The 57,671-nt window shown below is 39.0% G+C and carries 62 protein-coding genes and 1 pseudogene (2 of these 63 running past the window's edge); 9 read left to right on the top strand and 54 right to left on the bottom strand.

All coding sequences use genetic code 11. From position 1 onward, the window contains the following. A protein-coding gene (locus AO843_RS03980) for a DUF1700 domain-containing protein (RefSeq protein ID WP_054609858.1) crosses the window boundary here: on the top strand, positions 1-550 show its 3' portion. 53 nt of this gene lie to the left of the window's left edge; the window shows 550 of its 603 coding nt (coding positions 54-603); its start codon lies beyond the left edge, outside the window; the stop codon is at positions 548-550. Next, positions 551-1,387 (top strand): DUF4097 family beta strand repeat-containing protein, encoded by an 837-nt coding sequence (locus AO843_RS03975; RefSeq protein ID WP_054609857.1) that lies wholly within the window; start codon positions 551-553, stop codon positions 1,385-1,387. Positions 1,388-1,439: 52 nt separating this feature from the next. On the opposite strand, the gene AO843_RS03970 is transcribed toward AO843_RS03975, so the two are convergent. The 6 genes from AO843_RS03970 to AO843_RS03945 all read right to left on the bottom strand — a co-directional run bounded on the left by AO843_RS03970 (position 1,440) and on the right by AO843_RS03945 (position 6,485). Next, a complete protein-coding gene (locus AO843_RS03970; protein WP_054609856.1) occupies positions 1,440-2,423 on the bottom strand; it encodes a biotin--[acetyl-CoA-carboxylase] ligase in 984 nt (327 codons plus the stop codon). A 161-nt stretch (positions 2,424-2,584) separates the two neighbouring features. Beyond that, positions 2,585-3,763: a CCA tRNA nucleotidyltransferase gene (locus AO843_RS03965; protein WP_054609855.1), complete on the bottom strand. Its 1,179-nt coding sequence runs from the start codon at positions 3,761-3,763 to the stop codon at positions 2,585-2,587. Then, positions 3,750-4,895 carry an N-acetyl-alpha-D-glucosaminyl L-malate synthase BshA gene (gene bshA / locus AO843_RS03960; RefSeq protein ID WP_054609854.1) on the bottom strand — a complete coding sequence of 382 codons (1,146 nt, stop codon included), beginning with the start codon at positions 4,893-4,895 and terminating at the stop codon, positions 3,750-3,752. The genes AO843_RS03965 and bshA overlap by 14 nt, the downstream gene beginning before the upstream one ends. A gap of 30 nt (positions 4,896-4,925) precedes the next feature. Beyond that, positions 4,926-5,333, bottom strand: a complete 408-nt coding sequence (gene mgsA, locus AO843_RS03955) for a methylglyoxal synthase (protein WP_054609853.1) — start codon at positions 5,331-5,333, stop codon at positions 4,926-4,928. A gap of 19 nt (positions 5,334-5,352) precedes the next feature. Continuing rightward, on the bottom strand, positions 5,353-6,150 hold the full coding sequence (dapB, locus tag AO843_RS03950) for a 4-hydroxy-tetrahydrodipicolinate reductase (RefSeq protein ID WP_054609852.1): 798 nt from the start codon (positions 6,148-6,150) through the stop codon (positions 5,353-5,355). Beyond that, the gene (locus tag AO843_RS03945; protein WP_054609851.1) at positions 6,150-6,485 is read right to left on the bottom strand and encodes a nucleotide pyrophosphohydrolase; all 336 of its coding nucleotides are present in this window, start codon (positions 6,483-6,485) and stop codon (positions 6,150-6,152) included. Before AO843_RS03945 ends, dapB begins: the two co-directional genes overlap by 1 nt. A 115-nt stretch (positions 6,486-6,600) precedes the next feature. On the opposite strand from AO843_RS03945, the gene AO843_RS03940 reads away from it, so the two are divergent. Next, the gene (locus tag AO843_RS03940) at positions 6,601-7,470 is read left to right on the top strand and encodes a YitT family protein (protein WP_054609850.1); all 870 of its coding nucleotides are present in this window, start codon (positions 6,601-6,603) and stop codon (positions 7,468-7,470) included. Positions 7,471-7,524: 54 nt separating this feature from the next. Here AO843_RS03940 and AO843_RS03935 read toward each other — a convergent pair whose 3' ends face one another. The 37 genes from AO843_RS03935 to prsW form a co-directional block, all read right to left on the bottom strand. Then, positions 7,525-8,199, bottom strand: coding sequence for a zinc metallopeptidase (locus tag AO843_RS03935; protein WP_054609877.1), 675 nt, complete (start codon positions 8,197-8,199; stop codon positions 7,525-7,527). Positions 8,200-8,260: 61 nt separating this feature from the next. After that, complete coding sequence (locus tag AO843_RS03930; RefSeq protein WP_054609849.1) at positions 8,261-8,857, bottom strand: lipoprotein heptaprenylglyceryl N-acetyltransferase LhaT; 597 nt, start codon at positions 8,855-8,857, stop codon at positions 8,261-8,263. Positions 8,858-9,113: 256 nt separating this feature from the next. Continuing rightward, positions 9,114-9,887: a menaquinol-cytochrome c reductase cytochrome b/c subunit gene (locus tag AO843_RS03925; protein WP_054609848.1), complete on the bottom strand. Its 774-nt coding sequence runs from the start codon at positions 9,885-9,887 to the stop codon at positions 9,114-9,116. 41 nt (positions 9,888-9,928) lie between these two features. Then, the gene (gene qcrB / locus AO843_RS03920) at positions 9,929-10,603 is read right to left on the bottom strand and encodes a menaquinol-cytochrome c reductase cytochrome b subunit (protein ID WP_054609847.1); all 675 of its coding nucleotides are present in this window, start codon (positions 10,601-10,603) and stop codon (positions 9,929-9,931) included. A gap of 19 nt (positions 10,604-10,622) precedes the next feature. Continuing rightward, a complete protein-coding gene (locus AO843_RS03915) occupies positions 10,623-11,129 on the bottom strand; it encodes a QcrA and Rieske domain-containing protein (protein ID WP_054609846.1) in 507 nt (168 codons plus the stop codon). A gap of 154 nt (positions 11,130-11,283) precedes the next feature. Next, positions 11,284-11,733, bottom strand: a complete 450-nt coding sequence (locus AO843_RS03910; protein ID WP_054609845.1) for a DUF2487 family protein — start codon at positions 11,731-11,733, stop codon at positions 11,284-11,286. A 140-nt stretch (positions 11,734-11,873) separates the two neighbouring features. Continuing rightward, positions 11,874-12,431 (bottom strand): ReoY family proteolytic degradation factor, encoded by a 558-nt coding sequence (locus AO843_RS03905; RefSeq protein ID WP_008181956.1) that lies wholly within the window; start codon positions 12,429-12,431, stop codon positions 11,874-11,876. Positions 12,432-12,445: 14 nt separating this feature from the next. Further along, positions 12,446-13,714, bottom strand: coding sequence for a tetratricopeptide repeat protein (locus AO843_RS03900; protein WP_082389382.1), 1,269 nt, complete (start codon positions 13,712-13,714; stop codon positions 12,446-12,448). Between the two features lie 96 nt (positions 13,715-13,810). Further along, positions 13,811-15,097, bottom strand: coding sequence for a 3-phosphoshikimate 1-carboxyvinyltransferase (gene aroA / locus AO843_RS03895; protein ID WP_054609844.1), 1,287 nt, complete (start codon positions 15,095-15,097; stop codon positions 13,811-13,813). Between the two features lie 59 nt (positions 15,098-15,156). Next, a complete protein-coding gene (locus tag AO843_RS03890; protein ID WP_054609843.1) occupies positions 15,157-16,254 on the bottom strand; it encodes a prephenate dehydrogenase in 1,098 nt (365 codons plus the stop codon). Continuing rightward, positions 16,251-17,351 carry a histidinol-phosphate transaminase gene (gene hisC, locus AO843_RS03885; protein WP_054609842.1) on the bottom strand — a complete coding sequence of 367 codons (1,101 nt, stop codon included), beginning with the start codon at positions 17,349-17,351 and terminating at the stop codon, positions 16,251-16,253. Before hisC ends, AO843_RS03890 begins: the two co-directional genes overlap by 4 nt. 18 nt (positions 17,352-17,369) lie before the next feature. Further along, entirely contained in the window at positions 17,370-17,738 is a 369-nt protein-coding gene (gene aroH / locus AO843_RS03880) for a chorismate mutase (protein WP_054609841.1), read from the bottom strand. Beyond that, positions 17,735-18,826 carry a 3-dehydroquinate synthase gene (gene aroB / locus AO843_RS03875; protein ID WP_054609840.1) on the bottom strand — a complete coding sequence of 364 codons (1,092 nt, stop codon included), beginning with the start codon at positions 18,824-18,826 and terminating at the stop codon, positions 17,735-17,737. Before aroB ends, aroH begins: the two co-directional genes overlap by 4 nt. 3 nt (positions 18,827-18,829) lie before the next feature. Further along, positions 18,830-20,011, bottom strand: coding sequence for a chorismate synthase (aroC, locus tag AO843_RS03870; RefSeq protein WP_054609839.1), 1,182 nt, complete (start codon positions 20,009-20,011; stop codon positions 18,830-18,832). A 313-nt stretch (positions 20,012-20,324) separates the two neighbouring features. After that, positions 20,325-21,095, bottom strand: coding sequence for a CheR family methyltransferase (locus AO843_RS03865; protein ID WP_054609838.1), 771 nt, complete (start codon positions 21,093-21,095; stop codon positions 20,325-20,327). A gap of 84 nt (positions 21,096-21,179) precedes the next feature. Next, positions 21,180-21,410: a hypothetical protein gene (locus tag AO843_RS03860; RefSeq protein ID WP_054609837.1), complete on the bottom strand. Its 231-nt coding sequence runs from the start codon at positions 21,408-21,410 to the stop codon at positions 21,180-21,182. Between the two features lie 124 nt (positions 21,411-21,534). After that, positions 21,535-23,160: a long-chain fatty acid--CoA ligase gene (locus tag AO843_RS03855; protein WP_054609836.1), complete on the bottom strand. Its 1,626-nt coding sequence runs from the start codon at positions 23,158-23,160 to the stop codon at positions 21,535-21,537. A 69-nt stretch (positions 23,161-23,229) separates the two neighbouring features. Then, positions 23,230-23,997 (bottom strand): 3-hydroxyacyl-CoA dehydrogenase, encoded by a 768-nt coding sequence (locus AO843_RS03850; protein ID WP_054609835.1) that lies wholly within the window; start codon positions 23,995-23,997, stop codon positions 23,230-23,232. Positions 23,998-24,011: 14 nt separating this feature from the next. After that, on the bottom strand, positions 24,012-25,160 hold the full coding sequence (locus tag AO843_RS03845) for a thiolase family protein (RefSeq protein WP_054609834.1): 1,149 nt from the start codon (positions 25,158-25,160) through the stop codon (positions 24,012-24,014). Between the two features lie 290 nt (positions 25,161-25,450). After that, on the bottom strand, positions 25,451-25,867 hold the full coding sequence (gene ndk, locus AO843_RS03840) for a nucleoside-diphosphate kinase (protein ID WP_054609833.1): 417 nt from the start codon (positions 25,865-25,867) through the stop codon (positions 25,451-25,453). Positions 25,868-25,953: 86 nt separating this feature from the next. Continuing rightward, positions 25,954-26,928, bottom strand: coding sequence for a heptaprenyl diphosphate synthase component II (gene hepT / locus AO843_RS03835; RefSeq protein WP_054609832.1), 975 nt, complete (start codon positions 26,926-26,928; stop codon positions 25,954-25,956). 19 nt (positions 26,929-26,947) lie between these two features. Next, the gene (locus AO843_RS03830) at positions 26,948-27,652 is read right to left on the bottom strand and encodes a demethylmenaquinone methyltransferase (protein ID WP_054609831.1); all 705 of its coding nucleotides are present in this window, start codon (positions 27,650-27,652) and stop codon (positions 26,948-26,950) included. A gap of 15 nt (positions 27,653-27,667) precedes the next feature. After that, a complete protein-coding gene (locus AO843_RS03825; protein ID WP_054609830.1) occupies positions 27,668-28,435 on the bottom strand; it encodes a heptaprenyl diphosphate synthase component 1 in 768 nt (255 codons plus the stop codon). A 253-nt stretch (positions 28,436-28,688) separates the two neighbouring features. Beyond that, a complete protein-coding gene (mtrB, locus tag AO843_RS03820; protein WP_004232621.1) occupies positions 28,689-28,907 on the bottom strand; it encodes a trp RNA-binding attenuation protein MtrB in 219 nt (72 codons plus the stop codon). A gap of 62 nt (positions 28,908-28,969) precedes the next feature. Further along, positions 28,970-29,539 (bottom strand): GTP cyclohydrolase I FolE, encoded by a 570-nt coding sequence (folE, locus tag AO843_RS03815; RefSeq protein WP_012293615.1) that lies wholly within the window; start codon positions 29,537-29,539, stop codon positions 28,970-28,972. A gap of 220 nt (positions 29,540-29,759) precedes the next feature. Next, positions 29,760-30,032 (bottom strand): HU family DNA-binding protein, encoded by a 273-nt coding sequence (locus AO843_RS03810; RefSeq protein WP_004232618.1) that lies wholly within the window; start codon positions 30,030-30,032, stop codon positions 29,760-29,762. A 199-nt stretch (positions 30,033-30,231) separates the two neighbouring features. Then, positions 30,232-31,710 (bottom strand): stage IV sporulation protein A, encoded by a 1,479-nt coding sequence (gene spoIVA, locus AO843_RS03805; protein ID WP_054609829.1) that lies wholly within the window; start codon positions 31,708-31,710, stop codon positions 30,232-30,234. A gap of 92 nt (positions 31,711-31,802) precedes the next feature. Beyond that, positions 31,803-32,585 (bottom strand): hypothetical protein, encoded by a 783-nt coding sequence (locus tag AO843_RS03800; RefSeq protein ID WP_054609828.1) that lies wholly within the window; start codon positions 32,583-32,585, stop codon positions 31,803-31,805. Positions 32,586-32,607: 22 nt separating this feature from the next. Next, positions 32,608-32,820: a DUF2768 domain-containing protein gene (locus tag AO843_RS03795; protein WP_008180416.1), complete on the bottom strand. Its 213-nt coding sequence runs from the start codon at positions 32,818-32,820 to the stop codon at positions 32,608-32,610. A 223-nt stretch (positions 32,821-33,043) separates the two neighbouring features. After that, complete coding sequence (locus tag AO843_RS03790; RefSeq protein ID WP_054609827.1) at positions 33,044-34,060, bottom strand: NAD(P)H-dependent glycerol-3-phosphate dehydrogenase; 1,017 nt, start codon at positions 34,058-34,060, stop codon at positions 33,044-33,046. A gap of 108 nt (positions 34,061-34,168) precedes the next feature. Then, positions 34,169-35,479, bottom strand: a complete 1,311-nt coding sequence (gene der, locus AO843_RS03785; RefSeq protein WP_054609826.1) for a ribosome biogenesis GTPase Der — start codon at positions 35,477-35,479, stop codon at positions 34,169-34,171. Between the two features lie 269 nt (positions 35,480-35,748). After that, the gene (rpsA, locus tag AO843_RS03780) at positions 35,749-36,885 is read right to left on the bottom strand and encodes a 30S ribosomal protein S1 (protein WP_054609825.1); all 1,137 of its coding nucleotides are present in this window, start codon (positions 36,883-36,885) and stop codon (positions 35,749-35,751) included. Positions 36,886-36,987: 102 nt separating this feature from the next. Next, entirely contained in the window at positions 36,988-37,662 is a 675-nt protein-coding gene (gene cmk, locus AO843_RS03775) for a (d)CMP kinase (RefSeq protein ID WP_054609824.1), read from the bottom strand. 97 nt (positions 37,663-37,759) lie between these two features. Beyond that, positions 37,760-38,419: a flagellar brake protein gene (locus AO843_RS03770; RefSeq protein ID WP_054609823.1), complete on the bottom strand. Its 660-nt coding sequence runs from the start codon at positions 38,417-38,419 to the stop codon at positions 37,760-37,762. Between the two features lie 86 nt (positions 38,420-38,505). Further along, positions 38,506-39,789 carry a PepSY1/2 domain-containing protein gene (locus AO843_RS03765; RefSeq protein WP_054609822.1) on the bottom strand — a complete coding sequence of 428 codons (1,284 nt, stop codon included), beginning with the start codon at positions 39,787-39,789 and terminating at the stop codon, positions 38,506-38,508. Between the two features lie 15 nt (positions 39,790-39,804). Continuing rightward, positions 39,805-40,647: a spore cortex-lytic enzyme gene (gene sleB / locus AO843_RS03760; RefSeq protein ID WP_054609821.1), complete on the bottom strand. Its 843-nt coding sequence runs from the start codon at positions 40,645-40,647 to the stop codon at positions 39,805-39,807. 96 nt (positions 40,648-40,743) lie between these two features. Beyond that, complete coding sequence (gene prsW / locus AO843_RS03755) at positions 40,744-41,418, bottom strand: glutamic-type intramembrane protease PrsW (protein WP_054609820.1); 675 nt, start codon at positions 41,416-41,418, stop codon at positions 40,744-40,746. An 84-nt stretch (positions 41,419-41,502) separates the two neighbouring features. Between prsW and AO843_RS03750 the strand changes: the two genes are divergently transcribed. Further along, positions 41,503-42,471 (top strand): asparaginase, encoded by a 969-nt coding sequence (locus AO843_RS03750; RefSeq protein ID WP_054609819.1) that lies wholly within the window; start codon positions 41,503-41,505, stop codon positions 42,469-42,471. Between the two features lie 28 nt (positions 42,472-42,499). On the opposite strand, the gene AO843_RS03745 is transcribed toward AO843_RS03750, so the two are convergent. The 7 genes from AO843_RS03745 to AO843_RS03715 all read right to left on the bottom strand — a co-directional run bounded on the left by AO843_RS03745 (position 42,500) and on the right by AO843_RS03715 (position 49,930). Further along, positions 42,500-44,041, bottom strand: coding sequence for an aminotransferase class V-fold PLP-dependent enzyme (locus tag AO843_RS03745; RefSeq protein ID WP_054609818.1), 1,542 nt, complete (start codon positions 44,039-44,041; stop codon positions 42,500-42,502). Between the two features lie 4 nt (positions 44,042-44,045). Further along, a complete protein-coding gene (locus AO843_RS03740) occupies positions 44,046-44,606 on the bottom strand; it encodes a glycerol-3-phosphate acyltransferase (protein WP_054609817.1) in 561 nt (186 codons plus the stop codon). 57 nt (positions 44,607-44,663) lie between these two features. Continuing rightward, positions 44,664-45,629, bottom strand: a complete 966-nt coding sequence (locus AO843_RS03735) for a YpdA family putative bacillithiol disulfide reductase (protein ID WP_054609875.1) — start codon at positions 45,627-45,629, stop codon at positions 44,664-44,666. Between the two features lie 113 nt (positions 45,630-45,742). Next, positions 45,743-46,498: a metallophosphoesterase gene (locus AO843_RS03730; protein WP_054609816.1), complete on the bottom strand. Its 756-nt coding sequence runs from the start codon at positions 46,496-46,498 to the stop codon at positions 45,743-45,745. 145 nt (positions 46,499-46,643) lie between these two features. Next, complete coding sequence (locus AO843_RS03725; RefSeq protein WP_054609815.1) at positions 46,644-47,372, bottom strand: LysM peptidoglycan-binding domain-containing protein; 729 nt, start codon at positions 47,370-47,372, stop codon at positions 46,644-46,646. 86 nt (positions 47,373-47,458) lie between these two features. Continuing rightward, entirely contained in the window at positions 47,459-48,901 is a 1,443-nt protein-coding gene (locus AO843_RS03720) for a RecQ family ATP-dependent DNA helicase (RefSeq protein ID WP_054609814.1), read from the bottom strand. Beyond that, the gene (locus AO843_RS03715; protein WP_054609813.1) at positions 48,902-49,930 is read right to left on the bottom strand and encodes a YpbB family protein; all 1,029 of its coding nucleotides are present in this window, start codon (positions 49,928-49,930) and stop codon (positions 48,902-48,904) included. Between the two features lie 106 nt (positions 49,931-50,036). Between AO843_RS03715 and AO843_RS03710 the strand changes: the two genes are divergently transcribed. From AO843_RS03710 to AO843_RS03700, 3 genes are all read left to right on the top strand, one after another. After that, positions 50,037-50,285 carry a ferredoxin gene (locus AO843_RS03710; RefSeq protein WP_004232564.1) on the top strand — a complete coding sequence of 83 codons (249 nt, stop codon included), beginning with the start codon at positions 50,037-50,039 and terminating at the stop codon, positions 50,283-50,285. A gap of 129 nt (positions 50,286-50,414) precedes the next feature. Continuing rightward, a complete protein-coding gene (locus AO843_RS03705) occupies positions 50,415-51,014 on the top strand; it encodes a hypothetical protein (RefSeq protein WP_231630056.1) in 600 nt (199 codons plus the stop codon). A 147-nt stretch (positions 51,015-51,161) separates the two neighbouring features. Beyond that, positions 51,162-51,944 (top strand): enoyl-ACP reductase FabI, encoded by a 783-nt coding sequence (locus AO843_RS03700; RefSeq protein ID WP_082389381.1) that lies wholly within the window; start codon positions 51,162-51,164, stop codon positions 51,942-51,944. Between the two features lie 44 nt (positions 51,945-51,988). Here AO843_RS03700 and AO843_RS03695 read toward each other — a convergent pair whose 3' ends face one another. Both AO843_RS03695 and AO843_RS03690 read right to left on the bottom strand, forming a co-directional pair. After that, entirely contained in the window at positions 51,989-52,717 is a 729-nt protein-coding gene (locus tag AO843_RS03695; protein ID WP_054609811.1) for a sulfite exporter TauE/SafE family protein, read from the bottom strand. 17 nt (positions 52,718-52,734) lie between these two features. Next, positions 52,735-53,937 (bottom strand): annotated as a pseudogene (locus tag AO843_RS03690) (MFS transporter). Positions 53,938-54,231: 294 nt separating this feature from the next. Here AO843_RS03690 and AO843_RS03685 point away from each other — a divergent pair. Together AO843_RS03685 and AO843_RS03680 are read left to right on the top strand one after the other, a co-directional pair. Further along, entirely contained in the window at positions 54,232-55,056 is an 825-nt protein-coding gene (locus tag AO843_RS03685; protein ID WP_025117432.1) for a methyl-accepting chemotaxis protein, read from the top strand. A gap of 15 nt (positions 55,057-55,071) precedes the next feature. After that, positions 55,072-55,617 (top strand): GNAT family N-acetyltransferase, encoded by a 546-nt coding sequence (locus AO843_RS03680; RefSeq protein WP_054609810.1) that lies wholly within the window; start codon positions 55,072-55,074, stop codon positions 55,615-55,617. A 39-nt stretch (positions 55,618-55,656) separates the two neighbouring features. Here AO843_RS03680 and AO843_RS03675 read toward each other — a convergent pair whose 3' ends face one another. After that, on the bottom strand, positions 55,657-57,210 hold the full coding sequence (locus AO843_RS03675; RefSeq protein ID WP_054609809.1) for a flotillin family protein: 1,554 nt from the start codon (positions 57,208-57,210) through the stop codon (positions 55,657-55,659). A 15-nt stretch (positions 57,211-57,225) separates the two neighbouring features. Further along, on the bottom strand, positions 57,226-57,671 hold the 3' portion of the coding sequence (locus AO843_RS03670) for an NfeD family membrane protein (RefSeq protein WP_054609808.1). It continues 85 nt past the right edge of the window; 446 of the gene's 531 nt are visible here — the last part of the coding sequence; its start codon lies off the right edge, out of view; it ends in the stop codon at positions 57,226-57,228.

The following is a 57,671-nucleotide window of genomic DNA, read 5'->3' as shown; positions in this document are numbered from 1 at the left end:
TGCGCATGAGTTAGACGCTGCTCTTGCCTATTATGAAGAATACTTTGAGGAAGCAGGAGAGAATAATGAGCAACAGGTTATTTCAGAACTAGGCTCCCCTTCTCATGTTGCCTCACAAATATTGGCTGATTTTGCCTTGAAGGATTTAGAAAATGCTTCAGAGAAAACGGCTAAAAAGAATATGACAGCCATATGGCTCATTATTCTAGCTATACTTTCTGCACCACTTTCTTTACCACTACTTGCAACAGCTATCGCACTTATTTTTTCATTTGGTGCTGTCATTATTAGTTTAATATTTGCCATTGGAGCAGGCATTTTAAGTATTTTTGTTGGTGGGATTGCCGCCCTTATTTCAGGCTTCTTCATTTTTAATGAGCATTGGCCTACCGCTTTATTGTTTATGGGAGTTGGCTTTATTTTTACGGGATTAGGTGTCTTACTTTTTCCTTTCGTTGCCCGTTTTATCAAGAAAACCGTCCTTGTCTCTATTGAAACATTGGGCAGCTTATTCCATAAAATAACGAAAAAACAGAAAGGAGGCTTGTAAATGACCTCCAAAAATACGCTTATTGCCATGACCATGATTGCGTTAGGTATTTTACTAGCATTAGTCGGTTATTTTTCAGGTGGTCGATGGCTATTTATCAAAGACGATGATGGCCTTCACGTGCCAGGTAGCAATAAATTAGTTAGTGAATCGCATAACCTAGATAAGTTTACTAATATTAATATTGTAAATGATTATGGGGATATCGTCATTGTCGCAAGCGATGACAAATATAAATTAGAAACCAATGTACTCGAACAGCAAGACGTCTCGTACCATGTTGAAGATGGAACTTTACGGATTGAAACAAAGGCGAAGAAAAAGAACAGTTTTCAATTTGGTCTTGCAAGCTTTTCTTCTCCATCTATCAAACTCTATGTTCCAACAGATACTAAACTAGAGACAATCGTGATCGATAGTGAATTTGGGGATACATCACTTAGTGGGTTGCATTATCAACAGCTAACTCTTATACAAAATTATGGAGATATAACCTTCAACGACATAACTGGTGAGAAAACCGAGATTACACAGGATTTTGGTGATTTAACGTTCAAGCAATACGCTAGTAATGGTGTCAACATCGAAAGCCAACATGGTGATATTGATATTGTGGGAACTTTAAACGGTTCCTCAACCATCACATCTAGCTTTGGTGATGCAACGTTTCACTTACAAAACAATCAAAGTGATCTTGGTTATGAAGTAAAAACAAGTTTTGGCGATATAACAATTAATGGCACAGAACAAAGTGGTACAGTCACTCAACGTTACAATGGTGATCACCAGTTGAACATTTCTTTATCGCATGGTGATGTAGATGTATCACTCAAATAATAATAATTGAAGTCATCAAATAAGCTGCAGGCTCATACCCTGCAGCTTATTTTTATAGTATTTTGATATCTCCTGCATAAATAGTACGAACTGATCCATCATCCTGGGTAAGCTGTAGCACGCCATCATCTGTAATTCCACTAGCAATTCCTTCAAAGCGTTCTCGTATTGTCGTCACCTCAATAAGTTGACCAATCGTACAAGACATTTGTTCCCATAGGGTTTTGATACTTGCAAATCCCTCTTCGACATATAACTCTGTAAATTGCTCTAAATACTGTAAAATTAAAGCTACAAGTGCGGCACGATTAATTTCTTCTCCAGCTTCTAATCGTAATGAAGTAGCAATATCCGCAATATCAGGTGAAAATTCAGAAGCCTCCTGGTTAGCATTTATTCCAATGCCAACTAGTAATGCCTGTACCAGATCTGCTTCTGCCTGCATCTCCGTTAAAATACCCGTGCATTTTTTGCCGTTAACTAGTAAATCATTCGGCCATTTAATAGCTGGTTCTACATCTTTATAAAGCGTTTTAATGGCCATTGTGACAGCCACTGCCACGACAAGTGTATAGGATGATGCCTGTTGAGGAGTGACATCTGGTCGAACGATAATCGTCATCCATATACCAGTACCATGAACAGACTCCCATGGACGAGCCATCCGACCACGACCTGCTGTTTGCTCCTCAGCTATAATGATCGTGCCGTGTGGCGCCCCCTCCTGTGCAAGTTTATGGGCAACCGTCTGTGTTGAATCTACGATATCAAAATAATGAATTTCCCTTCCAAAATGCTCTGTTTTTAAAAAAAGCTCAATTTGTGCAGGACTTAAACTATTTGGTACTCCTGTTAATACATATCCTTTTTTCTTAATCGTTTCAAATGTGTAGCCCTCTTCCTGTAACGTCTGCATATGCTTCCAGACAGCCGTCCTTGAGACACCAAGAGAATCCGCTAATTCTTGACCTGAAACCGCTTCACCATCGGCAGCAAGTATTCTTTTTAAAATTGCATCTTTCATGGAAATTGTCATGTTCACATCATTCCTTTTGTAAACTCACTTTTTTATGTAACTATTTTTCTTAATCATACTGTAAATTAAACGAAATGACCACCAGCGATAGAGATGACAAGCCGTCCCATACTATTCTGGGACGGCTTGAAGGAAAATATATGTGGAGGAAGAAAGGAGGCTCAAGCTTCATGGAAGTAGTTGTGATCGAGCCAGTTTCTTATCTGTTGTTGGTCATTTTCAAGTTCATTATGAAGTATGGCTTCCAGCATGTTCTCTAATGCTTCTTTTACCCAAGGTCCTCCCTTTTTACCAGACCATTTAAGTAAATCTGCCCCATTCACCACAACTTCTTGTTTCTGTCGAATCGGTAGCTTGTCCTGTAATGTATGAATGGGCTGGTTAGGTAAACAAGCATCCAGCTGGCGCAGTTTCGCGAAATATAAAGCTGCTTCCAGCTCCTGTTCTGTGTAGGTAAAATAATGTGAATTTGTCCAGCCGCTTTTTAACGCTTCAAACGCTGTCAGCACAGATTTAACAAACGCCATTTCTTTATTAGATAGACGATAACTTCGCAGAACCTCTCGCCAGTTTGCTCCTTGAAGTAAAGCGAAATAGGCCCAGCCTAACTGCTTGTCCTCAGTTCGAAAATTCTGCCAGTGTTCAGCCTGAAAATCACCTGGTAAATACACTGCCAAGCCACTTTCCTCTAATTTCTGTAGCCCCTTAAAGACAGTAGTTCCTAGCCATAGCTTATCTAGCTCTGCTTTGATACGTTCGCTTGCAATAAATGCGATATCTGCTGCTCTATTTTGTATTGCAGTCAACGTATCTTCGGTTATTGTGAAATCAAGCTGTGCTGAAAAACGAATCGCTCGTAACATGCGCAACGCGTCCTCAGCAAAGCGTTTTTGAGCATCGCCAACAGCTCGAATAACCCGAAGTTCTATGTCTTGACGACCACCGTAAAAATCTACAAAAGAGCCATCATGGCGCATAGCGATAGCATTCATTGTAAAATCACGACGTTGTAAATCATCTTGTAGAGAGCGAACAAACTGTACTTTTTCTGGTCTTCGATGATCTGTATATTCCCCATCTGTGCGATAAGTCGTTACCTCAACAGGTCCAGCTGGTACGATAACGAGTACCGTCCCATGCTGAATCCCAATATCTACTGTCCGTTGAAATACTGATTTTACTTCTTCAGGCAGCGCGTTTGTCGCAACATCAACATCATGTGCAGGACGATCAAGTAAAGCATCTCTAACAGCTCCACCTACAATAACTGCCTCAAAGCCTGCATGTTCTAATTGTTTAATGACTGAATAGGCTGCCTGCCATTCTTTATTGTTTTGCATGATTTCTTTCCGCTACCTTCTCGTACAGTTTTTCGTATTGTTCTACAATTTTGGATGAGTGGAATTTGTCACTGACAGCATGAATGGCCGCCTCTCTGAAACGCAGTAATTTCTCCTCATCTTGCAATAACTGAACAGCATACTCAGCTACTGTATCTGTATCTCCTAATTCCACAATAAAGCCATCCACACCATGTTCAATGACTTCCGGGATACCCCCTACATTTGTTCCAATACAAGGTACTCCACAAGCCATTGCCTCTAATAAAACCAGTCCAAACGATTCCTGCTGAGAAAGTAACAGTTTTAGATCACTAATTGCATATAGTTCAGCTAAATTTTCTTGTTTTCCTAAAAATAGAACATCCTTCATATATGGACTTTCCTTTACTTGGTCCATTACACGATGCTTTTCTGGCCCGTCGCCTACTAATAAAAGCTTCGCCTTCATATTGGCACGAATTTTCTTAAAGGCGTCAATTATATGCGGAAGATTCTTGATTTTACGGAAGTTAGAAACATGAATGATGACTTTTTCATCTTCTTGTATACCAAATTGCTCTTTTAAGTTCCCAGAATTTCGAGGGAAGTACTCACGTTCATCCACAAAATTATAAATCGTTTCAATTGGCTTTACTGTATCAATTAATTCATAGGTTTGTTCTTTTAATGCGTGTGACACGGTTGTCACAATATCAGATTTATCAATCCCATACTTAATGGCTTGTGAAAGCGTAGAATCTTGCCCAAGCACCGAAATATCTGTGCCATGAAGTGTTGTGACGATGCCAATATCTCGACCACTCATTTCACGCGCTAACACTGCACATACTGCATGTGGAATTGCGTAATGCACATGCAACACATCCAACTCTTCATCCTTGATGACGTCTGCCATTTTACTCGCTAATGCAATATCGTATGGTGAATATTGAAACACTGAATAATTATTAACTTCGACTTCATGGAAAAAGACGGTTGGATAAATTTTATTCAATCGAAATGGTACGCTTGAGGTAATGAAATGAATTTCATGGCCTCTTTCTGCAAGCATTTTGCCTAATTCTGTTGCAATAACACCAGAGCCTCCAACTGTTGGATAACAGGTAATGCCGATTTTTAGCTTTTTCATTCGATGATCATCCTTTCTAAATCACGTCTTTTAATAGTTGCGTCTTTCTTGTATCAGTCTCCAATCCACAAAGCCTTCTTGCAGGCCTTTTAATAATATTTCTGCTGTCCCCATATTTGTTGCCAGTGGCACTTGGTAAACATCACAAAGACGGATAAGTGCAGAAACATCTGGCTCATGTGGCTGTGCTGTTAATGGATCGCGGAAAAAAATAACCATATCCATATCATTGTTGGCAATCATTGCCCCAATTTGTTGGTCGCCACCAAGTGGACCTGAACGAAAACGCGTTACCTCTAAACCAGTGGCTTCAATTACACGCTGTCCCGTTGTACCGGTAGCATAAAGTGAATGTTCAAGTAAAATATCTTTGTAAGCAATAGCAAACTGTACTAAATTATCTTTTTTACGATCATGTGCAATCAATGCGATTTTCATATAGCTTCCATCCCAATCTTTAGATGATGTTTTCTAAACCATAAACAAGCTGATCCATTTTCATAACCTCTTCTACACAAAAGGCAATGCCTGACATAAAAGAATTACGATTTAACGAATCATGGCGAATCGTTAAGAGCTGCCCATCACCACCAAATAATACTTGCTGGTGTGCCACTAAACCAGGTAAGCGTACGGAGTGAACGCGCATACCATCAAAATCTCCACCTCTTGCACCTTTAATGGTTTCTTTTTCTTCTGGATGCCCCTGAATCTTTTGCGCACGTACCTCTTGAATTAATTGGGCCGTTTTCACTGCTGTTCCAGATGGTGCATCAAGTTTTTGATCATGATGCATTTCAATAATTTCTACATCTGGTAAGTATTTGGCCGCTTCTTTCGCAAATTTCATCATCAGGATAGCGCCAATCGCAAAGTTGGGTGCAATAATGCAGCCTAACTCTTTTTCTTTAGCAATTGTTGATAATTCTTCTAGTTGTGCATCTGTAAATCCGGTTGTACCAATTACAGGTCGTACATTTAAATTCAATGCTTCTTTAGTATGATTGTATACAGCATGTGGGTTCGTTAAATCCACTAGTACATCTGGGGCAGTTGCTTCTACAAGATCATGCATTTCCGTAAATACAGGTACCTTATAGCTCGCTGGAAACATGTCTAAATCAGCTAATGTTTTTCCTACTTCCTTATAATCTAGTACAGCTACTAATTCCATTTTGTCATGTTTCATGACCGTATGTACAGCCTCAGCCCCCATCTTTCCTCTTGCTCCTGCAATGGCTACACGAATCGACATCATTCTTCATCCTTTCTAGTCCAACGATCCTTATCCCTAGTTTCAAATTTATGTATGACCCTTAATAGAGCTTCATCTAATTTAATGCCTTGAGCATTGGCAAAGCATACTAAAACAAAGAAAAAGTCCCCTAGTTCTTCTTCAATACTGTTTGCTTCTTCTGTATTCTTTTTCTTTTTTTGCCCATATACATCCTGAACCTCACGGGACAGCTCGCCTAATTCCTCTGTTAAACGGGCCAGCAGTTCGAATGGCGGGAAATAGCCTTCTTTAAATTGTCCTATATAATTATCAACACGCTGTTGTAATGCTTCCATAGTTAGTTGATCTGCCATTTTAATCACACTCCTATTTACCATCCTATAAAATTTACACCGTTGTTGTCAAAACCAATAAAATGTCAGATAATAGATAACGTTACTTCATTTGTTTAGAACTACAGGAGGTCAAATGTTAAAACAGATTAAAATTCGTAATATTATCGCAATAATGCTCGGAGCAGCAATTTTTAGCTTCGGCTTTGTTCACTTCAACATTCAAAATCAGCTGGGTGAAGGTGGACTTAGTGGAATTACACTCATACTATACTTTACATTAGGATGGGACCCCGCCTTAATGAACCTATTATTAAATATTCCCATGTTTATAATTGGTTATCGATTACTTGGAAAGAAATCGTTTGTCTATACACTTGTCGGCACTTTATCTGTTTCTCTTTTTCTAAAGATTTTCCAGAAATACCAATTTACAATTCATTTAGAAGATGACATGTTACTTGTTGCCCTTTTCGCTGGTGTTTTCGTCGGACTCGGACTAGGTATTGTCTTTCGCTTTGGCGGCACTACAGGTGGTGTCGATATTTTGGCGCGACTTGGGCATAAATATTTTGGTTGGAGTATGGGTAAAACCATGTTTGTCTTCGACGCCATTGTTATAATCCTTTCATGGCTAACATTCTTAGATGCTCGTTCCATGATGTACACATTAGTCGCTGTGTTTGTTGGTGCTCGTGTCATTGACTTTGTACAGGAAGGTGCCTATGCAGCCCGTGGTGCACTCATTATATCCGAGAAATCAGGTGTCATTGCGGAAACAATCGCCCTACGAATGGAGCGAGGAATCACGATTTTAGAAGGTCATGGTCATTTTACTAAACAGCCTAAGGAAGTTATTTATTGTGTTATAGGCCGCAATGAAGTTGTACGTTTAAAATCCATTGTTCATGAAGTCGATCCGCACGCTTTCGTTTCTATTATAGAAGTACGCGATGTGGCAGGAGAAGGCTTCACCCTTGATGATCAAAAACAGCCGCTTCATTAATCGTTCGAAGATAAAAAACTTGTTATAGTGGTGTACACCATAACAAGTTTTTTCTTAGTCATCGCTGCGCATATTGGTAAAAATTAAAATTAAACGTAATAACTCAAGTACAGCCACTGCCGCCGCTGCTACATATGTTAATGCTGCAGCACTTAATACTTTTCGAGCTGGTCGTTCTTCTTCATTTGTGATAATTCCAAGCGTATTCATTTGAACTAAAGCTCGCTTTGAAGCATCAAACTCCACAGGAAGTGTCACTAATTGGAAAACAACACCTGCTGCTAATAATATGATACCTAACAGCAAGAAATTCGTACTACTTGCAAAAATACCAATCATTACGAAAATCCAAGACGCATTAGAAGAAATATTTGCCACTGGGACTAGCTTACTACGTAATGTAAGCATAGAATAAGCTTCTTTATGTTGGATGGCGTGACCTACCTCATGGGCAGCTACCGCAGCACCTGCAACACTCGCTTCATAAAAGTTACTTTCTGATAAAGCAACTGTTTTGGTTGCCGGATTATAATGATCAGACAACACACCTTGTGTTGGCACAACTCGTACATCATATAAGCCGTTCGCATCTAAAATCGCACGCGCTACCTCTGCACCTGTTTGGCCTTTCATTGTACGTTGTTTCGCAAACTTATTATACGTGCCTTTTACTTTCATTTGTGCATAAAGTGGCAGCAGCATAATAATAATAAAATAAACAATATACATGCTTGTTGACAATATTCTAAACCCCTTTCTACCTCGATACTATAATTCTATAATTTATACCCTAATTCGGCAAATATTTGCGCCACCTAATTGAGAAAATCGCAAGGAGAATACATGCAATTGATAACCAAAATGTAAAGTAGCCAATATAGCTTGTGTACTTGACTAAATCCCCATACATAGGCATTTGACCAAACACATAGTCAATGACATCATTATGTAACGTCCAGACAGCCGCTATGACCACATGCCAATAAGTGAATACATATTTCTTCATATATAATATAGCTTGAACTGCCATTGCAAAATGTGAACCTACTAACATCCAGCCTTGCCAACCTATCGATCCTGTTTCAACTAATGTCCAAATATTCATGACATCTGCCCATAGGCCATATTTCACCAAAGTAACCAGCGCTAAAACTTCCATAAGCGGCCAACTTTTCCCAAAAATCCAAGCAATTAACACAAAGCAAAAGAATAAGCTAGCTGTCGGACTATCAGGAACAAAAATATAAAATATAGGCTTTGTTATTGCAAGCTGCCACCCATACCAATAATAGCCATAAACTGTGCCTAATAGATTAATAATAAGTAGCGCTATTAAGAATGACTTGTGGTTAAGAAGATACCAAAGATTTGCACGTGTTATTTGCATGATTACAACTCCTTGCGCTTTTCTAAAATTCTTTGATTATGTATAGAGATGCTTCTTCTCTCGAGGTGAACGAATTTCTATAACTTCAATATGTGTTAATGGATAGATTTAATTCGCTTTATTAACCCCATTCAAAACTATTTTTCGACATTTTTCGCTAAAATGAATAGGGAAAGGGAACTTTTTCGCTCGGCATTCAGTCACAATATTATAACAAGGTCGAAAAAAAAGAGCCAGTTTCCTGACTCTTTTACTATTACTCTGCTTTTAAACTTTCGATAAATTCAGCAAGTTTTTGAAGATCTTCGTCTGAACCTGTCCATAATCCTGGTGGCATTTTACCACTCTTAGAACCATTATGAGCAATGTCCTTAATCTCGTCAGCAGTTAAACCTGTGTTCATTAGTGTTGGTGCACCAGCTCCACCTTCTAATCCTTCACCGTGACATGTAATACATGCTGAACCAGCGTACAGTTTATAACCTTCTGATTCTTTATCGAATTCAACTGTTTCTACGATTGCACCCATAGCTTTTTGAGCTTCCCAGTCGTGGTTAACAACTGACTCCCAAGTTAGGTAGAACATAGCAGCTAAAGTTAATAACATAAACGCTGTTGGTAATGGACGTTTAGATGGACGACGTTCTGGACCCTTGTCTAAAAATGGCATTAATAATAGCGCTCCAAATGCAAGACCTGGAATTACAATTGCTCCAATTACATTGTATGGACCAGAAGCAAATGAGTATTTTAAAAGTTGATACATGAATAAGAAGTACCAGTCCGGTAGCGGTGTATATGCTCTAGTTGGATCTGCCGGCCCTTCAAGTGGCGACGGGTGAGCGACAGTTAATAATAAGTATCCAATTAAAAATACAGCACCAACCATCCATTCCTTCAGTAAGAAGTTCGGCCAGAAAGCTTCCGTCTTACCTGGATATTCGGAATAATCCTTTGGAACATTCGGCATTCTGTGATTCGCTTTAATACGAGAATCGCCGACAAATTTCATTCCTTTTCCGCGATGCATAGTGTCCCCTCCTTTTAAAGATCATCGAACCGTCAAGACAATTACAACGGTCCTGAAATTCCTTGACGACGAATCATGATAAAGTGTGCTGCAAGTAACCCAAACAATACTGCAGGCAAGAAGAATACATGAATCGCAAAGAATCGAGTTAACGTTTGAGCACCAAGAATTGTAGTGTCACCCGCTAATAATACTTTTATTATCGAACCGATAAACGGAACAGATGCTGCAATTTCGATACCTACTTTAGTAGCGAATAATGCTTTCATATCCCATGGTAATAAGTATCCTGTAAAGCCAAGACCCATCATTACACCAAAAATACCTACACCAACCATCCAGTTTAACTCACGAGGTTTCTTATAAGAACCCGTGAAGAATACACGAAGTGTATGTAAGAACATCATTACGATAACTAATGAAGCTCCCCAGTGGTGCATACCGCGCACGATTTCACCAAACGCTACTTCGTTTTGTAAATAATAAACTGATTTCCAGGCATTCACAACGTCTGGTACATAATACATTGTTAGGAACATACCAGATAGAATTTGAATTACTGTGATGAAGAATGTTAATCCACCGAAGCAGTAAACGAATGCTGAAAAATGATGTGCAGGGTTAACGTGCTCTGGCACTTCGTGGTCGGCAATATCACGCCAAATCGGTGTAATATCTAGGCGTTCATCGACCCAATCATAAATTTTATTTAGCACTGTTGTCGTACCCCCTTACTTATTTAACTAGAGTATTTGCTTTAGCTGGACCAATCATTAAATAGCCATCTTTTTCTTGTACATCAAATTCATCCAACGGACCTAGAGGTGGTGTACCTGCAATGTTTTTTCCGTTTTTCTCGTAACGTCCTGCGTGACATGGACAGAAGAATTGTCCTGGGTGTGCAGAATCTCCATTCCAGTCAACCATACATCCTAAATGCTTACAAACAGGTGATAGAGCAATGATTTGATCCCCATCTTTATAAACCCACGCTACGTTTGTTACATTTGATTTGTACCATGCATCCACTTGTTCAAATGAAAAGTCAACTTTTACTGGCTCTTCTGTGAGATCAGCGATTTTATGCTCAGTCTCTACAAAATCTCCACCATCATGCTTTTGTAACACTGGATCAATTGCAAATCGAAGCATTGGCATTAACATACCTGCCGCCATAAATCCACCAACACCAGTAAGTGTATAACTTAGAAATTGACGACGTGAAACTCGATTATTACTCATTATTTTCCCCCCTCTAACTTAAAGGTCAGTCCAACGGACATACTTTTACAAATAGTAATACTAGGACATATATATGATATATCAAGTCCATAGCTTGGTCAATATAGCATTCTGTGGAAAGCTGGAGAATGTGAACATTTATTGAAACTAATTGTTAAATCTGTGCCCATTTGGTCGAAAGCATCGGAACCACTTGTCGTAATTGATCTTCGAGAATGGATTTTTTCACACTGGCATCCATACTTTCTAACGGAATCGCTGGTAACCAAATAATATTTACTATATCTCCAATATTTGTCCAAGAATGGTCACAAGTAATGAAGAACACATGCTTAAAACCAGCACTATGTAATTGCGTTTCAAATTGCTGTGGTAATTCTTCGTTTTTTAACGAAGTCATATGAGAAAAAGGTGGCATTACTAATAAACGGCCTTTAAACTGTTGTTCTATGAAAGAAGTTAAAGACATTACAAAATCTACTTCTGCGCCACTTTGCTTTATTTTTTCAGAAGATAAATCGATGGATATGAGCGGAACAATCGCAGTATCAATGAAATCCTTCTGTCCCAAAAACGATGTCACATCGTTTGCATTAAAGTACATTCAACAAACCTCCTTTGTCACAAAATAAAAATGCCCTTTTCCACTCTTCAATAGGATACCCAATTAAAAGTGAAAACAATCATTCACTAGTAATGTTACCATATTGAAGTGGGTAAAGGACATTCAATTTTTACCTATGACTAAGGTAAATTAGCCGTTTCCTTTAATGCCTGTAACAAATTAGACAATTCATAAAAACGCTCTTCATCTCCCTGGTCAAGGGCTTCATCAATTTGTGCGAGTAATTTTTCTTCTTGGAATACGAGTAAGCTATTGGAAAGCAGCTCTTCTGCCAGTAAACGATCTTTTTCACTAACTAGCAGTGTCTCTGGCATATAAGGGTTTTCTTCTAGAACTGCTAAGTATTGTGCACTTGGTGGTATATTAGGAAAATTCAATTGTATATACATATCTTCTTGCTCATGTAAGCGTAAATCATGGAAAGACTTCTCAGCGTCTGCGGTCATTACATTGCCTTTATAGAAACGAAAAGGCACACCTGTTGAATCAACTGTTGACATCACCATTGCTCTAGGACAATAGTGAGCTTCTTCCACAAATCGGATTCGTTTTAATAAGTCATCATTACTTAATAAGTAATTTAAAATCCAAACACACTCACGGCGTTTCAATTGATAATTTTTTAAAAACCATCGAACAAATGCTTTTTTATCAACAACTGATACAGAAGCAGTCATACCCACTCCCTCCTTTACTCAAATTCTAAGGTTTCTAACTTCTCTTGCCACTCTGGTTCACCTGGTTGAATAGTAATTAATTGTCCAAGAACCACTTTTGCTTCTGAACGTTTTCCTTCCTCTAATAAAAAATACACATATTTTTCTAAAAATGTTGCGTCTTCCTTAAAATCATTATATGCCAAACTGTAAAATTCGTATGCACGGTCGTACAATTCTAAATTTTCATATGCCTCCGCTGCAAAAGGGTATAACGTGCTCCATTCAAAATCATTTTGCTGTAGAGACTCAAATAATTCAATGACATCCTCATTCCGCTCTTGCTGTCCTAAAACGGAAATAAGTGCTAATATTGCTTCCATATACTCAGGATCTAATGCTATCGCTTCTCGTAAATATTGCTCAGCTTCTACTGGCAAACCATTTTTCAATGCCATTTTCCCAGCAAACAGATAGAGCGATTTATCATATTCATCGCGCTTTAATCCCTCTTGAATCGCCGCATAGGCTTTTTGATTATCCTCTGTCATCGCATAGCTTTCCGCTAGCAATAAGTAAGCTGAGAAGTAATCAGGATCTAACTCTTTCAATTCCTCTAATTGTTTAATAGCCATCTCGTATTTTTGAGATTGGAAAGCTGAATACGCCGCTCCAAATAAAACATCTGGTTTTACCTCATCTTCAAGTGCCTTTAAATAGTAATCAAATGCCGTTTCGTAGGCAGCCCCAGCGCGATAAACCTCTGCCAATCGTTCGACAAGATTAATACCAGCAAATTCGCCTTGTTGCGCATATAATTCTTCATACAACCTTGCGGCTTCTAAAAAGCGACCCGTTTCAAATAAAAGCTCAGCTTTGGCAAAATGCAATAGTGGCTCGTCTGGTAAAATTGCTAGTGCTTCATTTATACGTTTTTCTGCTACTTCAAATAACCCCTGCATTTGATAATAATCTGCTAAAACTACTAATGCTTGAGGATATTCTGGTGAAGTTTCTTCGATTTCAAGCAGTAAATTTAATGCTTCATCTTCATCACCAAGCTCCATTAAAACATTTGCACGATCTATTTTTAACTGTGCCTCTTCTGGAAATAAAAATTGTAAATGCTCCAGTACGCGGTCAGCTTCTTTCATGTACCCATATTGCATAAAAATCTCTGCAAGTGCGTAAATTTCCTCGGGTAACTCCTTCACCAAAAATGATTCTAGTAGCTGATCTATTAATGCTAAGTCCCCTTGTTCAAGTGCTTGCATCATTTCAGTCATCGCATTGTTCACAGTCATTCACCTATTCTTTCTTTAATACCTTTATGCTACAAAACATTTACCACCGAAACAAGAAAAAACTCCCCAAAAGCTTGGAGAGTCCATCTTCAATTGTTACCTTACTGCCTCAATATGTTCAAAGAATGATGGATAAGATACAGCAATACACTGTGCATCATCTAAAGTTACTGTTCCTTCCGTAATTAAAGCAGCCACAGCGCCCATCATCCCAATTCGATGATCACCATATGTTTTGAGACTTGCGCCCTTTAATGGCGTTGGTCCTTCAATAATCATACCATCATCTGTTGCTTCGATGTTAGCACCAAGCTTTTTTAATTCAGCTACAACAGCTGTAATACGGTCAGTTTCTTTTACTTTTAACTCCTCGGCATTTTTAATAACTGTTTGGCCATGTGCCTGTGTAGCAAGTAAAGCAAGGATTGGAATTTCATCAATTAAACGTGGAATCATATCTCCCTCGATTGTTGTACCCGATAAAGTTGATGTTTGGATTTGAATTGTCGCTGTAGGTTCAGCTTGCCTATCACCATTTGACATCACTGTCATGGTTGCGCCCATTTTTTGAAGGACTTCGATAATGCCATCGCGCGTTGGATTAATGCCAACATTCTCTAGTGTTAATTGACTATTTTCACAAATTGCCCCTGCCACTAAGAAAAACGCTGCTGAGGATATATCTCCTGGTACAGAAACGTGCGTTCCACTTAGAGTTTGTCCACCTTCTAATGAAACAACTCCATTTTCTACTTCTACATGGGCACCAAATTGACGTAGCATTCTTTCAGTGTGATCCCTTGACACTTCTGTTTCTCTGACAATCGTTGTTCCCTCAGCACGTAAGCCTGCAAGTAATATAGCAGATTTAACTTGTGCACTAGCTACAGGCATTTTGTAGTCAATGGCCTGTAGTTTCGTTCCTTGAATGGCTAATGGTGTATATTGACCTTCTGCACGTCCCGTAATAAGGGCCCCCATTTGACGCAGTGGATCAATGACACGTCTCATTGGTCGCTTACCAATGGAAGCATCCCCTGTCATGACTGAATGAACAGTGGAGCCAGCTAAAATCCCGAGCATTAAGCGCGTTGTTGTACCAGAGTTACCTGTGTACAACACCTCTGTCGGCTCCTGCCAACTGTTCATCCCTGGGCTCTCTATCTTTACATTCGTTCCTTCTACCTCAATATGCACACCAAGCTTCTGGAAGCAATCAATGGTACTTAAACAATCTTCCCCTAGTAAAAAACCTTCTACTGTCGTTGTCCCAGTAGCAATGGAACCAAACATCACAGAACGGTGAGAGACCGACTTATCGCCTGGAACAGTTAATGATCCCTGTAAAGATGGTTTATTGTATTGTAAAACTTTTTCACTCATTAATTTTTTTCCCTCCAATATGAAGATAGAAAGCGCCGTAATGCCGACGCTTTCTTTTGCTATGAAATATACGTTTCAAAATTGGCACGTTTTTGTATACATGCAGAGGCACGTTCACGGTCATTTTCACTTTGGAAACTAATCACCAAAATACCGAAAACATCCTCTCTTGATTCGACAATTCTTAAGTTCGTAATACTTATCGCTTCATCAGCTAGTAAACCTGTAACCTCAGAAATGACACCTGGATAATCCGGAACATCTACATACAAGTCGAACGGTGTATACATAGCACCTGCGCTAATTGGTAATTCATCTCTCAGTTCTTTGGCAATAGAAAAATAGTCTTCTATATCTCGAGAGGTCCCATTCGTCAGTAATTCTTTAATGCGACTCATTTCTTTTTCCCAGCCTTCTAGCTGAGTGAGTAGCTCATCACGATTTTGTAATGTTATGTCTCGCCATAGAACGGGGTTAGAAGAGGCTATACGCGTGACGTCACGAAAACCACCCGCTGCAAGAGAACGAGTCATCGGGTATTCCCCATTTTCTCCACCTAATTGATGTACAAGGGAAGCCGCAATAACATGTGGAAAATGACTTACCACAGCTGTCATATGATCATGCTCACTTGCAGAAACACTAACAACTTTTGCATGGGTGAATTTTAACAGGCTTTCAAGCTGTGCCATATGAACAATTTCTTCACCCGCAAGTGGTGTAAGCATGTAATATGCATTTTCAAAAAGATGTGCCTTTGCAGCTAACACACCACTTTTGTGAGAACCTGCCATTGGATGTCCACCAATGAACGTTATGCCAAGCTCACGTAATTCACCAGCTTTTTGCATAATTAACTTTTTTGTACTTCCTGTATCTGTTACGATGACTTTATTTTTTAGGGGCCATGATTTTAATTGCTCCATCCATTCCAGTGTTGCATTAACTGGCGTACCGAAGATAATGATATCGACGTCAGCTGCAACTTCTTGTGGATCTGTTACTGTGTCATGCACAATATTTAATGTTTGTGCATGCTCACGCGTTTGAGCATCCATATCATAGCCAATAATCTTTGTATCTGGTGCTTTCTGTAAAGCAAGTGCGATGGAACCACCAATTAATCCTAGCCCAATAACGAGCACATTGCGTGTCATGCAAATACTCCTTGCTCTTTTAATACATTATCAAGTTGATTCAGCAATGCTGTATTTTGGGCTTCAGTGCCGATTGTGACACGAATGAATCCAGGTAATCCTAAAGCATTACCACTGCGCACAATAAAGCCCTTTTTCATAAGCTCTTGGAAAACGACATCACTATCAGCTTTTGTATCAAAGAAAATAAAGTTCGTATCAGATGGGAAGTATTTCAGATTATGTTTATCACAAAATTCAACATATTGCTTTTTACCATTATCATTTGCTTCACGACATGCTTGAATATATTCTTGATCACTAAGCGCGATAGCTGCTACAGCTTGGCTTAAGATCGTATTGTTAAACGGCGCTCTAACCGGATCAAGCTTTGCAATGACTTCTGGTTGCCCAATCGCATAGCCAACTCGGAATGACGCCAGTCCATATGCTTTAGAGAATGTACGTAATAAAAGAACATTTGGATATTGATCGATGATTGGTAGCGTATCCTTATGTTCAGGATGTGTCACGTATTCAATATAAGCTTCATCTAATACCACAAGAACATCATTTGGTACTTTGGCAAGGAAGGCACGTAATGCCGTATCCGAAATTACAACACCTGTAGGATTATTCGGACTACATACCCATACGATAGATGTTCGATCATCAATTGCAGCCGCCATTGCTTCTAAATCATGTGCACCTTCTACACAAGGAATTTTCCGTACTTCAGCACCTTCAATTTCAGCATTATGCCAATATTGAGAAAATGATAGATCAGCCATTATGGTATTTACCCCTGGATACAACAATGCGCGAGTAATAATAGCAATAATATCGTCAGAGCCATTCCCAAACAGAAGCTGTGTCTCTTGAACATCTAGATGATTTGCAACAGCTGTACGCAAATTTTGTGCATAGCCATCTGGATAAAGCGCATGATTCACTGCATTATTTTGTAAATAAGCTGTTACCTTAGGTGAGCACCCAAATGGATTTTCATTAGATGCCAATTTAATAACTTCCTTTAAGCCATATTCACGTTGCACTTCTTCAATTGGTTTTCCTGGCTTGTATGCTTGCATACCGTCCAATTGTTGTTTCCACTTCATCTAAAACATCTCCTCTACTTATTTAGCTTGTGCTAAATCTGGTCTTAATTTCACTGCATCATTGAGATACAGGTGCTTAACATCTTTTTGTGCTACCTCTACATTCGCATGAATTAATACACGAATACACAATGGTAGTGCATTCGGCACATCCATTTCATGTGTACACATAACTGGAACATATTGCCAACCTTCCATCAAGCGTACTGCACGAGCAGGAAATGCCGAGGTAATATCAGGCGTTGTGGAAATAAGAATAGATGCGATATCATCTATTTCTACATCATTTGCTGTCACAACCTCACGCACTAATCTTGCTGTCTCATCCCATACAAGCTCTGGCTTGTCAGATTCAATTGTAATTGCTCCTCTAAGTCCCCGAATCATACAAGCACCTCCGCTAATAACTGTCTATATTCGGCATCTACTTCTTTGCATTCTTCTATATCGATTGCCCGCACAAACGGTTTACCAATTTTCTCTAATAATACGAATTGTAAAATGCCATATTCCGCTTTTTTATCTTTCATTAAATAGCTTGTTAATTGCTCAAATGTATAGTCATTAACAGCCTCAAAAGGATAGCCATTTTTAGCTGCAAATTGTAAAAATGCCTTGGTAAACGGACGATCCAGTTCTCCATAACGTTCACTCAATAATAAGCAATACACAAGACCAATCATTACTGCCTCGCCATGGGCTACTTTGCCATAGCCAGCAGCCGCTTCAATGGCATGTCCATATGTATGGCCCAAGTTTAAAAACTTTCGAACGGATTGCTCTGTTTCGTCTTCTGCCACAATATGTGCTTTGACCTCAATACCTTTCTTTAGCTGCATCGCTAATTCTTGTTGATTAAAATGTATCACTGAATCTGCTGCCATTAATTCCTCTAACCATACTGGATCAGAAATCATCGCATGTTTAATTAACTCGGCTGTCCCTGAACGTATTTCGCGTACAGGTAGCGTTTCAGAGAAAACTGTATCGTAAATAACGCCTTCTGGCTGATAAAATGCCCCAATCATATTCTTTCCTAATGGATGGTTAATAGCTGTTTTACCGCCTACAGCTGAATCATGCGCTAAAATGGTTGTTGGAATTTGAATAAATGGAACCCCTCGCATATAGGTTGCAGCAACAAATCCCGTTAAATCTCCAACAGCTCCACCACCAAAGGCAAAAACAAATGATTTCCGCGAGCATTTTTGCTCTAGTAAAAATGTTTGAGCTGCATAATATTGCTCAAAGGTTTTGCATGCTTCGCCACCAGGTAAAATAAATACCTCAAAATCATATGGGAAATTTGCCTTAAAATATTCTCCCTGAGCCGCCCATACATTGGCATCTGTAAAGACAAACAGCTTATCTGCTTTTTCAAGCTGAGCAGCAAATTTCTGAATGGCTTCAGTGAGAAATTGATAGCCAAGTACAACCTCATAATGATGCGATTTTGTTGCCACTGGTACACGCATAAATCAGAACCCCTTTGTATATTGACGATGCTCGTCAATTTGAGCTTTTAATTGTGGTAATTGATCACTATGGAATTGCTCCAAAATAACATTCGCTATTTCCCAGGCAATAACGTGTTCAGCCACAACTGATGCAGCTGGTACCGCACAGCTATCAGAACGCTCTACGCTTGCTTTAAATGGCTCTTTTGTTTCAATATCTACACTTTGTAATGGTTTATATAAAGTAGGAATTGGCTTCATGACACCACGTACAACAATTGGCATCCCAGTAGACATGCCACCCTCTAAGCCTCCGAGACGATTTGTAGCACGTGTATAACCTTCTTCTTCTGACCAAACAATTTCATCGTGCACTTCTGAGCCTTTACGACGTGCCATTTCGAATCCAAGCCCAAATTCTACACCTTTAAATGCATTGATGGATAGCATAGCAGCCGCTAATTTCGCATCAAGCTTTCGATCATAATGGACATAGGAGCCTATACCTGCTGGCATACCTTCCACAATGACTTCAACAACACCACCGATAGAATCACCAGCTTTTTTTGCTTCATCAATTGCTTCTACCATTTTGGCAGAAGCCTCCGGGTCTACACAGTAGCAAGGATCGGCTTCCACAATGGCACGAATTTCATCCGCTGTTTTCCCTTCTATTAAGGAAGTATCAGCCTTTATCCCCACAATCTCTGTCACATGCGCGACAATAGAAATGCCTAATTCATTTAATAAGGCCTTTGCCACAGAGCCGACTGCTACACGTACAGTTGTTTCACGAGCTGAAGAACGCTCTAACACATTTCGTAAATCACGGTGTCCGTATTTCATGCCCCCAACTAAATCCGCATGTCCTGGACGAGGTCGTGAAATTTGACGTTTGATATCCTCAGGATTCACATCCTCCGCTAATGGCTCAGCACCCATAATTTTAGTCCAATGCTTCCAGTCATCGTTGGTTACAACAAGTGCGACAGGTGATCCAAGTGTTTGTCCATGACGAACGCCAGAGACAATCTCTACAGTATCTGTTTCGATTTGCATGCGTCGCCCTCGTCCATGACCTCCCTGGCGTCGTTTTAAATCGTGATTAATTTTTTCTGCTGTAATAAGTAAGAGTGACGGTAAACCTTCAATAATTGTTGTTAATTGGGGTCCGTGTGACTCACCTGCTGTTAAGTAACGCATAAACGCTTTCTCCCTTCAACTCGCTAAAGTATGTATTTTTCACTATAACATATATTCTTTAAAAAAACAGTTCTTTTACAAATGTCTTTTAAGTTCATACTATTTACATAATTTCTATGTGAATATTCTGAACGACGTTCATAAAAAGCTTGCTACACTACTAAAGTGAAGCGCTAAACTTTATAAAAAATACGCCTTTGCTTAGGATAAGCGAAAAGCGTACGAATTATCTATGTCTCTAATGCCTTGCTTACTATATGTACATGACTGTGAAATCGGTCATTTGTACAAAGCTTTTCATTCATATTATTAACTATTTTTTTCGATAGAAGAATGTATCTTCTACCTCAAATTCGTATCGTGCCGGATTAAAAATTTGCTCCGTCGATCCAACAAATAAAACGCCTTCCTTGCGAAGGGCTTTACTAAAATCGTTATAAATTTGATCTTTGGCTTCCTCTGTGAAATAGATCATCACATTGCGGCAAACGATTAAATCATAATTGCTGTCATAGGTATCATTGAGCAAATTTTGTTTTTTAAAGGTCACACAACGCTTTATCTCATCCTTCACGCGGTAGAAGGAGCCCTCTTGTTCAAAATACTTAGCTTTAATATCACTTGGCACCTCTGCTAGGGAGCGCTCTGGATAGACACCTAATTTCGCTTTCTGAATGACATTCTCATCTAAATCAGTAGCTATAATTTGAATTTGCGATAAAGGCACCAATTGAGATAAGACCATTGCTAATGAATATGGCTCTTCCCCTGTTGAACAAGCAGCACTCCAAATTTTTAACCGCTTATTTGTTTGTAATAGTTTAGGAAATATTTTCTTTTGCAATACATCCCAACGCTTTCCATTACGATAAAATTCAGAAACATTAATCGTCATACGATCTAAAAACTCATTCATTAAATCACGATCTTGTTCAAGTGCTCTTAGAAAGTCAACAAAATTACGATACCCTTTTTTTTCATAAAGAGAGGTTAATCGTCTTTTCATTTGCGCTTCTTTATATAACGCTAAATCTATTCCTGTTTTGCGCTTGATACCTTCTATAAACTGTTCATAATCAGACATATGGTCATCTTCCCCTCTAGCGTCGTATTTCCATTATAGCGGAAAAGAGACAATCCTGAAATAGTCTTTCTCATGTATACCCATCTACTTGCTTGAGTTTTGTTTTTCCTCTAATAGTAGCACTTTCGACTGTTCTAATTCAAGGCGCATTTTTTCTGTTTCAATTGTATAGGTTTCTAATCGAAGCTTCTCTAATTCCACTTCTTTTTCGATAGCCTTTAATTTAATTTTTTGTTGTCTCGTACGAGAATCTGTAAAAATCCCAGCTAATGAAATAATAACCCCACCAATAATTGCTACCATGGCAATTGACAATACGTCCACATCCTTTCGTTACTAAAAGTATACGGCAAAATAGAAAAAATAGTTTCACTTTTCAGGAATTTATTTCAATTAAAAAATGAAGGTAGTTTTTACCACCTTCATTCTATCTAATTTACTAAACTTGTACACGATAATCTTTTAAATCTTCTCGTAATTTTGCCTTCAAAAATTTACCTACGGATGTTTTAGGTACCTCTTGAATGAAAACAATATCATCTGGAATCCACGTTTTATGGAATTGTGCCTGTAGATTTTCGAATAGCTCCTCTTTAGAAATAGATTCCTTATATTCTGGCTTCGGCACTACACACGCTAAAGGACGTTCCAGCCATTTTTCATGTGGGATGGCAATAACAGCTGCCTCAAAGACTTTTGGATGGGACATCAAAGCATTTTCTAACTCCACAGACGAAATCCATTCGCCACCACTCTTAATTAAATCCTTTGTACGATCAGTAATTTTAATATAGCCATCAGGTGTCATCACCGCAATATCTCCTGTATAGAGCCAGCCATCTTTAAAGGCTTCATCAGTACGCTCATCTTGATAGTACTCATTTGCAATCCATGGGCCTCGAATGGTTAGTTCCCCCATCGTTTTACCATCCCAAGGGACCTCACCATTTTCATTCACAACACGGGTTTCAATAAGCGGCATGGTCATCCCTTGGGTAATTCGAACATGCATTTTTTCATTAGCCGTGTAGTCCTGCATTTGAGTTGAATACGTAGATAAGCTTACCAGTGGCGACGTCTCTGTCATACCATACCCTGTCATATAAGGTATCTTTAGTTCCTCCTCAAAGCCCCTTACAAGACCAATCGGTGAGGCAGATCCTCCACAAACAATCAATCGCATAGACGATAGGTCACGAGGTTTTTGACGTTGCTCCTGTAAAACACCAAGCCAAATAGTAGGTACACCTGCCGTCAAGGTTACTTTGTACACCTCAAACAGCTCGAGCAAAAGCTGTGGAGTAAACATAGGACCAGGTAATACCTGAGTGGCACCAAAGGCTACACTAGCAAAAGGTAACCCCCATGCATTGGCATGAAACATTGGTACAACAGGCAGCACCACATCTGACTCACAAATAGCTATACTATCAGCAAGCCCAGCCGTTAAACTGTGAAGGACAATACTACGATGTGTATAAACTACCCCCTTCGGCATACCAGTCGTTGCACTCGTATAGCACATTCCTGCAGGTGTATTCTCATCTAAATCATCCGGGAATGTGAAATGCTCATTGGCATCTGCAAGCAATGCTTCATAAGACAACGCATTTGGAATGGGGATAGATTCTACTGCCACAGAATCACCCATAATGATCACATGTTTAACCGTTTTAAGCTGTGAGACAAATGGGGCGATAAGCGGCACTAAATTGTCATCAATTAATAATATTTCATCCTCGGCATGATTAATGACATAAATAATGTGCTCAGGAGCTAATCGAATATTAATCATATGCAGAACCGCCCCTGCACATGGTACAGCAAAATAAGCTTCCAAATGACGATGATGGTTCCAAGCAAATGTCCCAACCTTCGTGCCTTGCTGCATACCTAACTTTGTAAGAGCATCTGCTAATCGGCGAGTCCGTTTGACATATTGTTGGTACGTAAATTCATGAATGGTTGTAGGGCTTGTACGCGAATATATTTTCTTTGAATGAAAAAATCGTTCTGCGCGATTCAAAAAACTTGTTAATAATAAAGGTGTATCCATCATATGCATTTTACCGCTTCCCTTCGTTGACAAATTTTCGAAACGACCGAGGGCTAACAGCTGCTACCAATAAATTAATTACTTGGGCTGCATTCGAATGGCTCCATCCAAACGAATGACCTCACCATTTAATAAGCCATTTTGGATAATACTTTCTACTAGCAGCGCATATTCTGATGGTTTCCCAAGTCGTTTAGGAAATGGCGTCATTTGCGCAAGAGCCGTCCTTGCGGGTTCAGGTAATGAGGCAAACATAGGTGTTTCTATTAGTCCAGGTGCAATAGTCATTACACGCACACCCATTTCGGCAAGCTCTCGTGCAATTGGTAGTGTCATGGCTGCTACACCACCCTTTGACGCACTATACGCAGCCTGTCCAATTTGCCCATCAAATGCCGCTACTGACGCTGTATTAATAATGACGCCTCGCTGTCCATCTTCGTTTGGCTCATTATACTGCATGTTCTCAGCTACTAGACGGATAACATTGAACGTACCGATTAAATTGACTGTTATCACCTTTTCAAATAACGCAAGTGCATGGACACCGCGTTTTGAAATAACTTTGCTCGCATCCGCAATTCCTGCACAGTTCACCGCTACATTTATTTTGCCAAATGCTTCATTGGCTTGCCCAATGCCCGTTGCCACATCCTCTTCCTTTGTAACATCTACCCGTACATAGAGAACATTTTGTCCTAATTCCTCTACTAGAGCTTGTCCACGTTCATCATTCACATCAAAAATAATAGCTTTGCCACCTTGTTCAACGATTTGACGGACAGTCGCCTCGCCTAAACCTGACGCACCACCCGTTACTATTGCTACCACTTCATGCTTCTTCATTGAAAGTACCCCCTTTACATTTTTTCAATAATCGTGGCATTGGCCATTCCCATTCCCTCACAAATAGCAAGTAAACCATACCGGTAATTCTCTCGCTTCATGCGATAGAGCATCGTCGTTAACAATTTTGTTCCAGTAGCACCTAGTGGATGACCGAGCGCAATCGCTCCTCCATCTGGATTGAGCTTCTTAGGGTCCCCACCAAGTTCCTGCAACCATACAAGCGGCACTGGTGCGAAGGCTTCATTTACCTCATACGTATCTATATCCTCTATCTTGAGGCCAGCTCGTTCTAATGCTTTTCTAGTCGCTTCGATTGGCCCTGTTAACATCAATGTCGGGTCGGAGCCTACGACAACTCTTGTGACAATTTTAGCGAGTGGCTGAATACCAAGTTCCCGTGCTTTATCCAAAGCCATGACAACTACTGCTGATGCCCCATCACTCATCTGACTCGCGTTACCAGCCGTAATTACGCCATCCTCTTGAAAAACAGTTTTTAAACCATTTAAAATGTCAACGGTAGTTTCAACGCGCGGTCCCTCATCCACAGCAAATGTTGTTACAGTGCCATCCTCTCGCATCACTTGAATAGGTAGGATTTCATCTTTGAAATGCTCCGCCTCAATGGCTGCTAATGCGCGTTGATGACTGTGGTAGGCATAACCATTTAGCTGCTCTTTTGATAAGGACCATTTTGCTGCTATTTTCTCTGCTGATAACCCTTGATGAATAATATTATAATTTTCCTGTAAGCGTTTCCCTATATGAGCATTTTTCATATTAGTACCCATTGGCACCCTAGACATACTTTCTACACCACCAGCAATTACAATATCCATATCCCCTGCTAATATGGCTTGTGCTGCGAAATGTACCGCTTGCTGACTTGAACCACATTGGCGATCAATGGTCACTCCTGGCACACTATCAGGAAATCCCGCCATTAATAAAGCTGTCCGAGCAATATTTGCTCCTTGCTCTGCGGTTTGTGTCACACAGCCTAAAATGACATCATCCACTTGTTCCTTATTAATGCCTGCTCGTTGTACGGCCTCTTGCAACAAGTCAGCTGCCATATCATCTGCCCGAACATGACTTAAAGCTCCCTTACTTCGCCCCACGGCAGTTCGTACAGCCGCAACAATCACCACTTCTCTCATCTCCATTGCCCCTTTTCCTTATCATCCTTCATAGTTTATTGACAAGACTATTAATATATTCCTAACTTAATTATCAGAATATTATAGCATTTATTGTACATGAGTAAGAAGTTTTTAACAATTCTATATGTATCTAGAAATAGATCTTCATAAAATCTATCGTGATTTAGCTAGTGCATACTACTACTTATATATTTCACCAGTTTAACAATACTATCCAACTGATCTTTTAAAACCAATAAAAAAAAGCAATCTCAATTTAAATTGAGATTGCCTATTGTATTCACGAATTAAGCTAAATCTTCACCGAAGAATAAAGCGATTTCGCGCTCTGCAGAAGCAAGAGAGTCAGAACCGTGGATGATGTTGTGAGAAACAGTTGTTGCATAGTCACCACGGATTGTACCTGGGTTAGATTCTTCAGGTTTTGTTGCACCCATCATTGTACGAGCAAGCTTGATTACGTTCTCGCCTTCCCATACCATAGCGAATACTGGACCAGAAGTGATGAAATCAACTAGTTCTCCAAAGAATGGACGCTCAGCATGTTCAGCATAGTGCTTTTCAGCTAATTCTTTTGGAATTACCATTAATTTAGCACCTTTCATTACAAAACCGCGACGTTCGAAACGATCAACGATGTCTCCAACTACTTGACGCTCAACGCCATCTGGCTTAACCATTAAAAAAGTTTGTTCAATTGCCATGTTTAAAACACTCCTTAAATTCGTCTAACAGGTTTTACACCTACCGATAAATATTAACAAAAAATGAGGCTTTGTACAACAAAAAGCTAGAATTTGCGCTTACCCATGAATAGTGCCACATCACGCAGCTTTTTCTTCACGGGATGTTTTGGTAAAGCATCTATTTCCTGTAAAGCCTTTTTCAAATATTTATCACTCATACGATTAGCTTGCTCAATTGCATGAGATTTACGCACATAGTGCAACATATTTTGACGTTCCACTTCTGTTAATGTCCCTGCAAATACTTTTACTAAGTATGGTTGCATCTCTGGATCATCTTTTAATAATAGAATCGGTAAGGTAATATTGCCCTGCAATAAATCACTACCTGCTGGCTTTCCTAGCTCCTTATCTGTTGCCATAATATCTAAAACATCGTCGATAATTTGGAAGCTCATGCCCACAAAGTAGCCGAAGCGTTTTAAATGACGTACAGTTTTAGCATCAACGCCTGCCGCAACAGCGCCTAACTCACAACTAGAAGAAATGAGTAATGCTGTTTTACGCTTGATTCTTCTAAAATAATCTTTCAACCCTTGATCGAGTCTAAATTTATCTTCAATTTGAATAACTTCACCGTTACAAATCTCTACCATGGTACGAGCTAAAATTTGATGAACTAGTGGGTCTTCTAATTTTGTAATATATTCGAGAGCACGTGCAAAAATAAAATCGCCCGTGTACATTGCTACTCGGTTATTCCATTGCGATTTGACAGTTGGACGTCCTCTTCGCATATTGGAATCATCAATAACATCATCATGGACAAGTGATGCCATATGAATGAGTTCTAAAGGTACTGCAACATCCTTCATCTTCTCAATGTCATATTCACCAAATTTCGCACCTAGTAATACAAAAATTGGCCGTATACGTTTGCCACCAGCTTGTAATAAATGGAGAGAAGCATCGTTGATCAAATATGAAGATGAGTCCACCGCATTTTCTAACTCTCGTTCAATGATATCGATATCTGATTTCAAATCGGAATAGAGTAGTTTTAACTTCATCTTTTCCACGTGTGAAAACCTTCCCCCATTAACGTACCTTTTTTAAGCCCATATGCATTGCCGCAGCCCCGCCACTGTATGCTTTGTACGTTACTTTTTCTAATCCTGCCTGCTCAAACAATGCCGCTAACTTTTTCATACCTGGGAAATCATTCGCAGATTCTTGAAGCCAAGAATACTCCTTGTAACTTTTCGCAAATATTTTACCAAATATCGGCATTATATATTTAAAATAAAAACGGAACAATTGACGGTAACCAGGAATTTCAGATTGAGATGTTTCCAAACATACAACTATTCCACCTGGTTTTACAACACGCTGCATTTCCTTTAAGACTTGTAAATAATCAGGTACATTGCGAAGACCAAATCCAATTGTCACATAATCAAACGTATCATCTGGAAAAGGTAATTCCATAGCATTTCCATGAATAAGCTCGATTTGTGGATAAGGTTGTACCTTTTTTTCACCAACTTTAAGCATGTTTTGACTAAAGTCGAGTCCTTTTACTTCTCCGCTTTCTCCAACTGCCTCAGCCAATGCGATCGTCCAATCTGCTGTACCACAGCAAACATCCAGTGCCTTTGCACCAGGTTTGACAGCCATGTGCTTCATGGTATCATTACGCCAACCAACATGCATCTGGAAACTAATAACACCGTTCATTTTGTCATAGTTATCCGAGATACTCTCAAATACTTCGTGAACGTGCTCTGCTTTCGTTTTAGCCATTTTGAAAAACCTCTCTTATCCATTAGTAGAAGCAATTGAAGCTTCTACGTGTGCATGTAAAGCTCGTTTCACATCATTTTGTAAAAATGATGCACTCTCCAACATCTTTGACAGCTCCGTTTTTAAATGCACAATTTTTTCCTTGATGACGCTATTGAAGTTTGCGCCATTACGTCGAACACTTTCTTCAAGTGCCTTACCTATTAAAGTCATTTGTCCACGTTGATAAGCCGCCATTTCTCTTTCTAAACTTAAGATCAATAAACTTTTTTCCATCAACGGTATATATTCACTAAAAGAATAAAGCTCGAAAAATTGAGCAATTAATCCTGATTCAATATTGCACATCGAAGCATACCATTGCTCGATTGTTCTTTGTTCGGTCTCATATACCTTAATCTGATGTTCACATCGCGCCACAATTCCTTGTGACAAACTTCGTATCAATGCGACATTTCCAGACAACGCTAGTATTTCATAATAACGACCACTATAAAAATCCCCAGCTAAAACCGTAAGCTGTTGTTCTTTAGAAGTTGCATCTAATTCTTTTATGTGATCGTGTGCCGCCAATGCTGCATACACAATGCCAACAGTAATGGCAGCTTCTTGTTGCTCTTGTTGCCACTCTTCACCATTCAAAAACGGGATTAACAAATAAAACAATTGATTTTCATCTAGCACAGGCACTCCTGTGTATTTTTGCAAAGTTCTATGACGAACATCCATGAAAATCTCTGTTTTTAACTGTGCAATTGAATTTTGAATGTATGTTGCATTCATAGACCTTACTCCATTTCACTTTCAAATACGTTAATCCTATCAACGGCCTAACGTTTGCTTACTGAGTCATTATAGCATACGCAACGATGCGGGATAAAAAAATTTTGCTTTCTTCAAGAGGATAGGCAGTAAAGCTTTCCCATGAAATGGGAATGCTACTGCCCATATAATTAGTTTTTCACATCTTACGTTTTTATATGTGCCTAAATGGCTCAGGATAAAATCTATTTTGAAACCATATCTAGTCTAATCATTATTTTTTTGCTTCACTATTAATCACACCATGTGCTGTATGAATCTGTGCTTTCCCTCGAATCTTCATCGCAGATGTGTGTTCTGTAAATTGAGCAATCATGACTTCGCCGGCATCTAATTTTTCAGAATGATGAAACTTTGTATCTGTTCCACGCGTTAAACCAATGACATGTACACCATCTTCTTCAGCTTGAATAACAATATAATCTTGTGACATTCTTGCACACTCCTTAAATCCGACAAATTCTTAGTTCATCATAACATAATTAGACAAGCAATTTAAGACATTTGAATAAATGATAGAACTTCTCTACGTTTCACTTCATCTTCCTCATAAACACCTCTTGCTACAGATGTCACTGTCTTGGAACCTGGCTTTTTCAGTCCTCGCATTGTCATACACATATGCTCAGCTTCAATCACCACATAAACCCCTTTAGGAGCAAGCATTTCCATAATTGTATCAGCTACTGAAGATGTAATACGTTCTTGCAATTGTGGTCGACGTGCAATTGTTTCTACTGCACGACCTAATTTGCTTAGCCCTGCAACAATGCCATCATTCGGTATGTAAGCGACATGTGCCTTTCCATAAAACGGAACTAGGTGGTGCTCACACATCGAATAAAAAGGGATATCTTTGACAAGGACCAGTTCTTCATGATCCTCATGAAACACTGTTCTAAAATAGTCTTTGGCATCTTCATGTAAGCCACTAAACATTTCAGCATACATTTTTGCAACACGTTTTGGTGTATCTAATAAACCTTCTCGATTTACATCTTCACCTACCGCCTCTAAAATCATTTTAACTGCTTCTTCTATTTTCAATAAATCAATATTTGACATTCAAAAAACCTCCTGCGTATCAGAACATTACACATTTCCCTATGCATCGTAGCACATCCAAAAGGTAAGCGCAAAATGACTTACTTGTTTCACAAGAAATTTGCCGAAAGATAGATAATCTAGCTTTTATTATGAGTATGTATTTTCAACTTGAAGTTAAAAAGAGCAGCCTTCATGTTCGTTTACATGAAGACCGCTCTATGTAACTACTAGACGAGTATTATTTTACCGCGTCTTTAAGCGCTTTACCTGGTTTGAAAGCAGGCACCTTGCTAGCAGCGATTTCGATTTCTTTACCAGTTTGTGGGTTACGACCTTTACGAGCCGCACGTTCACGTACTTCAAAGTTACCAAAACCAATTAATTGTACTTTGTCACCCTTTGCAAGAGCATCTTGAATTGTATCAAATACAGCTTCAACTGCTTTAGAAGCGTCTTTTTTAGAAAGACCTGCAGCTTCAGCAACAGAGTTTACTAATTCTGTTTTATTCACACCATTCACCTCCTCTCAAAGGGTCATGAACCAATTCTGTAAAAAGAGTAACACATAGAAAACCGCTACGCAACTGTATTCATTCATGATTATAACCAAAAAACCAGTTTTTCACCCAAAAATTATAAATAAAAGGACTTTTCGCATAAAAACGAAAAGCCCTTCACATATTTTTCACACTTTTTTTTGATTTTTATCACTATAAAATAAAAGTTACTAATCCTCGATCACCCTCGTTTACCATACGTTCGATGGTTTGACGCATACGTTTTTTGGCAGTAGATGGAACAGCATCCATTTTATATCGAATTCCTTCTTTTAATACTTCATGTAATGGCGTTCCAAAAAGTTGTGTATTCCAGAGAGCATCTCGATCATGTAAATATGCATGATTCAAATCTTTTAAAAGTTGCTGACTATGGAATTCAGAGCCGATTAACGGGGCAAATTCTGAATCCATATCTACACGAATAATATGATAAGATGGTGCTTTTGCTTTCATTCGTACGCCAAAGAAATTATTCTGCTTAATTAATTCTGGAGCTGTTGGCTCAAATTCCTGCATCATTGGTAATGTAACACCATAGCCTGTCGTGTCCGCATCATGAATGGCACTTTTAAAGCGTTTTTGAGCTTCTTTTGCCTCCGCCGCTTCTTTGATAAAGAGCAGCCAATCCTTTTTCGTTTCAATCGGTTCTTCTAACCATTCATTACAAACGGATTTGTATAATTCCCCCTGTAAGGATACACGAATGACAGCCGTTCCTATTCCTGCATCTACATGAACTACTTCACTTTGGTCAATAAAATCAATTGCTTTAAAAGCATCAGAAGCCTGTTGCACATCTCTAATTTTCATGACAGAAGAAAGTACTTCTTCCATCGAATCAATCAATGCAACATTCAATGGATGTGAGGCATCTAGCACGTCTAACCAATCTGGCTTTTCCACCTCAATTGTGCGGATTGGGAATTCAAATAGCGCCTCTTGTAAAATATACTGAATATCAGATTCTCTCATTTGATCAATAGAAATCGCAATAACAGGAACATTATAACGTTCAAACAACTCGTTGCGCAGTTGAACGGTTTCTTCTCTAGCTGGCATTTGGCAATTTAGTAATATCACAAATGGCTTGCCGATTTCTTTTAATTGTTCAACAATTTCTTCTTCTGCTTTCTCAGCAGCTCGACGACTAATACCGTTAACAGTTCCATCAGTCGTCACCACAATACCGATATTCGCATGATCGCGAATGACTTTGTCAGTACCTATTTTCGCTGCTTCCTGGAATGGAATAGGCTCTGTATGCCAAGGAGTATGCACAAATTTCGGACCATTTTCATCCTCATATCCTTTTGTCCCATCAATAATGTAACCTACACAATCAGCTAAACGAATTTGAAATGGCATTTCATCGTCACCGACCACAATACGTGTTGCTTGGGCAGGTACAAACTTCGGCTCAGCAGTCATAATGACTGGCCCCGGAGAACTTTGTGGCAGCTCATCCTGTGCTCGCATTCTTTCTGTTTCATCCAAAATGTTTGGTAACACGACTGCTTCCATTACCTTTTTTACAAATGTTGATTTACCTACACGTACTGGACCGACAACACCAATATAAACATCGCCATTTGTGCGCTCTGCAATTTCTCTAAATACTGCTTCACTCAAGGTTTCTGCCTCCTTTATCTACGCTTTTTCACTATATGCGAGCTGGTAGGCAAATATGAAAAAGCCCCTCACAAATGTAAGGAGCTTGTTTGTTATTCTTCTTTTTTCTCGGCAGCTTCTGCCTCTTGTTTTTGTCGTTCCTGAGCCTTTTTGACGTCTGCATTATAAGTGTCCATATCATAAATTGGCTCACCCTTCTCATCCACTGTATACGGAACAGAATAGGCCGGCACAACAGGATATTTATCGACAAGTAATTGACGAATATCATCGCCTGGTTTGATGTCAGGGTTGTCCTCTTTTAAAAGTTGTCCTAAATCAACCGCATAATCTACATGCAATTCACCGTCTCCTGTCATAAAGAGCGGTAATTCGACACCAGAATAGGGACTTTTCACAGTAACATCTGTTTTATAGCCCAAATCCTTATAATTAATTTGATACACATTATCAGATGTTGAGCCTGTTATTGGCAAGTATTGTGTAGATAGTTTCCGAATACCTATTTCACGAATGCGCTCCGCAGCATTTAAATCTACTAGTTTCACGGTCGCATCATTTTCAGGATCCCAAATAATATACTGATATATACCGCCTTTTTCATAGGCATTTCCAGGGATCGTCGTCAAATACTTTGGCATTAACTTTTCAAAATCAATTAAATATTTGATATATATATCTGTATCTAATTCACTATTTTTAATGGGTACTAGCCCACCAGTTGCTTCACGGTATTCATTAACAGCACGCTGAACAGCTGCTAGTTGGTCGACATCAGGCGTGACCTTTGCCCTTTTCTCGTCTTCTGGGTACGCACATCCGACTAACAGTATGGCGGTTGCAAATACCAACAAAAAAGCACTTATTTTTTTCATGTTAGTGACACCTCGTTATTTATTATGCTGGCCATGTGGCAACTATAAGTACCATTAAAAATGTGCCAAGTCCAAACAGTATGTATGCACATAAATTTACGATTGTTCGTAAAAATACATTTGAAATCTTGTTACGAGCTAAATAAATTAAGCCGACTGATATAATCATAAAGCCTATACAATAAAACGATACCCACATTACATCTAAAGCAGGCATATGAGCTAACGGGCCCATTTCAAATAACCACCTTTCTTTCAATGTCAAAAAACAATCAAAGTATATTATACTATGTGCCTTTGTTAAAAAGAAATAGGTGTCCCATAACTATCAAGAAATGGACAACCTTTTAAGGTGCTTCAACAATTCAACTAGTAGCACACAATAAGGCGTCTCAGTAGATTCACTGAGACACCTTATTTATGTCCGTTTCATGACAAATTTAATCATAAAAATAATATTAATGCTTCATATCATCTATTTCACGTTTTTTCATGCGCAACATAAGCGCATCAACAGCCACTTTCGGTTCTACATCGTTAAAGAGCACACTGTAAAGCTCTGTGGAAATTGGCATTGCCACACCATACTTTTCAGCTAATTGATAGGCTGCCTTTGTGGTACGTACACCCTCTACAACCATTCCCATTTGATCAAGGACTTCTTGTAACATCATGCCCTGCCCTAACATATTACCTGCCCGCCAGTTTCTCGAGTGGACGCTTGTACACGTTACAATCAAATCACCCATGCCCGTAAGGCCTGAGAACGTAAATGGATTACCACCCATTTTCACACCTAAACGTGTAATCTCTGCAAGCCCTCTCGTTATTAGTGCCGCTTTCGCGTTATCACCATAATTCAAGCCATCTGTAATGCCTGCAGCTAAAGCGATAACATTTTTCAGTGCGCCACCAATTTCTACACCAATCACATCATCGTTTGTGTAGACACGGAAAAATTGATTCATAAATAGATCCTGTACTTTTTCAGCAGCATCTATGTTAGCACATGTAGCTGTAACCGTTGTTGGGTGGTGCAGGACTACTTCCTCTGCATGACTCGGTCCTGAAAGTACAACAATTTCTTCCACATTTTCAGCAGGTAAGCTCTCTGCTAATATTTCAGAAATTCGCTTTAAAGAATCTGGCTCAATTCCTTTTGAAACATGAACAAATAAAATTTTTTTTGTTAATTCAGCCTTCAATTTTTCGCAAACTTCTCGAATTGCTTTTGTTGGCACAGCCACAATGATTGTTTCTGCATGTGTTGCTGCCTTTGTAATATCACTCGTCGCATGTAAATTTGATGGCAATACCGTTTCAGGTAAATATTTTTTATTTGTATGCATGTCGTTGATTTCATCTGCCTGTTCAGCTCTATGTGTCCAAACAAGCGTATCATGGCCATTTTCCGCCAGAACCATTGCCAGCGCAGACCCCCATGAGCCTGCCCCTAACACACAAACTTTTTCCATAAAAAAATCCTCCCTTATTGGGTTGTCTACAATAATTTCTTTTCTTGTAAAAAGACGCCACCCAACAATTTTGTCGGGTTGGCGTATTGTATGTCTATGGTAATAACTTTAAGCACGCGCACGAGTAATCAAACGAATCGGCGTTCCTTCAAAGTCAAATGTTTCACGAATACGATTTTCTAAGAAACGTTCATAGGAGAAGTGCATAAGCTCAGGTTCATTGACAAACACAACAAATGTTGGTGGTTTAATAGCAACCTGTGTAGCATAGTAAATGCGTAAACGTCGACCTTTATCGGTTGGCGCAGGATTACGTGCTACAGAATCCTCAATGACTTCGTTTAAAATAGATGACTGAATACGCATCGCATGATTCTCACTTACACGTTGGATAATCGGTAAAATTTGATGAACACGCTGTTTCGTATTAGCCGAAACGAAAATAATTGGTGCATAGTCTAAAAATAGGAAATGCTCACGAATTTGTTGCGTAAAAACATTCATCGTTTTTTCGTCTTTTTCAATAGCATCCCATTTATTGACAACAATCACCACAGCTTTTCCAGCTTCATGTGCATACCCAGCAATTTTCTTATCTTGCTCCTGAATACCTTCTTCTGCATTCATTACCACTAAAACAACGTCTGAACGTTCAATTGCGCGTAGAGCACGCAAAACAGAGTATTTCTCTGTTGTTTCATAGATTTTCCCTTTTTTACGCATGCCCGCTGTATCAATAATGACATACTCTTGATCTTCATAGGCATATGGTGTATCAATTGCATCACGCGTTGTCCCCGCAATATTACTAACAATCACTCGTTCTTGGCCTAAGAAAGCATTCACTAAAGATGATTTCCCAACATTCGGACGACCAATTAATGAGAACTTAATGACATCATCGCCGTATTGCTCTTCATCTTCTTTCGGGAAATGTTTCGCACATTCGTCTAATAAATCCCCTAAACCTAAACCGTGAGAACCAGAAATTGGCCAAGGCTCACCGAAGCCCAGTGCATAAAAATCATAAATCATTTCACGCATATCGGGATTATCGATCTTATTAACTGCTAATACGACTGGTTTTTTTGTTTTGTATAAAATTTTAGCTACTTGCTCATCGGCTGCCGTTACCCCTTCACGACCATTTGTCATAAAAATAATAACGTCTGCTTCATCAATGGCGATTTCAGCTTGTTGACGAATTTGCTCTAAAAACGGCTCGTCCCCAATTTCAATCCCACCTGTATCAATAATATTAAAATCATGTGTTAACCACTCTGCCGAACTATAAATACGATCACGTGTTACGCCTGGGATATCCTCCACTATGGAAACACGCTCACCAACGATACGGTTAAAAATCGTCGACTTACCTACGTTCGGACGACCTACGATGGCTACTACTGGTTTCGTCATCTGTACTTCATCCTTCCAACTTCTTGTCTTTCGCTATTATACACGGAAAATGCCATTATATCATATCATATCCATAATGTAGAACGCTATGTATGGTTAAGGGTTCTATTTAGCATTTTTGAGCGGTATCCATTATTTCGAGGGTTTTATCCGTCACATCATGATTTCTATGCTTTAATTTGAGCGTTTTATCCGTCACTTTATGAGTTCTATCCACCACTCTAACAAAAAAAAAACGAGGATACACCCAGGCATCCTCGCTCTCTCTATTATTTAAAGTTTTTTAATTTATCGCCAATTACATCTCCGAATGAGAAACCTGTGTTTTCTTCAGGTAATTCGTAGTCGATCACTTCTTCTGCTTCTGGATTTTCTAGTAATTCTTTAATGCTTAGCGCTAAACGGCCATCTTCAGCATTGACATCAAGGACCTTTACTTGTACTTCTTGTCCTTCTTTTAATGCCTCATGTGGCGTGTTAATGTGTTTGTGAGCGATTTGCGAAATATGCACTAACCCTTCAACACCTGGGAAAACTTCCACAAATGCGCCGAATGATGTAAGACGCTTCACTTTACCATCTAAAATAGTTCCCTTAGCCGCACGTTCTTCAATATTTGACCAAGGTCCCGGGATCGTTTCCTTGATAGATAATGAAATGCGTTCATTTTCTGGATCTACAGATAGAACTTTTACTTTTACATCTTGTCCCTCTGTTAAAACCTCACTCACATCGCTCACGTGCTCATGAGACACTTGTGAAATGTGGACAAGCCCATCGATACCACCAAGGTCAATGAATGCCCCAAATGACGCTAAACGCTGTACTTTACCATCTAACACATTGCCAGCCTTAATTTGATTAATGACGTTTTTCTTTTGTGAAGCTTTTTCTGATTCAACCACAGCGCGATGAGATAAAATAAGGCGATTCTTTTCTTTATCAAGCTCAACAATTTTGAAGCTTAATGATTTGCCTTTATACCCTTCAAAATCATCGACAAAGTAGTCTTCTACAAGTGATGCTGGTACAAAGCCACGTACACCTAAATCTACGACAAGACCACCTTTAACAATATCCTTCACTTCCGCTTCGAAAATTTCTCCAGCGACAAACTGTTGCTCAAGTGTATCCCATGCTTTTAAAGCATCCACTTTACGTTTTGACAGGACATAGTTTCCTTCTTCAACTTTTGTAATCATCAACTCTAACTCATCCCCAACAGCGATGACATCAGAGGCTTTCTCAATGTGTAAGCTTGATAATTCGCTGATTGGGACAATACCATCAAACGGTGCACCTGGAATTGACACGGAAACTGCTTTTTCATCAACTTGCTCTGCAATACCTTTGACGATATCACCCTCGTTAAACGTTTGTTCTGCATAGTTCATTTCTTCAGACATATGTAACCCTCCTTCGCATCTTCCCTTACTATTTTATTCGATATTGAAGACAAAGACAAAAATAAATCCTTTAAATTCTAAAAATGTCTGAAATTTTAGGATTTATAACATTTTTTCTTCTGCTAATTTTAAAATAGCTTGTGCTGCATCATCAATAGACAATGCTGTTGTATCTAAAAATACGGCGTCTTCTGCTTGGATAAGTGGTGATGCTTCACGCTCACTGTCTTTTTTATCACGTAATGCAATTTCTTCTTGAAGTTTTTCAAGCGAAGAGTCAATTCCTCTTTTTTGATTATCTATGAATCGTCTTCTTGCACGTTCCTCTACCGTTGCAGACATAAAAATCTTTAGCTCTGCATTTTTTAATACATGTGTAGCAATATCCCGGCCATCCATGACCACGCCACCATTTGCCGCAAGATTTTGTTGTTGAGCCACTAATAACTCACGAACTCTTGCATGGGCTGCTACTTGAGAAACAGATGAAGTCACTTCATTTGAACGAATTTCTTCTGTTACATTTTGCGCGTCCAAAAAGACAAGCTGTCCCTGTGAAGATGGCTTTAATTCAATGGTACTAGCTGCTAGCATTTCAGCTAATTTCGCTTCATCATCTAAATGTATGTTTTGTTGCATCGCTTTATACGTAACTGCTCGATACATTGCACCTGTATCGATGTAAGTAAAACCAAGTGCCTCAGCTACAATTTTTGCAATCGTACTTTTACCAGCACCAGCAGGCCCGTCTATAGCAATTTGAATGTTTTTCTTCATATTCTTCCCTACTTTCTATCACCTCATATTGTACCATATAAACCATAAAAAGCCCTCTGCTAGGAGAGGGCTTTTTAATCATTACTATACAGAATTGTTAAACATTAAAGGGATTTAATTCTTTACGACGATTGCCTAGTTGACGCTCAAAGCAAAAACGAACGATATGCTGTTGGTCTACATCATCTGTATCCGCTAGCTGGATTGTTGCAATTCGTTTATCCTCTTTTTCAAAAATGCGCACAACAGTTGCTTCTGTAATAACGTATTTCACATCACCATTGGCAAATGGTAAGGCAACTGTTAATTTCACCTCATCCCCATCATTGAAAGCCACTTCTCCTTTCAAAATGAGGGCCAAACCTCCTGCACTAATGTCCACGGATACTAGTTGATATTTGTGATCCTTGAATTGAACGGCCACATCAACTGGTGTTTCAACACGGACATATTCTCGTCGTTGAATTTTGATAAATTCCTCAGGCTTTGGACAGTGCAACATAATCATCGGTATATGGCCAGCATTACGACCTACTACCTCAGTATTAAATGCAAATGATTGTTTGTCCTCAGTACGAAAGGTTGCTCTAAATTCAGAGCCGTCTATCAAAAATGCTGTTTTCTTCGTTGCCATATTAATCGGATAATCAATGTAAAGAATATTATCTTGTTGCTCTACAACCTTACAACGGAATCTCTCCACACGCTCTGTATAAGTAGGTTCAAGTTGTAATTGCGTACCAATTTTTATTTCCATGAGCATCTCCCCGTACGAAAAATATGGCTTAATTATCTCATGAGATGTTTATTTTGGCTATAAAAATTGGTAGTATTTTCTTATTATTAAGTTAAATATTCCACTTTTAAAACATTGTGATTTTCTGCATCAATGACAACTCTAAATGTTTCCTGTATTTTACCATCACGTAATGCAATTACCTCATAGCAAAGACGTTGTTCAAATTGCCCATTATCTGTATAAATATTTTTCACTTCTTGTACTTGAATATCATCCTGGAAGAACGTTTTCCAATCAATTGGTTTCGCTGTTTGAGGCTTAATCGTTTCTTCTTGAATGTATTCCATCGCATTCGCACCCAACAACTCACCTGTATCTTTAGCTAATTTAAGTTGCACACCGTCAGCATAAATTAATGCGTTATCTCCTGGATGTACACGGGCAAAAGTTACATGCCAAGCTTGATGATTTTCACGCGATTCCACATAGGCTACATCTTCCATACCTAATTTCTTGGCATATTCTTTGGCTTTTTTGAGGATTTCCTCTTGTGACTGTTTAGCTTCATCGACAGGACGTTCTACTAAATAGGACAATAAATGCCCTCCCTTTACCGTCAAATCCACATACCCTAAACGAATTCCTTGATGGAATTGAATGTGATAGAAAGGATAAGGTGCAGTATCACTACTTTTTGTTACAGTAAACGTCGCCCCTTTGATAACAGGGAATAAATATTTCACTTTTTCCAACGCTTCTTTTTCCGTAATTTCAGCATCCTGTAAAGCTTTTAATTCAATTTTTTTCTGCCAATCTGACTCAGATAATGTCAATGGGAAATCTTTTTCTCCATAACCTTTTAACGTGTCCTTCACTTTATCAAAGTTAGTGTTTGGATTTTTATTATCAACTTGTTGCAGCCAAACATCCATTTTTCCATTATGTTTATAAAAATCGACGGTTGCAGCACTCCATTCATCAGAAAGGGATTGCAAATTGGTTGAGACCTGTGGCATTTTCTCACGCCAAGCATTATAATCACCTGTTTTTGCTGTTCTTTTCGCTTCATCGCCAAGTCGTCCTAAATAATTCATCCATTCATTTGATAGTTCTTGCCCTATCGGAATATTAGCAATCGAAGAACGAACTTCTGAGCTTAAACGCCAAACTGAATCTAACTCACTGTGAATTGCCTGCTCATCTTGAAACAATAGGGATTGCGATACTGATCGCTGAAGATGAGATAATTTTTCCGATGCATCTGTTAACTTATCTGTATACTGCGCTAGTACGGTACGTTGTAAATCTTCTTTATCACCATGTAAATCTATACTATATGCTCCTAAACCGATAACAGCTATTGTTAAGACCACGAGCCAAGTTTTCATCTAGGTTCCTCCTTTCTATGAACAGAAAATATGCTCTCCAATTTGTTTAATTTGTGGACGTGACCAAATCCATTTACTTGTTGCTGTTTTCGGATTGAAATAATATAACGCATTTTCAGATGGATCCCAGCCGTTCATTGCATCAATAACCGCTTCTTTTGCTCTGTCATTTGGCTCTAACCAAATTTGTCCATCTGCTACTGCCGTAAACGCCAAAGGTTGGAATATAATACCGGAAATAGTGTTTGGGAAATCAGGGCTTTCTAAACGATTTAAAATAACTGCCGCTACCGCTACTTGTCCCTCATAAGGCTCTCCCCTAGCTTCTCCATATACAGCATTTGCTATTAATTGTAAATCGCGTTCTGTATATTTAGGAGGAACTTGTGTCTGTGTTCCATTGTTATTACTAGTACCACTACTACTTCCTCCGCCACTACCACTACCACTACCAGAACCACCAGTAGCAGTACCTTTATTCACTTGCTGATCGAGTGGTATGCTACCATAATAGGTAAATTGGTTACCTGCATTTAATTGCGCTTTCACCCATTTTTCATCGTAATCCGAATAGCCAGCTATCGTTTTTTTGGTCTTCGTTCCTGCAACCCCATCTACTGGTAAACCATATTTCTCTTGGAAATTACGTAATGCCCAGTATGTGTTATAGCCAAATTTGCCATCAATTTTACTCTTATAAAAACCTAAGTATTGTAACCTCGCTTGCAATTCAATAACATCATCTCCATAGGCACCACGAGTAATTTGCTGGTCACTAAACGCAATCACTTCATTCTGAGGAATCGCAATTATACTAATTCCTAATATCAAAGCAAAAAGTATGCTTACTAAACGCACTTTTATCACTCCTTTTTTTTATAGCTTGAAACAAAAGGTGCAATTTATACATGTAAAAAAAGAATAAAGCGTAGAAATCTTGACGATTTCTACGCTTTATATTTTTTTATGCATATGCAAATGTTGCACCAGATGATAATGCGCTAGTTTCACTTTTCGTAAGCCAAACCACCATAAAAACAGCATAAAAGGAATCATTAAATAAATCCAGTGACCTTTAAATGATAATATTGTATTGTATAGAATGTGAAGTACTACTGGTGCACAAAGCGCCATAGCAATCATTTCTTTCGTCTTTACAAGCTTTGAAAACTTAGCACGTCCATAATAGTAACCCATTACTACACCAAATAATGCATGACTCGATACAGGTAACAAGGCGCGCATAAATGCCGTGTCCAAGCCAAAGGACAATAGATAAAGTACATTCTCAATCGTAGCAAAACCAAGTGATATACTGGCCCCATACAATATACCATCATATGGATCATCAAATTCAACATGATTGTAGATGGCAATTAATAGCACAAACCATTTAAAAAACTCTTCAATGACACTAGAGAAAAGAACGTCTTGAAGGTAAAAATATCGAAAAACCCCTTCCTCTGTTAATACGTATTGTAAAAACAGAATCGGGAACGTTAAAAATGCACCGTATAAAAATGTTTGTAGTAAAGTTCTTCTTGGCTCCGTAGCCATTTGATTGCGCAAATAGAAATAACTAAAAAGCGCTAGACCGGGAGCAATGGCAGCAGATAATAAAATGATCATGATGCCGGCTCCTTTCAACAATAGACTGCTATTATTATACCATGTAATGACAAAAAAACTTTTTAAAAGGAGATTTTATTTTTTATGAAAAAAACAATTTTATTAATTCATACTGGTGGCACAATCTCCATGGCTATGAGTGCTGAAGGAGCGGTTATGCCCAATAAAGAAAATCCTCTCATGCAGGAAAGTAATAAACTTGATTCATTAGCAACCATTATTGAAATAGAAGCTTTTAACCTACCTTCTCCACATATCACGCCAAAAGAGATGCTGCAATTACGCAACTTGATTGTGGAACAAACTACAGCCCAGCAAATTGATGGTGTTGTCATAACACACGGTACAGATACTTTAGAAGAAACTGCGTATTTCTTGGAATTGACAACAAATTTAGCTATCCCAATTGTGCTGACAGGTGCCATGCGCTCGTCAAACGAGCTTGGCGCAGATGGCATTTATAATTTAGTAGAAGCAGTTCGAGTAGCAGTCGATGAAGAAGCGCGCGACAAAGGTGTACTCGTGGTTATGAATGATGAGGTTCACCTTGCCGTCAATACAACGAAAACGAGCACAAGCTCTGTCAATACCTTTCAATCCCCACAATATGGACCAATTGGGCTTATTACAAAATCACGCATTTTGTTTCATCATGCGCCAATTCGTCGACAATATGTAGAAGTCAATCACTTATCTAAACGCGTAGCCATGCTAAAAGTTTATGCTGGTATGGAAGAGGATCTACTTGACGTCGTGCTCGCATGTAAATATGAAGGTGTCGTACTTGAAGGATTAGGACAAGGAAATGTCCCGCCTTCTGTTGTAAAGGGCATTGAAAGCCTCATCCAACGAAATATACCTGTAGTCCTCGTTTCCCGCTGCTTCAATGGTATTGCGGAAGGTGTCTATGGTTATATGGGTGGTGGTAAAATGCTGGAAGACTTAGGCGCAATATTTGCCACAGGTATAAATGGACAAAAGGCGCGATTAAAATTATTAATTGGACTTAATACAACTGGAAAGCCTTTAAACCTAAAAGACTTTTTCCTATAAAGTCAATGTATTCATATTCAGCACTTGCTTATGCCTTGATCACTTGTTCATAATAGCGCAACATTTCTTTGAGCCGAATAAGGGCATCTTCGAAATCTGGCTGAATGACAGCAAATTGAAGGAATCCCCTTTGTCGTAAATATTGGCTATCACCATGCACCAATAGTCCATTTAACGCTAAATCGATGTGTAGGTTTGATAGCTTTCTCGGCAGTTTAATGGTTAGAAGCATTGGATACTGAGTTGTTGGTAATTGATAGTGCATACATGGTAGCTGCAGTAATGCCTCAAAACGTTGCTGTAGCTGCTCATAGCGTACAGGATAAGCCTGTAGGGACACATCCAAATTACCAAGTAACACGGCAGGAAGCGTAAATGGAATCGCACCTTCTTGATAATTCGCTAAGTCCAAGTAAGCAGGTAATGAAGTCGTTGATGGTGCCAAATATTGTGAAAATACAAATGCTAGCCCACTCATTGCCCCAATTGCTTTACCACTTACTGCGGTAGCCAAATAACAGTCCTGTAATGAAAATGGCATTGCACCGAACGTACTGATACTATCTACACATAGCTTCACATCATAACACTTTGCCAATTGGCTAAGGTCTTCTAAGTCATTACAAGTCCCTGTGGAGGTTTCCCCATGCACTGCCAACATCCACTGATAAGCCCCTGTTCCTAGCAACAACTCCAATTCCTTACAATCAAACATAGTTCCCCATTCTTGTTCCACTACATCAAAATCTAATGACCAACGGACCGCTTGTTTTCGTAACCGTTCACCAAATTCACCATTCGTAAGAATAAGGCCTTTTCCTAATTGCTGTGCCTTTAGTTGAGCAAGCATCACTTCATTGGCCAATGTTCCTGTACCAACGATTACCCCCATATGATTGGCATTTGATAAATGTAACAGCTTTTGATGTACGCGTTCATAGAGTGCCTTAAAACTTAACGAGCGATGGGATAAATTGGTATAGCCCATTATCTCCAATTGCTTTACAGGACCTGGATAAAAAGTATAGTCATCCTTTGAGAGCCTTCGTTGTAAGGACTGTTCAAATTCATGCCTAGTTAGAACCATCGGTAAAAATTGAGCATTCTCTGTTCCTACAGCTGGTGCAAACTGTTGAAAACCCATTTGCTTATATAGCTTTTCTTCACGCGTTGTCCCTGAAATGACTGCAGCCGTATAGCCTTTTTCATAGGCAAATGTATTTAATGCTTGTGTGAGCTTCAACAGGACTCGCCCCGCCCGATAATTTTTTTTCACAGCAAGTAAACGTATTTCGCAAACCTTGCCACACCATTCCTTCGGTAAAAATTGCTCTACCTTACCAATTTTTTCGTCAATAGAAAACGGCCGTTGATCTCTAAAAGCCACCATTCCTATTAGTTCTGTTTCCTTATACACAACTATATATGTATTTTCCTGATGGAATCTGTCAACTTTTTTTCTTGTCATACTTGGCTCGTGCTGTGGAATTTCTTCCACAAATGTCTCATAATTTAATCGCGCAATCGCCTCATACTCTTCATTTGTTTGAGCTATTTTACACCAATACATCTCTTCACTTCCCTCTTTTCCATGACTCCCTAATATTAGACATATGCCTCATGAGCATACACATGATTGCAATGATCAGAAAAGCATAGAGCTCTAATTCTCCCGCTTGTATGATGGCGCCCACATAAACAATAAAACCACCGACCATGCCTAATGTTAAGCTCCTTGTCAAAACAAGCGCGGCCGCTGTTCCAACAATCATCCATAAGAACAAGCATGGTGAGAGAGCGAGACCAACCCCAATAAAAGTGGCGACACCTTTTCCACCCTTAAATTTCAGCCATACAGGAAATAAATGACCTGCAATCACCCAGGCTGCTCCACTAACAATGACCCATTCTTCAAGATGCCACAAACGCCCTAAGCCGACCACTAGCACACCTTTCATGGCATCTCCTAGAAATGTCCCAAGAAAGGCTGCTTTACCAAGAACACTTCCTGCATTACGCGCGCCTAAATTTTTACTACGCTCTTCCTGCAAGTTGACACCGTATATCTTTCCAACGAAAAATGCTGTCATGAAGTTTCCTATTATATAACTGAAGAGCCAGTACAAACCAATCAATAATATTCCTCCTTGCTAAAAAGGCTGTATAAGCAACATGCCTATACAGCCTCACCACTATTCTTTTCTTTGAGCAATAGTTTGAGCGATACATTCCCCATGGAAACGCCCGTTTTCAATAAAAATTTCGTTGGCATTATTCCCTGCTGCAATCACACCTGCAATGAACAAGCCTTCCACATTTGTTTCCATCGTTTCGGGTGTAAAATAAGGGCGACCCGTTTCCTCATCAATGTCAACACCCATGGCTTTGATAAAGGAATGATCAGGATGGTAGCCAGTCATAGCAAAAACAAAATCATTTTTCATGACCTTTTCCTGGCCATCTATTTCTAAGACTACTTCATGCTCACGTATTTCTAACACATTTGTATTAAAATGCATATCGACTTCTCCCGTTTTGACTACCCCCTCAAATTCAGGTAATACCCATGGCTTAATACTTGAAGAGTATTCACTTCCTCGATAGGCAACTGTTACGCGAGCACCCGCTTTATTTAATTCTAACGCTGCATCCACAGCCGAATTTTTGCCTCCAATAACAAGAACATCTGTATCAAAAAATTCATGTCCTTCTTTAAAGTAATGGAAAACTTTCGGTAATTGTTCACCTGTGATATTTAGGAAATTAGGATGATCATAATAACCTGTTGCAATGATGACATTAGGCGTTTCATAACAATCCTTATCTGATGTAACTGTAAACATATGATTATGTTTCACGACACTTTGCACTTTTTCGAAGCGGTTCACTTGAATATTTTTTAATCGTACAACTTCTCGATAATATACAAGGGCTTGATTTCGCTTAGGTTTACGTCCTTCAATAATAAATGGCACATCACCAATCCCTAATCGTTCACTCGTACTAAAAAAAGTTTGATGTGTTGGATAATGATAAATGGCATTTACGATATTTCCCTTTTCAATCACTATGGGCTTTAATCCAATATTTTGCAAAGCTATTGCTGCTGCTAAACCACATGGGCCTCCTCCAACAATAATGGCATCTGCTTGCTGCATTTCTTGACACTCCAATCGAATTTGGACAGCGTTATTTGCTGTTCCTTGCTTTCGTGTATTCATAGAATAGACGATATCTTTTTATTATACGCCTTCTAGCAAGTTTTGGTTGTTTATTTACTTGAAATATCAATGTCGATAATATGACATTGTGGTTTTGCACCAAGTCGCATAGGCAATAATGTAGTACCATAACCATTACTCACTAAAGTCATGACACCATCGCGCGCTCGATAAGAACCATTGGGATGGACACCATATTGGCCAAACCGAATCTGCCCTCCATGTAAGTGACCACCCATCATTAAATCGGCACGGTACTTTGCACGAACTTTCGAAAAAACACCAGGATTATGTGCAATAAAAACAACAAGATCATGTTCTCCTACTTTGGCAAAGGCTTTTTCGATGCTATATTCTTTGATTGTTGTATCCTCGATTGCACTAAGCCAGAAGCGATTTTTCGTAGGTAGTAGTATTGCGTCATTAACAATGATTTGAATATGATGCTGTTGTAAAATGCTCTTCAGCCTCTCTTCTCCCACTTCTCTGTCATTATTTCCCCACACAAAATAAGTGGGGCCAATCGAGGTTAGTAATTGTAAATTTTCATGAATACGGGGAATTGGTGTGCGGCTATCTGCTAAATCGCCACCAATTATGACAGCATCAAAGCGACCTGTTAACTGTGCCATCATTTTTTTATTAACTTTACGCAAATGAACATCTGAAATAAAAAATAATCGTATCTTTTCTGGTGCTCCTTGTAATAGTAGCTGGTGATGTAAAACATTGTTCTCATGCGCCACCTTCCACATATAAAGCAGAAAGGCGACCACTACGAAAAGCAATAGCCCTATATATAGCATTTCCTCACTTCTCCTTACGACAGCAAAAAGACGATTCGTTTCTTATGAAGAATCGCCTTTTTACTAAATCAGACGTACGTTTTGGTGTGAACGTTTGTCCTTTATTTTATACTAGTTAAACTATATGACCATTAAATGGTTCTTATTAAGGAAGTTTAATTACTTGCCCGACCATAACGGTGTTTGAAGACATGCCATTGGCAGCACGAATTTTAGCTAAAGTCGCTTCACTGCCATCTCCATAATGATTTAATGCAATTCGGAATAAGTTCTCATTTGCTTGGACAGTATGTGTACTTGCTTTAGCATTTAGTTTTGCTTCTTCAGCTTTTCTAGCCTCTTCTGCTTTTTTTGCAGCCTCAGCTTGTTGTTGAGCTATTCTTGCTTCCTCGGCTTTGCGTGCTTCTTCTGCCTTTCTTGCGTCTTCTGCCTTTTTAGCCTCTTGTGCTTTTTTCGTTTCTTCAGCAGCTTTTTGATCAGCCGCTACTTTTTCAGCATCTTTTTGAGATGAATCATCTGATTTCTGATCCGCTTGATCGCCTTTGTCTTTATTTTTGTCTTTATCAGACGGTGATGCCTCTGAAGGATCTATTTCGACGACCTGTTCAGCTGAATCCTTCTCAGCTTGCTCTATTGTTTTCCCAGGTTCGTAAAACTTCCAAAAATAAACAAGAACAGTTAATGGAATAAGGATAAAAATAACAAAAAGTATCGTCATTAACGGTGTTTTCCGTTTTGTATTTTTTGGCTTTTTATTTTTATTCCCATCTTTATTCATTCTGGAAACTCTCGACAAGGTTTGCTGTTCGTTTTGCTCATCTTCAAATGATTGACGATGCTCTTCTATTTTATCGCGATAATCTTCTTTACTCATTCGTCTTTCCCCCAAACCTTACTACGCTTTCTTTCATTCTATTATGACGAATTTTACGAAAAAAGTAAATGACCGTCAGTTTTAGTCTAATTACCCAATAAAAGTTGCTGTAATCGACTTTCCCACAAAACCATTTCTATTTTTTTCTCTTCGTTTAAGCGTACTTTCTTGATTTCATCATAATGGATTCCACAATTTTCACAACAGTTTTCCGGTTTTTTCTGCAATTTTTGCCCAAAATACCCGACAAGATGTTCACGAATACAGTCTTTTGTCTGTATAATCTTTAACATTTCATCGACTGCACGGTATTTTTCTAGGGCTAAATGATTTAGCCGAGCCCTTACTTGCTCCGTAGTTTCTTGTTGCATCCAATAGTCCAACACACGAAATGCCGTCTCACCCAATTCCCCATTTTTCAACATCTGTGCTGGTAGTACCTGCTGGGAAAGTAGCTCTTGATAGCGATCAACATGCTGTGGCGTCGGAAGATCACCTGTGACAACAAACTTCGCCAGTTCTTCATCACCATCACTATAGAGTAAAATGGCAAGCGCAGACTCACCATCTCGACCTGCTCGACCAATCTCTTGCATATAATTTGCGATATTAGCAGGCATTGATTCATGAATGACCTGACGTATATCTTGTTTATTGATCCCCATACCAAAAGCATTCGTTGCCACTATCCAATCCAATTCGCCATCTATAAACTGCTGCTGAATAAATTGGCGATCCTCAGCACCATAGCCTGCATGATACGCTGCAGTGCGAATACCAGCTTGTAAAAACGCCTCACTATACTGTTGCGCTCGTTTGCGAGAGGAAACATACAATATACCTGGGCCAGCAGTTTCTTTGACATAGCGCATAAGCCAACTTGCTTTATCTGCCTTATCCCCTAGAACTATACGTCCTAAATGAATATTTGGCCGATCAACATTATACATAAATTCAAATGGTGCCTGTAACGATAATGTTTCCCGAATATCTTGCTTGACCTTACTCGTTGCAGTAGCAGATAGTGCTAACAATGGCGGGCGATTTAGCCTTGATAGCCACTCACCTATACGTAAATAATCTGGTCGAAAATCAAAGCCCCATTGCGAAATACAATGCGCCTCGTCCACTACAATTAAGCCTAACTTCATTTGCGCTAGTTTCTCTTGCACCTGCTGTTGTAGTAGCATCTCTGGCGAGGTAAAAATAAAACGGTATTGCTCTAAATAATGTAACACATTGCGTTTTTCTGTGATGGATAAAAAGGAATTTAAAGCGACAACCCTCTTTTCCCCAAAACGTTTCAATTCTTCTACTTGATCTTGCATTAAAGAAAGCAAGGGAGAAACAATCAGCACAGGCTTTTGTAAAATGTAAGCTGGGAGCTGATAGCAAAGTGATTTCCCCATTCCTGTTGGCAATAAGGCCATAACATCTTTCTCTTGTAGTATAGCTTCAATGACTTCTCGTTGTCCTGGTCGAAATGATGAGTAACCAAAATGTTTGTACAATAGTTCTTCCAGTTCCATTTATACTTCTCCTTTCGCAAGGACAAGCCTTAATTGAAAATAACTCATATCTTTTAAAGCCTCATGTAAGATTTTCAACTTTTTCGTTTGATAATGCTTCGATGCCTGCCAGACTTTTTCTGCTTCTTCATATGAGACGAATGGGCCAATAGAAAAGTTCGGTTCATACATCGCCAATTCCACAAAATGATCCTCAATGGTACTTTGCTTAAGTTTTCTAATTTGCCCTATTTGTTCAATGGAATATCCTTTTTCATACAATTGTGCTGTTTGCTGTGCAGAATCGGTTAACAATATTTTCACTCTTAGCCCTTGTGCCATTTGTTTAAGTAATGGGTAATCGTTTTTTTGTTGCACTTCATTTAATAATATATGTAGTGATTCTATAAAGGCTAATTGACTATCCAGCACAGATTCCTTCCGTTCATCAGCAAGCTGTTGCCATGTCCAGCCAGGTAACCGATATCCACTTAAGCGGTAAAGGACAAGCTGCTTACTGCCAGCTGAAACAGGAAGATTCTTTAGCACGCTTGCGCATTCTGCCAATAATTGTTGTTGTAAATGACCTTGAAGGTAATGATGATCCTGCAAAAAAGACCGCACCCACGCTTGAATCGAAGGATCTCTACTAATAGGTGAAAAAGAACGAACGGCAGCCGTTTGATGTGACAAACTTTGCACAATTAAAGAAAGACGTGCAAAAAACACATGCTCATTTCCTCGATAATGCCAGCCATCAAAGAAAAACGTCGGGGTTTGTTGTGCACACTGCAACCCTAGCTTTTCCATGTGAAAATGACCGGATTCCTGCACTTTTAGCCAACTATTTTGCATAAATAACTTAACAGCCTCGTCAAAAGTTGTTCGAGGTAATTTAGGCAATAAGCCAAAATATTGATGCAACTGAAAAAGGCCAATATCTTGAATGGTTTGTCCTGAACGCTTTCCTTTCAGAACATGATAGGCAGCAGAAATTGTCCGTTCCGTATTGAGTTTTTGAAAGATTTGCAATAAAATTTGATGAAACATTGACGCAAATTCCTCCAATTTAATAGTATTTAAGTTGAAATGTAAGATAAACATCTTTAAAATGAGTATGAAGCTTTGTAGGAACATCGTTAAAGGAGAGAAAAAAATGGCTAAATACACAATAGTTGATAAAGATACATGCATCGCTTGTGGCGCATGTGGAGCCGCAGCGCCAGACATTTATGATTATGATGATGAAGGTATTGCCTTCGTTATTTTAGATGATAACATGGGAACTGCCGAAGTGCCAGAAGATCTATTAGAAGATATGCAAGATGCTTTTGAAGGGTGTCCAACTGACTCTATCAAAGTAGCAGACGAAACTTTTGATGGTGACTCATTAAAATTCGAATAGTCTTCAATTTGTATGTACTAAGGCATCCTTCAATGGGTGCCTTCTTAATACCTGAAATATATTGCTAACTTTTGCATCAAGACGATCAATCATATGGCTCTTTTCTATACATACCAATCTATTGGAGGAATGATGATGTTTGAGCAGTTACAAGTAGAGCATAGTTTATTTCATATCGATCAAGACCATATGGTTCAATTTAAAAATCTTGCTGCAAAATGGCAAATGATTTTCCCACAGGTTTATGCGAAATGTTTGAATACACTGGATTCATGGGCCATCGTTCTAAATAGTTGGGTTTTTTTAAAATCTCATCATACCGATGAACTCATTCTCAATCCTTCTAAAGCCATTTACTACTCTATCAATACATTTTTGCTGGATGAGCTTAAAAAAATTCAAATAATTCAAAAAATGATTCATTGTGATAATGATGATTTTCTATACTTCGCTGCGTTTCAATTAGGGAATGCAATCGATTTATGGGTTTATAAGACCGTTGAAAAAAGTACTGAGGCTGATTTATTAGACCCTCAAGAGGAGAAACCTTATTTTCTTGCTTATTTAGATGATGATTTTCAAACGGACACCACTCCCTTCCATAGAGATCAAACAAGAGCCATCAAAATTCTTGCCCACACAATTCGTAGCCAAAATTGCTTTAGAATCACTATAAATAGTGCTGTTTATCGGGCAGTAGATATGTATGAAGATTATGTAGCTAAATAGTACACCGTTTAATTCGTCTCTCACTGTAAGAGATGAATTTTTTTTGCTTGATAAACGGCTACTCTATTGCAACAGTTTTTTATGTATGATAAGATTTTAGTAGTTGGTACTAATAACAGATATTATCTCACAAAGGAGTTCTTCATAATGATGGATAATTTATTACAATTAAAAGATAAGAATATTGTTGTCATGGGTGTGGCGAATGATCGTAGTATCGCATGGGGCATTGCAAAACGTTTATTTGATGTAGGCGCAAATGTTATTTTCACTTATCGCCAAGAACGCTCATTGAAAAAGTTACAAAAGCAATTAGACAATGTTGGACAATCTGATTCCCTTGTTGTTCAATGTGATGTTAACAGTGATGACAGTACAAAAGCAGCTTTCGAAGAAATTGGCTCAAAGGTTGGCGTTATTCATGGTATTGTCCACTCAGTAGCTTTTGCTCATGCAGAAGATTTACACAATCGCTTCCTAGAAACAACGCGTGAAGGCTATGCATTCGCACAAGATACAAGTGCCTATTCTCTAATTTCCACAGCAAAAGCAGCTCATCCGTATATGACAGAGGGTGGCTCAATTGTCACAATGAGTTACTTAGGTGCGGAACGAGTGCTTGATGGTTACAATGTGATGGGCGTAGCAAAGGCTGCATTAGAAGCTTCTATGCGCTACCTTGCTGCTGATATCGGTCAAGATAACATTCGTGTAAATGCCATTTCAGCTGGTGCTATTCGTACACTTGCCGCAAAAGGTGTCCCTTCCTTTAACACAATTTTACACAAAATCGAGGAAACGGCTCCATTAAAACGTAATGTTCAACAAGATGAAGTTGCCGATATGACAATTGTTATGCTCTCTCATCTATCACGTGGTGTCACTGGAGAAACTATTTACATCGACGCTGGCTACAATATTATGGGTTAATAAAAAAGTATGGAAGACTAGCTCTCTTCCATACTTTTTATCGTTTATAGCAATGCCCAAATGGATTGTATAAGAAGCATAAGACCTGCAGCTACTAATAGAAAATAAATAAATTGTAGGAATAACTTTTGATTGAGCTTTTTAAATAACCTTTGTCCTAAAATAAGACCGATCAAAACAATTGGCAAGGCATACAAACTATAGAGCCAAACGGTTTTATTAGTACCTTCGATCGTTAGTTGAGATAGTAAGCTAATCAGATAAATAAAAATATAATAAGCAAGTGATGTTGCCCTAATCGTTTCTTTCCTTTTGTGCGTGCTAGCAAAATATAGGAGCAGTGGAGGTCCAGCCATCCCAATACTCGTGGTGAATATTCCTGAAATAAAGCCAACACCATAATCTCTTCTATTTGTTTGTTGAATGGAGAGGTTTTTCATGAGCACAATCGTTAACCCGATTAAAAGGACCGCTATGATCAATTTAAATGTTGTAACATCCACGTAAGCAAATAACAGACTACCAAAAGGTGCCCCTACAACACTTCCTATCATTACCTTTTTGAGCAACGCGAACTCAATATCCTTTTTAACCTTCCATAGCAACGAAAATGAAATAACAAGGGATAGTATTATATTCAATTGCATCGCTTGTTGTGGTGAAAAAAGCAACAATAAAAACGGTGTAGCCATAATAGAGAAGCCAAATCCAGTACTTGTTTGCAAAATGGCTGCAGTTAGTATAATAAAAAAATAAAAGGCTAATTCTAGCAAAACAACACCTCACATCATTAAGTAGTTACAATTTTTTGTTTAGCAATGATTGTCTTTAATAAGAATGATAGGACACAAGCAATCAATAAAAATACGGCAATCATCGTTATCACACCTATCCAGCCATATTTCATCCAAAATACCCCACCTACAGTTCCTCCTACACTAGAGCCAAAATAATAAAAAAATAAATAGAGGGATGACGCTTGTGCTTTATCGTGAGATGCCCGCTTGCTCACCCAACCACTAGCAATTGAATGCGCTGCAAAAAAGCCAAAGGTAAAAACCGTAATTCCAATTATTTTTAAAGAAAGTAGATCATTGAGCGTCAAAATGGCACCAACTAACATAATGGCAATCGCCAGTAATAGCATTCGTTGTCGCCCATAACGATCAGCTAAACTGCCGAACCACGCTGAGCTAAACGTACCAACTAAGTAAATAACAAAAATCCAGCCAACAATTGTTGCACTCAGATTATAGGGAGGTGCCATTAATTTAAAGCCTATATAGTTATAAAGCGTGACAAAGCTCCCCATTAAAACAAAGCTAATTCCATATAGACACAGCATCGAAGGGTCCTTCATATGTTGAAAAAGGGTTTTCGTTAATGCTTTTATTTGTAATGGCCGGGGACTAAAATGTTTTGAGCCTGGGAGCATCCAGACGAATAACACACTTACAAGTAAGCTAATTCCCCCTAATACAATCATTCCTATATGCCAATTATAGTGGTCTGTTAATGTACCGATAATCACTCGGCCACTAAGCCCCCCTACTCAATTTCCACTGATATATAAACCCATGGCAACCCCTAAACTTGATGGCTCCATTTCTTCTCCCAAATAGGCCATAGCGATGGCAGGTAATCCCGCAAAAACAATACCCTGCAGAACACGTAGCACAATTATTGATTCAAAATTTGGAGAAAATGCTAGTGCAAGTGTAAAGATAGAAGCAGCAAAAATAGAAATGGTCATTAACGATTTCCTGCCCCATGCCTCTGATAATGAACCAACAATGACTAAACTCAACGCTAAAGCAAAGGTAGTTACAGAGAGAGATAAACTAGCAACCGCTGGCGATACTTTGAACACTTCTGCGAAAGTTGGCAATAATGGTTGCGTACTATATAAATTTGCAAACGTAATAAAGCCTGCTAAAAACAAAGCCCAATTAGCTTTGTGAAATGACTTCGTCCCCTTTTGTATATATTCCATGAAAATCTCTCCTTCATTTCTACACATCTATTATTCTAATACAATATTCCATAAAAGACACGACCCTTCCGTCAAAAAATGGACAAACTCCCCCTACATTTTCCCACTAAATGACTAATTTTCATTGACAATAAAAAAGAGACATTTTCTAGATTCAACAAAAAATAAAAATAGAATTTGCTATTTTGACTTGGCAAATATTGTGCTACATTAAAAGTAATCATCTAGCACCATTGTCATAATGAAAACAGATGAGCCAACCATTTTTCATTGACTAGACTTGGAGGAAATTTTATGAAAATTATTGAAGCTTTAGCCCTTTCAGCACCTTATATTCATCTAGCATTAAAACAAGAAGCTATTGTTGCTGTCATTGAAAAGGAAAGTGAAACAGTCATCAAATATTTAGCAGGTAAACGTGTGGATTCAGGCTACCAGGATGGACAAAAAGTAAATGCTAATGATCAAAATGTTTACATTGCCTTTACTGGACAAAATGCAGATGTGGTCATTCCTAAGGATGTATACGGCGTAGCCATCAATGCTTTTTCTTTCCCCATTCGTGAAAACGGTCAAGTCGTAGGGGCATTGGCTTTCGGACTACCTATTGATAATGAACTAAAACTCGAAGATTATATGAGTACAATGGACAATATCGTCAACAATCTTCAGGATAAAGTACATACAATCGCTTCCCATTCAGAGGAATTAGCGGCTACTAGTGAGGAAATTAATAAGCAGGCACAACATGCATTAGAGGATTCAGAAAAAACAAATGACGTGACTGATCTAATTAAAAGTATTTCTCGCCAAACCAATTTACTCGGTTTAAATGCTTCCATTGAGGCAGCTAGAGCTGGGCAACATGGAGCTGGCTTTAATATCGTGGCACAGGAGGTTCGGAAATTGTCCTTTGAGACGTCTAGCGCAACCGAAAATATCGAAGCTTCCTTACGAAATATTAATAGAAATCTTGAAAATTTAAAACAAAATATGGGCCAAATCAATGATGCAACGAATGAACAAGCACAGCTCGTACAAGATTTTAGCGAAATTATTGAAGAGCTGACAGTGCTTAGCCGAGAGATGAAAGGCTTCATGCATGATGCCCTAAAATAATAATGAGGTGATGAGATGGATATTTACATTAACGATGATTTATCTTTACGTACAATTACCCTAGAGGATGCAGAGGCAGTTTTTGCATGTACCGATGCTTCAAGAAAGCATTTAAAGGAATGGCTACCATGGTTGGATTATACAAAGGAAGTAGCAGATACAATCGCCTATATTGAAGGCTGTATCAAGGGATATGAAGCTAATAATAGCCTTTCTCTTGTCATTCTCTTTAAAAATGAGATTGTCGGCATCGCTGGCTTTAATACCATTAATCCTACTAATAAAATAGGCACGATCGGCTACTGGCTTAGTGAAGGTGCACAGGGGCATGGCATTATGACCAAAACTGTAAAAGCTCTATTACAATATGCCTTTGAAACATTATACCTTCATAAAGTAGAAATTCGAGTGGCTGTTGGCAATGTAAAAAGTAGCGCTATCCCAGAGCGCCTCGGCTTTATAAAAGAGGGCACCCTGCGAGCAGCAGAATGGCTGTATGATCATTATGTAGATCATGTTGTATATGGCATGCTTCTCAGTGAGTGGCAGCAACAAAAATAACAAAGCGACCTGATGCATGAATCATCAGGTCGCTTTTATTTATGGTTGTTCTACGGTTTCTTTCGTTTCTTCAGCTTCAACCGCTGTTTGTTTTTTTTCAAGCCCTAGAGCAATTTGCTCTAATTCTGGACGCAATGTATGCTTACCAGCATAGCTTTCAATCAGTTCCTTCACATCAATACCAGAGGTTTCTTTTAACGTTTCTTGTAGCGTAGACATTAAATTAGTGGCATAAGACGTTACTTTATTCGCGCCACTACCTTCTCCACCACCAGTATCAACGACTGTAATCTTATCGATATTACCAAGTGGGCTCGCTAGCTCTTTTGCATATTCTGGCATCATGCGCACAACCATATCCAGTACAGCTGCTTGACCATAATATTCAAAGGCTTCCGCAATTTTACGTTTAGCTTCAGCTTCCGCAAGACCACGAAGGCGAATAATATCTGCCTCTGTCTCCCCTTGTGCTCGTTCTGCATCCGCTTTGGCAAGACCATCTAATCTTATTTTTTCCGCTTCCGCTTTTGCTAAAGATTCAATACGGTATTTTTCTGCATCTGCTTGTGCAAGCTCTCGCATTTTTTCGGCAGCAGCATTTTGTTCCACCGCATAACGATCAGCGTCAGCCTTTTTCTTCACCTCAGAATCATATTGCTTCTCACGACGTAAAATCTCTTTTTCTTCTAATTCAATTTGCTTTTGACGCTCAATAATGCGAATTTGCATTTCTTGCTCCGTTACTTCCTGTTTAGCACGAGCTGTTTCGAGCTCATAGGCTTGGTCAGCACGGGCTTTGGCAATATCTTGCTCACGACGGAATTCAGCAACCTTTAATTGATTTTCTTTTTCCGCTTCCGCAATTTCTGTCGCACGCTCTAGTTCTGCCTTTTGCGCTTCTTTCGATGCTTCTGCACGTTTAATACGTGTTTCTTTTTCCGCATCCGCTGTCGCAATATCAGCATCTCGTTTTACCTGTGCAATTCTCGGTTTACCGAGTGAATCTAAATAGCCATTTTTATCACGTACATCCTTGATCGTAAAGGAAACAATGATAAGACCCATTTTAGCTAGATCCTGAGAAGCAACACGTTGAACCTCCTGTGAGAATTTATCACGGTTTTTGTAGATCTCCTCAACTGTCATAGAGCCTAAAATTGAACGCAAATGACCTTCTAAAACTTCACGTGCTTCAGCTTCACGCTCCGCCTTCTGCTTTCCTAAAAACTGCTCTGCTGCTGTCGCAATTTCAGAAATGGAACCGCCAATTTTAATAATGGCTGTACCATCAGCCATAACAGGCACGCCCTGTTCTGTATACACTTCAGGCGTTGTCACTTCTAGTTTGCTAGATAACAAACTTAATGGCTGTGCTTGTTGGAAGATAGGGAATACAAATGTACCGCCCCCACGAATTATTTTAATGCGATTTCCCGACTCATCTTTATGTACATTTTTGGAGCCGAGATAGCTACCTGTCACAATCAGTGCTTCATCAGGACCCGCCGTACGATACTTTGTGACATATAAGCCCACTAGTGCAATTAATACAAACGCTACAATTCCTAAAACAATTAAAATATCGGTTGACATAGACATATCTCCCCTTTAGACAAATTTTTTCTCATACGTTCTAACAAAAAGTGTGCCGTCCTTCACATCCACAACAAGTACAGTCTCATCATAGTCAATGGCTTCATTATCATAGCCTGTTGCCCGTTTCGAAATCATGCCACTTGTCGTTTCGATAACAACCTCTCCAAAGCCATCTACGGGAATTGGTACAATAACTTTCCCCAATTGCCCACCTAGTGATTCCTCCGTATAAGCTAATGAAACATCAGCCGACCGAAGCGGAACGAGAACGAATAAATAAAACATAGTACTTAAAATAGCGCCGATGATACATGCAGCAATAATGTTCCAAACGCTAGAGAACCAGGCTAGTTTTTCTAAAATAAATCCTGCTGCTGACATCAACGTAATGAAAGAAAGAATGACACTCGGATTAAAAATGGGCAGTCCTTCCCCAATACCTTCGACTGCATCACCAA

This window comes from Lysinibacillus sp. ZYM-1, from assembly GCF_001308875.1.
GTDB lineage: Bacteria > Bacillota > Bacilli > Bacillales_A > Planococcaceae > Lysinibacillus.
Note: the sequence above shows the minus strand (reverse complement) of the source record. Positions and strands in the feature narration are given on the sequence as shown.

Excerpts from the sequence above, each read along its gene's own strand:
- rpsA (WP_054609825.1), bottom strand. The coding sequence starts at position 36,885 with ATGTCTGAAGAAATGAACTATGCAGAACAAACGTTTAACGAGGGTGAT.
- AO843_RS03975 (WP_054609857.1), top strand. The coding sequence starts at position 551 with ATGACCTCCAAAAATACGCTTATTGCCATGACCATGATTGCGTTAGGT.
- AO843_RS03800 (WP_054609828.1), bottom strand. The coding sequence starts at position 32,585 with ATGAAAAAAATAAGTGCTTTTTTGTTGGTATTTGCAACCGCCATACTG.
- ndk (WP_054609833.1), bottom strand. The coding sequence starts at position 25,867 with ATGGCAATTGAACAAACTTTTTTAATGGTTAAGCCAGATGGCGTTGAG.
- AO843_RS03830 (WP_054609831.1), bottom strand. The coding sequence starts at position 27,652 with ATGGCTAAAACGAAAGCAGAGCACGTTCACGAAGTATTTGAGAGTATC.
- AO843_RS03795 (WP_008180416.1), bottom strand. The coding sequence starts at position 32,820 with ATGGGCCCGTTAGCTCATATGCCTGCTTTAGATGTAATGTGGGTATCG.
- AO843_RS03675 (WP_054609809.1), bottom strand. The coding sequence starts at position 57,210 with ATGTCAACCGATATTTTAATTGTTTTAGGAATTGTAGCGTTTGTATTA.
- AO843_RS03725 (WP_054609815.1), bottom strand. The coding sequence starts at position 47,372 with ATGAGTAAAGAAGATTATCGCGATAAAATAGAAGAGCATCGTCAATCA.
- AO843_RS03890 (WP_054609843.1), bottom strand. The coding sequence starts at position 16,254 with ATGACACGCAATGTGCTCGTTATTGGGCTAGGATTAATTGGTGGTTCC.
- AO843_RS03825 (WP_054609830.1), bottom strand. The coding sequence starts at position 28,435 with ATGAATGCAACATACATTCAAAATTCAATTGCACAGTTAAAAACAGAG.
- AO843_RS03845 (WP_054609834.1), bottom strand. The coding sequence starts at position 25,160 with ATGAGAGAAGTGGTGATTGTTGCGGCTGTACGAACTGCCGTGGGGCGA.
- AO843_RS03900 (WP_082389382.1), bottom strand. The coding sequence starts at position 13,714 with ATGACTGTGAACAATGCGATGACTGAAATGATGCAAGCACTTGAACAA.
- AO843_RS03705 (WP_231630056.1), top strand. The coding sequence starts at position 50,415 with ATGATGATGTTTGAGCAGTTACAAGTAGAGCATAGTTTATTTCATATC.
- AO843_RS03680 (WP_054609810.1), top strand. The coding sequence starts at position 55,072 with ATGGATATTTACATTAACGATGATTTATCTTTACGTACAATTACCCTA.
- AO843_RS03790 (WP_054609827.1), bottom strand. The coding sequence starts at position 34,060 with ATGGAAAAAGTTTGTGTGTTAGGGGCAGGCTCATGGGGGTCTGCGCTG.
- AO843_RS03770 (WP_054609823.1), bottom strand. The coding sequence starts at position 38,419 with ATGGAAATAAAAATTGGTACGCAATTACAACTTGAACCTACTTATACA.
- AO843_RS03925 (WP_054609848.1), bottom strand. The coding sequence starts at position 9,887 with ATGCATCGCGGAAAAGGAATGAAATTTGTCGGCGATTCTCGTATTAAA.
- cmk (WP_054609824.1), bottom strand. The coding sequence starts at position 37,662 with ATGAAGAAAAACATTCAAATTGCTATAGACGGGCCTGCTGGTGCTGGT.
- dapB (WP_054609852.1), bottom strand. The coding sequence starts at position 6,150 with ATGTCGATTCGTGTAGCCATTGCAGGAGCAAGAGGAAAGATGGGGGCT.
- AO843_RS03710 (WP_004232564.1), top strand. The coding sequence starts at position 50,037 with ATGGCTAAATACACAATAGTTGATAAAGATACATGCATCGCTTGTGGC.
- mtrB (WP_004232621.1), bottom strand. The coding sequence starts at position 28,907 with ATGTCACAAGATTATATTGTTATTCAAGCTGAAGAAGATGGTGTACAT.
- bshA (WP_054609854.1), bottom strand. The coding sequence starts at position 4,895 with ATGAAAAAGCTAAAAATCGGCATTACCTGTTATCCAACAGTTGGAGGC.
- AO843_RS03745 (WP_054609818.1), bottom strand. The coding sequence starts at position 44,041 with ATGTATTGGTGTAAAATAGCTCAAACAAATGAAGAGTATGAGGCGATT.
- AO843_RS03765 (WP_054609822.1), bottom strand. The coding sequence starts at position 39,789 with ATGAAAACTTGGCTCGTGGTCTTAACAATAGCTGTTATCGGTTTAGGA.
- aroH (WP_054609841.1), bottom strand. The coding sequence starts at position 17,738 with ATGATTCGGGGACTTAGAGGAGCAATTACAATTGAATCTGACAAGCCA.
- aroB (WP_054609840.1), bottom strand. The coding sequence starts at position 18,826 with ATGCGTGTACCAGTGGCAACAAAATCGCATCATTATGAGGTTGTACTT.
- AO843_RS03970 (WP_054609856.1), bottom strand. The coding sequence starts at position 2,423 with ATGACAATTTCCATGAAAGATGCAATTTTAAAAAGAATACTTGCTGCC.
- AO843_RS03685 (WP_025117432.1), top strand. The coding sequence starts at position 54,232 with ATGAAAATTATTGAAGCTTTAGCCCTTTCAGCACCTTATATTCATCTA.
- AO843_RS03850 (WP_054609835.1), bottom strand. The coding sequence starts at position 23,997 with ATGAAGAAGCATGAAGTGGTAGCAATAGTAACGGGTGGTGCGTCAGGT.
- prsW (WP_054609820.1), bottom strand. The coding sequence starts at position 41,418 with ATGATCATTTTATTATCTGCTGCCATTGCTCCCGGTCTAGCGCTTTTT.
- AO843_RS03935 (WP_054609877.1), bottom strand. The coding sequence starts at position 8,199 with ATGTATATTGTTTATTTTATTATTATTATGCTGCTGCCACTTTATGCA.
- AO843_RS03940 (WP_054609850.1), top strand. The coding sequence starts at position 6,601 with ATGTTAAAACAGATTAAAATTCGTAATATTATCGCAATAATGCTCGGA.
- AO843_RS03730 (WP_054609816.1), bottom strand. The coding sequence starts at position 46,498 with ATGCTATATATAGGGCTATTGCTTTTCGTAGTGGTCGCCTTTCTGCTT.
- AO843_RS03945 (WP_054609851.1), bottom strand. The coding sequence starts at position 6,485 with ATGGCAGATCAACTAACTATGGAAGCATTACAACAGCGTGTTGATAAT.
- AO843_RS03915 (WP_054609846.1), bottom strand. The coding sequence starts at position 11,129 with ATGAGTAATAATCGAGTTTCACGTCGTCAATTTCTAAGTTATACACTT.
- aroA (WP_054609844.1), bottom strand. The coding sequence starts at position 15,097 with ATGAGTGAAAAAGTTTTACAATACAATAAACCATCTTTACAGGGATCA.
- AO843_RS03965 (WP_054609855.1), bottom strand. The coding sequence starts at position 3,763 with ATGCAAAACAATAAAGAATGGCAGGCAGCCTATTCAGTCATTAAACAA.
- AO843_RS03735 (WP_054609875.1), bottom strand. The coding sequence starts at position 45,629 with ATGCAGCAAGCAGATGCCATTATTGTTGGAGGAGGCCCATGTGGTTTA.
- AO843_RS03855 (WP_054609836.1), bottom strand. The coding sequence starts at position 23,160 with ATGCATATGATGGATACACCTTTATTATTAACAAGTTTTTTGAATCGC.
- AO843_RS03700 (WP_082389381.1), top strand. The coding sequence starts at position 51,162 with ATGATGGATAATTTATTACAATTAAAAGATAAGAATATTGTTGTCATG.
- hisC (WP_054609842.1), bottom strand. The coding sequence starts at position 17,351 with ATGAAGTGGAAACAACAATTGGACGGTATGCAAGCATACAAGCCAGGA.
- AO843_RS03865 (WP_054609838.1), bottom strand. The coding sequence starts at position 21,095 with ATGTCTGATTATGAACAGTTTATAGAAGGTATCAAGCGCAAAACAGGA.
- AO843_RS03720 (WP_054609814.1), bottom strand. The coding sequence starts at position 48,901 with ATGGAACTGGAAGAACTATTGTACAAACATTTTGGTTACTCATCATTT.
- AO843_RS03750 (WP_054609819.1), top strand. The coding sequence starts at position 41,503 with ATGAAAAAAACAATTTTATTAATTCATACTGGTGGCACAATCTCCATG.
- folE (WP_012293615.1), bottom strand. The coding sequence starts at position 29,539 with ATGTCAAATATTGATTTATTGAAAATAGAAGAAGCAGTTAAAATGATT.
- mgsA (WP_054609853.1), bottom strand. The coding sequence starts at position 5,333 with ATGAAAATCGCATTGATTGCACATGATCGTAAAAAAGATAATTTAGTA.
- der (WP_054609826.1), bottom strand. The coding sequence starts at position 35,479 with ATGACGAAACCAGTAGTAGCCATCGTAGGTCGTCCGAACGTAGGTAAG.
- AO843_RS03715 (WP_054609813.1), bottom strand. The coding sequence starts at position 49,930 with ATGTTTCATCAAATTTTATTGCAAATCTTTCAAAAACTCAATACGGAA.
- aroC (WP_054609839.1), bottom strand. The coding sequence starts at position 20,011 with ATGCGTTACTTAACAGCAGGTGAGTCACACGGACCCCAATTAACAACA.
- AO843_RS03905 (WP_008181956.1), bottom strand. The coding sequence starts at position 12,431 with ATGACTGCTTCTGTATCAGTTGTTGATAAAAAAGCATTTGTTCGATGG.
- AO843_RS03910 (WP_054609845.1), bottom strand. The coding sequence starts at position 11,733 with ATGTACTTTAATGCAAACGATGTGACATCGTTTTTGGGACAGAAGGAT.
- AO843_RS03930 (WP_054609849.1), bottom strand. The coding sequence starts at position 8,857 with ATGCAAATAACACGTGCAAATCTTTGGTATCTTCTTAACCACAAGTCA.